The following is a 55,189-nucleotide window of genomic DNA, read 5'->3' on the forward strand; positions in this document are numbered from 1 at the left end:
TACTCGTTGCCAAGATGAAGTGGGTTATGTTAGTGTCTGGCGCACTGACATGCACGATGTTCTATGCTGCTGTAGACCCACAAGCTGCTCTAAACTCGATGTTTGGAGCAGCGCTTCAAGGCCCCCTTGCTGAAATTGTCGTGCGTAATTGGGGCGCGCTAATCGCGCTCGTCGGTGCAATGCTAATTTACGGTGCGTTCGATCCGCCGAGTCGCCCTTTAGTCCTTACCGTTGCTGGTCTCAGCAAACTGATCTTCATCGGCCTGGTTCTCTTCTATGGCACGCAATATCTAGGGCAACAGGCTGGTCTGGCGATCGCTATCGATCTGGTCATGGTGGTGCTTTTCGTCAGTTACCTCGTCGCTGTCCGTCGCCATAAGACTGCTGCCTAAGCTGTTGGTGAAACTGCTACAAATAGCTGGCAAATACCCAGACAAGAATCTATATAATAAGCAGAAAGAATAAATTTATCTATATGACTGATTTACCTAGCGATCGCGCAATTCTGCAAGTACTCGCCCCCATTTCAGATCCACAGCAGGGCAAGAGTTTGGTGGAACTCAATATGATTCGTGATGTGGTGGTGAAGCCATCGGGAGTAGTTAGCTTTACGCTGGTGCTGGCAAATCCCAACAGCCCGCATCGCGATACGATTATCGACAAGTGCAAAACTGCAATTAAAGCTCTGGATGGCGTTACAGATGTCTGGGCCAAGGTGATTTCCGATAGCCCTGCCACTAACCCTAACCCTGTGGCTCCACCCAAACCAGGTGGCGATCGCATGGCAATTCCGGGCATCAAACATATTATTGCCGTCTCTAGTGGCAAGGGTGGCGTGGGCAAAACCACCGTATCGGTTAACCTGGCAGTCGGTCTGGCCGAGATGGGCGCAAAAGTCGGCATCCTCGACGCGGATATTTACGGGCCAAACGTGCCGCTGATGCTGGGCATGGATGACTTTCGCTTCAGTGCCGAGCATATCAGCACCGATGCCAATGGTATGGATGTCGTGCAACCCGCATTTAACTACGGAGTCAAAATTGTCTCCAGGGCATTCACCCACGGCCACCAGCCGTTACCCTGGCGCGGGCCAATGCTGCACGGCATTATTCGCCAATTCCTCACCCAGGTGAATTGGGGCGAGCTGGATTATTTAATCGTGGACATGCCACCTGGCACTGGTGATGCCCAAATGACACTGATTCAATCGGTGGCAACTTCCGGAGCAGTAATTGTCACGACACCGCAAAATGTATCGCTGCTGGATTCCTATAAAGGCTTGCAGATGTTTGAGAATATGGGCGTTCCCATTCTCGGCATCGTGGAAAACATGAGTTACTTCATCCCCCCAGATATGCCCGATAAGCAGTACGACATTTTTGGCTCCGGCGGCGGTACGAAGACGGCATCTGAACTGGGCATTCCTTTACTGGGCTGCGTGCCGTTGGAAATTGGTTTGCGCGAAGGAGGGGATCGCGGCGTGCCTATCACGCTCAGTCATCCTGAATCTGCTTCTGCCCAGGCTTTAAAAGCGATCGCTCAAGCAGTTGCTAGTAAAATAGAAACATTGGGACAAGCCTAAATACTCAAGTTTGCTGCTACATCAAAGGGGATTGGCGGTGGAGCGTTTGCAGAGGGCGCTCCCTGTTGCTTAAGCTTAGTGTGAGCGATCGCTTTGGGCAACTTGCTAGCTGGCTCTGATCTAGTCTCGCCACTCAGGCGATCCAAACTCGGTCTCGAAATCATTGTCGATGTGCAGGAGGGTAACGTCGCGACCGTTGCGTCCTAGGACTCGGGTTGCGGCAAGCCAACACTCTGCCTGCTCAGATCTTTTTAGGATAAGATCCTGACTCCAGATTCCGTTGCGGGCATGAAAAGAAACGCGGTAGTATGCGGCTGGAAGCAGCGACCAGCGACCAATCAGAAAGTCGGCGGGGGAGTTGATCTCGCCCCAATACTTCTTGAAGATATCTCGCGACGCATCCATGTCTCTCACTCGAATTCGAAGATCATACAGTGGGAATTCACCTATTCTTATAACCACGATGTTCTGCGCAATAGAAAGCCCCAAGTCAAAGTGATAGAGCATAAAATAACAGAACGAATCACCTCCAGTCTGTACACTCTCTATACGCTTCTGGATAGAGAGCATCTCTTCTCTAAGTTTGGTAAGTTGTTGTGAAGTATCCAATTCAAGATAGTCAATTCCAAGGAATTGTTTGCGTATGGATGCAAAAGCAGGAGTGTCCAAGATGGTGGTCATACGCTCCAAGTGATAAATTTCTGTCCGAATATCTGTCGCAGAATTGGCAAGATCCCGACGTTCAGCAAGCATGAGTTCCTGATTGGTCACGAAAACAAATCCTTCGGCGCTGTTCTTGCGCGCACCTTTTGCGTCACTTAGAAACTTCTTTTTTATACAAGCGAAGGATTGCTGACCACTAGGAAAATAAACACCCATCACCCAAAGTTGCCCATCTTTGCTGCACATCGCATCCTTGCCACCATCTTTGCCGCCGAGGGGGTGACTCGGGTCAAGATCAGAAAACCCATCGGCCAGTAGCACTTGCGCGGAGAGACGCTCCGATAATCCCTGTCCAGAAGTCCATTCGCGCAGGCGATGCCATGTCTCGTCCCAACGAGGTGTCGTCATGAATCGAGGTCTCCAAAAGTCCAGCTAACGGCAAAATTCACCTACTATCATAGCTTTCCATTTCTATAAGAGACAAACAAAATTATTCAGATATAACGATTCTATTCGGTGCGATCGCCTTTGCTATTAACCAACCTCCCTCCTCCCAAATTATCTCTGCAAACTAACTTAGCGATTTCAAATGAGAAAATGTGCGATCGCTCTTCCTCAAAATGATTGATGTCAGACTTCGCAAGGGTCGCTTGTTGGTGACTGATTGGCATTTTGAGCGGCAAGCATTGCATTCATATGCATAAAGATACGATCTAGTTCTCCAATCATCTCTAGCTCAGGAATTTCTTCTAGTGTAAGTTCATCCACTTTCTTTTTATCAAGAAGCTGCTCCATGCGAGTCTGCAACTGCTCGCTAAATTTAAAAAGCTTGAACTGCCCAACTTGTTCAAGTTGGATCTCGTGGAGTAATAGTGACGGCTTGACAATAGTTGTAACCATGTTTGTATTTAAACCATGTCATTTTATGTGTTGCAAAGAAAAAGTTGTTAGCTCAAGCCGATCTTGCTCAGTCCAGGTATCACTAATATCAATAAGACTAACATTTTGCTGAGTTAGATCGTTCAGGATTAAAGCAGCCAGATGCAGGCGATCGCTCAGTGGCAGCTTGCCGACAATATTTTGGTAAATTTCTTGGACAGTCTGGGTAGTGTTGGGCATAGCTATTCCTCCTGTCATTATCTTAATCCCAACTGCCGCCAATTCTCGGTTTGCAAACCAGGAACTCGACCGAATTCCCGTTGGTTTGCGGTGACCATGAGAAGATTATACTGAAGAGCAGTAGCAGCTATCAAAACATCGTAAGCACCTATCGGCTGACCTTGAGATTTTAAAATGGCACGGATGTGAGCTGCTCGCTCAGCTTCTAGATTTCTAAAAGGGAGAATTGTCACCGAAGTAAGAAAGCTAGCGATCGTTGATTCAATTTTTTGAGCGCGTTGAGGATTGATGAGCAAGCCGTAACGTAACTCCATGACCGTAATAATTGAAACCGCAACACTGCTAGGCGGTGTTTGCTTAAGTCTGCTTTGAGTGCCGAGTTCACCCTTGATAAAATCGCTGATGACGCAAGTATCGAGTAGATATTGCATCAGAAAAGCTCAGGTTCACTTGGGGTTAGGAGTTCACTGCGATAGGACTCAAAAGCAGGGAAGTCTGGCATCCCCTCATAGGATAAAACAGTATCAGACCACTTATCCACTATATTCGGTGTAGTTTGGGTTAGCTGACGTAAAGCCTCAAGAATCAGGGTTTGAAGCGGAATATTCGATTGAGCCGCCTGGCGAATAAGGTCTTGTTCGAGATCTTGAGGTAGGTCAAGCATGATTTGCATGAGTTACTTTTCTTAATTTAGGGTTGGTAGTAGGGTTCTTGTGCAATTTTATAAAGCGACATCAATCAGGGTTGCTTCAAAATCACTAAGCTCTGCTTCACTGATTAGCATTTTGAGTGGCAAGCACTGCATTCATAATAATGCGGGCTAGTCTTCAAAATTCCTGAGAACATCTAGCAAAGCTGACTGTGCCTGAGTTGGCACCAGATCGTTCAAGGGAAGTTCTCGCTTGCCGCCGCCAACCTTGACCATCGTGCTACCCAGCACCCGATCCACTGCATCGGCATTTATGCCGTCGGCAAGCATGGGGTAAAACTTTTCTGCCAGGACGGTGTGTAAATGTGCTTCGCCTAGATATAAATGCCATTTCGCAATATCGATGTAGACTTCCTCGGCGATCGCGGCTGCTAATTTTTCGATACTTTCTGAAGTCATAGACATAATTTTTATTGCTCCCTAGCGCTGAATTTACTTGTCGGAGTTCTTAAGTTTCATTTCTTCGTGAAGACCCAGATTGCGTGTCCCAAAAGGAGTAACGCCCAAACTCCAGTTACCTGAATTGTCCAATCCCAATCAGCATAGAGCACGGAACGCACGAACCACATACCCGAAACTGTGGCAGCAAAGATACCAACGTGCAAAGCAAAATTAACCCGTCTTTCCAGGCTTTGATATTCAGGATCTCTGGGATCGGGTGGCTTCGATAAACTGAGAGGCATGGGCAATTGCTAATCGTTAATTAAGTTAGGTTAGGGTGAGCATTGACCACCTTAACACTAGTTAACTCAATGCTAGCTCAGATTGGCATTTTGTCAGGCAGTTAACTAAAGCTTCGATCTGCTCGATGGTATGGGTTGCCATCAGCGTCAGGCGAATGCGAGCCGTCGGTACAGTAGGGGGACGGATGGCGGGTGCAAATATGTCATTTTGTCTGAGATAGGCAGCTACGTTTAAGGTTTGGGTTGTATCGCCAACTTTAAGCGCGACGATCTGCGAGTCGGTGCTGAAAGGTTCTATCTGGACTGCACTCAGAGCTTGTTTCAGAGCTGTCAAATTCTGCCATAGCTGCTGGCGGCGTTGCGGTTCGGTTTGAATAATCTTCACTGCTGCCAAAGCAGCGGCAGTATCAGCCGGAGACAGACCCGTCGTATAAATCCAACTGGCGGCACGGTTCCGCAAAAAATCGATTAACTCCGCCGAGCCAGCTACATATCCCCCTAAACTCCCCAACGCTTTACTCAGCGTACCTACTTGAATTAACGGCCTATTAATACCCAAAGCATTGGTGACACCCGCGCCGCGATCGCCAAATACCCCAGTGGCATGGGCTTCATCCACCAGCACCATGCAGTCGTAGCGATCGGCTAGATCCATAATTTCTCCCAACGGACAAAGATCGCCATCCATGCTGAACACCGTATCGGTAGTAATTAGACAGCGACGGTAGCGATCGCGATGCTGCTCCAATTCCCGCGCCAAGCTGCTTATATTAGCGTGGCTGTAGGTAATTACCTGCGCTCCACTGAGAATAGCGCCATTTTTGAGGCAGGAATGATTGTAGGCATCCTGTAAAACTAAATCGCGAGCGCCAACCACTGATGCGATCGCGCCTAAATTCGCCAAATAACCGGAGCTAAATACAAGTGCGGCTTCGGTCTGCTTGAGCGAGGCGATCGCGGTTTCCAGTTCCTGATGCAAATCTAAATGCCCGGATACGAGGCGCGAACCCGTAGCTCCAGTGCCATAGGTTTGCGTTGCGGCGATCGCTGCCTCAATTAGACGCGGATCCCCCGCCAGACCCAAGTAATTATTGCTGGCAAACATCAGCGTATCGCGATCGTCGATCTTGACTACAGTGTCAGCGCGACTGGAAATTGTGACAGGCGATCGATGCCAATTCGCTTGGTGAACTACCTGTAGAGCATGGCCGATCCAGTCATAGGGTTTTGCCATAGATTTTGACCGCAAACGTATTGAGAATCAGATGCAACCTGGATACTAATTTATGTTAAGTTCACAAAGGTACAATTAATTTTTGGTAGTCCTGAAGAAGTAATGATATTTAACGATTGGGGTTGGGGGGCAAGCCCCCCAACCCCACGGTAACCATTACTTGCATACCACTACCTAATTTTTGTATCACATGTGCTTGACGGAGATTTTAGTTGCTGTGGTGGCGCTAAGAGATTAAAGTCCCGTGGGGAGCAGCAACTAAATGACATATGGGAAGGTTTTTGACGACATGAACCAAGCAAGGGTGACTTTTGCTAAGAGTGTAGGTTTCAAAAAAGAATTAAATCGGCGAGTTGAAAACTATTTCAATTCTAACCAAATTAAGCCCCGCGATAATTTGGCGATGTATTTCAAAACTGCCATCATTTTGGGATGGTTGCTCTCAGCCTGGTCAATTACCGTATTTGCACCATTACCTCTGGGCGCAAGGGTAATTGGCTGTATGGTTGTGGGATTGGCACTGGGAGGCGTGGGTATGAGTATCGGGCATGATGCCAATCATGGGGGCTATTCCAGCAATCATCGCGTCAATAGAGCGATCGGCTTGCTCTACGATGTCATCGGGCTATCCAGCTATCTCTGGCGCTTCCGCCATAATTTCTTGCATCACACCTATACAAATATGTTGGGACACGATGTGGAAATTCATGGTGACGGTTTAGTGCGGATGTCACCGACGATGGAGCATAAGTGGTACCACAGGTTTCAGCATCTATTTGTCTGGTTCATCTACCCAATTATTCCCTTCTATTGGTCTTATGGCGATATCAAACTGGGATTTTTCGATCGCCAATACCACACACATAAAATTCCCAAACTCTCAGTTTCAGAATCAATTACTTTAGTTGGTTTGAAGTTATTGGGGATGGCATGGTTGATTGGGGTTCCCATTTACGTGGGCTACTCTCCTCTAGAGGCGATTCTTGGTTACCTGATTGCTTACATGACCTACGGCTTTGTAATTTGCATAATTTTCATGTTGGCGCACGTACTGGAGCCAGCCGAATTTATCGAACCGGATCCTGATTCCAACAGTATTAGCGATGAATGGGCAATTCTACAGGTGAAAACTACGGTCGATTTTGCGCCTCATAATCATATCCTTAACTGGTATGTTGGCGGTCTTAACTATCAAGTGATTCACCATCTATTTCCCCATGTCTGCCACATCCATTATCCCAAGCTGGCTCCCATCGTGGCGGATGTTTGCCGGGAGTTTGGGGTCAAATATAATGTTTATGACAGCTTTGGTGGAGCGATCGCTGCTAATTACAATTGGCTAAAAGCAATGGGTCAGCAAGCATCCTGAGACTCATAAGGGTGTAGCCCGTAGCTCCTCAAGACAGATATCCCGGCTCTTTTGTGTAAGCCCTAAGTACAAATGATTTGGGATTGCTATAGACGACCGGGATTTAGGATCCCCTGGGGATCGAATTTCTGTTGTAGCGCTTGCATAACATGGAGCGCATTCCCCGTGTAACCCCATACGTCCATCTCTTGTTTTAACTCATTTGGCGCTTCTAGCACGGAGAGAAATCCATCTGTTTTCTCAGCTAGAGTTCTGATTTTGAGAATCTGGTGCACCCGATCTGCAATTGAAGCTTCTGCGCGGAAGTCACAACGCAGAACACCTAAGCCACTACCAGCATGAACCTGTGCGCAAGCGGACAAATCGGGAGAGATACCTGACAGCGATCTCAACACAGAACAAGCTTCTGAACCTAAAATCCCCACTTTGCAGATTACAGTGCGATCGCGATCGCTAACCTGCCAAATTAAATTCCGTAACTGAGGCCAAAAGCGCTTGGAGTCTTCAATCTTTGTCGCCTTAAGATTGAGAGTCTTAGCAAGTTCGGCAAGGCGATCGCACTGCTGGGTCACGCTTTGCGCAATACTATCAAACCTCACAGCCAGCCCCAAGCCGTTACCCAATCCCGAATCCAAGCTCGATACTATGCGATCGGATAGCAAATCAACCGCGCTCGGTGTTAGCGATGACATCGGAATTTCAGTTCTGGCTCGCGCGATCGCATCCATGTCGCCCGTTAGCAACATCGTGGCAGAGGCTGCGGCCAAAGGATATAAGCGAAAAGTAACCTGAGCGATCGCCCCCAGGGTACCGTAGGAGCCGGTCAATAATTTCATCATGTCGTAGCCCGCTACATTCTTAACTACGCGCCCCCCTGCTTTCACCAGTTCGCCATCCGATCGCACGAACGAAACCCCGATGCACATGTCTCGCACGCTGTTGTAGCGGTGGCGCAGCGAACCAGTATCTCCCGCTGCCACAATACCGCCAATCGTAGCGCGATCGGCATATGCTGGGTCAATTGCTAAAAACTGACCGGATTTTGCCAAGATTGCCTGCAAATCTGCAAACCGCATCCCAGCCTCCACCGTGACGGTCAGATCGCCCTCAGCATGTTCGATTAAGCGATTTAACCTTGCCGTACTAACTACCAGTTGTACGCTACCTACTGCATTACCCCAACTTAACTTACTCCCCGCACCGCATAAGAGCAGTTTGTAATTATTTTCATGGGCAAACGCGATCGCCGCGCTCAGTTGCTCGACCGTAGACGGATAGATCGCATGGCTGGGCGTATTGTCTGGTAAGAGCGATCGAGATATTCGCTGTCTGAAATCGCGATCGAGGCTGTCCCACTCCACAACACCGTCGGCATCGACAATTTGAGCTAAGGTAGCTGTACTGATTAAACTTGACGACATGGATGGCATTTCAAGAATGGGCTGCCATCATCGTATTTTTTCCTGGATCTTATGTCTAGCTCAAAGGACTTACGCATTTATAGCCGTAGACAGATCTGTTAGGACAGGGGGTGTGGGGGCTGCGCCCCCACGCAGGGGTGGAACCCCTGCACCCCGCCCGTCCTAAGCCTATTGGCTATAGCTATAAATAAATAAAGCATAGGTCGCATTCTATAATTCGTATGGAATTACTAGAGTAATCATGATGTACGTTGCCGCACTGGGCCTAGATGTAGGACGCAAGCGCATCGGAGTTGCCGGATGCGATCGCACTGGATTAATCGCCCACGGAATTACGACGATCGAACGGCGATCTTGGCAAGCAGATCTAGAACAGTTGCAAGCCCTGGTGGATAGCCGTCAGATCGACACCCTGGTTGTGGGGTTACCCTACAACATGGATGGCACGCTGGGCTATCAGGCGCGTCAAGTGCAGAAGTTTGCCCGTGCTGCCGCTAAGCAACTAAACTTAACCCTGGAATACGTTGACGAGCGACTAACTTCGTTTGAGGCAGAGCAGATGATGCACGCACAGGGAATTTCCACGCGATCGCACAAAGGGGTAGTCGATCGCAAAGCAGCGGCGATTATCTTGCAGCAATGGCTGGAACAACAACGATAGTCTATGCGGGGGAATTATCGAAATATCTAATGAATTATCTCGGATTTCTATAGCTAAGTATTTTGGCTACCAAAAACTGTCATAATCTTTAAAACAATTACCCAAGTTATTCCAAATCTAGAGCTTTATAGCGGTTTACAAGCAAGTAAGTACATTTATCTATGCGTGCTGAACTACTTGGATCGCATAAAAGCTACAAGCATTAAACCTGGGTATTAGCTAGATCGAATTAAACTCGCACTGGTACAACTTCACCCCAACATATGGACGAATCAATTTTGAGTTTGACTGATGAAACAGGTAAGACGCTTCCTTGCCAGGTTGAAATTACCCTAGAGGTCGATCGAGAGGAGTATTTTCTGTTAAAACCAATCGACCATGCTGTATATATCTTTGCTTGGGGTGAGGGGGATGACGAAGAAGACCAACTCTTGCTTGATATTGAGGAAGAGGAGCTAGACCGCGTTTTTTCAATTGCTCAAGCCGTGCTGTCGGAGCAAAACCTTAAGCTCCAGCGCACCGCCTATACATTAACTGCCTCAGGAGAATTGCCGGAGCTAGATGAGGATGAAATCTTTACAATTGATGCCGAGGATGAGGAAGCTAGCGAAGAATTCCAGGAGCTAGCCCACTTTTTCTATGAGGAACAAGAGTATTCGATATTTACGTCGTTAGATCCGCTCATGTTTTTTGCCAAGCTAGATAGCAGCGGCAAACCCCAGTTACTTACCCCAGAGGAAATACAGCGGATTCAACCCTATGTTGAAGAGCATTTGATGGATCTAGATGAAGAAATCTAAGCAGTTATTCTATGGTTTTTTCTTCCCGATCGCTATCTTAGGAAGTGCTTGGGGCGGAGGTTTATGGTGGTTATGGGTCAGTGCCGCACCCACTAATAATACTACTACCAGTTCTCCCATCAGGCTGGTTATTCCTGAAGGCACGCCCATGCAGGTAATTGGACAGGAACTAGAATCTACAGGAGTAATCCGCTCTAGTTTGGCCCTGAGGTTGTGGTTGCAATGGCTGGCAATTAAAGAAGGCAATACTCGCTCTCTTCAAGCTGGTACGTACGACTTTAATCTGAACCAGCCCCTTAGTGAGGTTGTGTCGCAGATGCAGACAGGGAAACCCACAGAGGTGCGCTTCACCATACCTGAAGGGTGGTCGCTAGAGCAAATGGCCGAATTCTTCGAGCAAAAAGGCTATTTCCCTGCTAAAGACTTTATTGCTGCTACGGGCAAAAGCGCGATCGGTCGCAGACCCTGGCTACCCAAAGATATTGCGAGTCTGGAGGGGTTTCTGTTTCCCGATACCTACCAAATAGTGGAAAAGGAGATTACCCCAGAGCAGGTAGTTGACCTCATGCTCAACCGCTTTGAAGAGGTAGCATTACCGCTGTATCAGTCTCACACAAAAACTCAACCCAAGCCGTCCTTGAGTTTGGCAGAATGGGTCACTCTATCAAGCATTGTGGAGAAAGAGTCGGTATTAGACAAGGAGCGTAAAATAATTGCAAGTGTATTTTTGCAGCGCCTGAAGCGAAATATGCGTCTCGAAGCTGACCCCACGGTTGAATACGGACTTAAAATCAAGCAAACCAAGGAAAAGCCGCTGACCATCGAGCAAGTCCGCACGCCTTCGCCATATAATACCTATCTCAATCCTGGGTTGCCCCCAGGGGCGATCGCCGCGCCCGGACTCGCCAGCCTCGAAGCTGTTCTGTCTCCCGAGCCTACTGAATATCTGTTTTTTGTGGCGCGCTACGATGGCAGTCATATCTTTAGTCGCACATTGGCGGAACACAATAAAGCCCTAAATCAGGTTGACCATAGCATCAAACAGCAAACCGATAAACTCCAGACTGAAAAAACACAACCTGAGAAACCAAAAACTGAAAAACCTCGGTCAGAAAAACCGAAACCACGTTCGTGAATATGTTCGCGGGTATAATTACTGGAAACCCATAGCAGACCCAATCTCGTTCTAACCCATAATGCATCCATGGCAGCTAATTACTCCCGATCTTGTTTTACGCAAGCCCATTTGGGAACTCACACCCGCGCTTTTATCGGAGCACAAGCTGCGCGGGCTAGTTCTGGATGTAGATAACACGATTATTGGTGATAGCGAAACGGAAGTATGTCAGGAAGTACGGCAGTGGCTTGATGCCATGCGGCATGACTATAATATCTGGCTGATTAGCAATAATTTTAGTAATCGGCGCATTCAGGGCATTGCCGAGTCCTTAAACTTACCTTATCGCAGCCGTGCTGGGAAGCCATCACGACGCGCAGTTAGGCAGGCCTTAGAGGTAATGGAAATGCAACCGGCAGAGGTAGGCATGGTAGGAGATCGCCTGTTCACCGATGTCCTGGTTGGCAACAGGTTAGGCATGTTTACGATATTAGTACAGCCGATCGATAACAAAAAAGCCTCCTGGCTGGGCGAGCGATCGCGCCTATTACGCAATTGGGAACTCTGGCTTGCCCGTATATCTGGGGTTAATATTTAGAGTTTAGAGCGATCTGCGATCGCCGAATTAGCTAAGTACCGATAGCGATACTTAGCTAATTCCAAGACACTGCAGCAAACGCATTGCGTGTAAATCCCGACCTAACCAATTGCAAAGCTAAAAGCAGTCAGTATTGTCACCAGCAACAGCAGGATACCCCCTATCATGAAAGACATATAGCGGCGTTGCGCTTGCGGTGTAATGGGTTCTTCCAGATACATGGTCGGTTCAATCGCATAAACGTTGAACGTTCCTTCCTCATCTACGGTGTATCCAGGGCGGAGAAGCTCGTTTTTCTTTTCTTGTTTAAGAGTACGCATTTGTGCCTCCTCTTTAATGCTTCATACTAAAATCATAACAGGTTTTTAAGAAAAATTGACAATATTAAGCTGTTTATGGTAGCCTAGGTGGCTTTGTTTTATTCAATAGATCTGGCTTGCAGAACCACCATGCACGCAAGAGATCTTATGCGCGTGCTGGTGCAGTGAGATGGTTTGCAGGCAGACGAGAATGGGGTTATTCACCTATCTATTGCTCAGTTCAGCTTGTGAACTAGCACCTAGTGTTGCAAATCATAAATTTTGCAACATGGGGGAATGGGGGCAAAGCCCCCAGAAGGGGGTTTCACCCCCTCCACCCCCTCCAAAACTTTGGTTTTGGTGTACTAGTAATCAATTGACATGCTCTTAAAGGAAGATTTAGGGGTATTGTTAGCGCTAGTATTGCTTTTGGGTTTGGGCTTCTGCTCTGGTGAGGGTTTGGTAGGCGCGCCGGAAGCATTGATGAGGTCGGCTTTAAGTCGATCCAAACTATCATCGAGCTTGGTACCGCTTTCTGTAGCTTCGGCTTCTAGCTTGGTACGTTCGCGTTCTAGATCGTCCAACCGTTGTAAAATTTGCTGGGAGCGATCGTGTAAGGTCTGGAGTTCTTTTTTTAACCGTTCCTTTTCGCTCGCCAACTGATGCAATTGCAAGTAGATTGACGAAGAATTCTTTTGCAGCGGCATAGAATGTAACTTCTGCGATCGCCTGCCAGCAGTCCGGTTTGATGTACTCATAAGCCTCTATTTCGAGCCTGGTTGCGGATTAGCTTTAACTCGACCATAACACAGATCGCGATCGGCACAAATAGCAGGGCTGTCTTGCCTCTTTTTCTGTAAACTAGATGAAAGCAGATATTAAGTTTAAACTAATTACACTAAATCCTTATTTTTAATTACCTATGAGTATAGTTAGTAAAGTTTTACTCAGAGCCGACGATGAGTTGCGCTATCCCACGATCGCCGAACTAAACAGCATCGGCAGCTTTTTACAAACAGGTGCCCAACGCTTGCGAATTGCCACCTTACTGACAGAAAACGAAGATAAAATTGTTAAGAAAGCCAGCGGCGAGCTTTGGAAGATTCACCCAGACTACATTTCCCCAGGTGGTAACGCCTACGGACAAAGGCAACGCGCCCAATGTCTGCGCGACTATGGCTGGTATTTACGCCTGGTCACCTATGGTGTCGTAGCTGGGGACAAGGAACCAATTGAAACGATCGGTTTGATCGGCGCGCGTGAAATGTATTCTTCTCTGGGAGTACCCCTAGTAGGTATGGCTGATTCGATTCGCTGCCTAAAAGATGCTTCGCTGGCTCTAATGAGCAAAGAAGATGCTGATGCTACTGCACCTTATTTCGACTATATAATCCAGGGAATGTCTTAATCCAAGGAATATCTTGAGTCTTTGTACGGTCGGCTTTGAAATATTTTGAAATATCTTGATGCTGCAAGCGCTTCAGCAGCTAAACACGCTCTAACTCACTTGCAAACTGGTACCTAATCCCGCTTAACTTTTGTCAAGGCAAAGGTAGGCGGGATTGGTTTTCGCTTGGAGCGTTCCAGCAAATTCTGTCTGCGGCTATATTTGTGTTTCGCTGTCTGGTGATGGCTGTTCGGGCGCGCGCGCTTGGTCGATCGGTTGAATGCAGAAGCTGGCGATCAGAGCGATCGCCAACCACCAGATAATCTGGACTTGAGGGCGATACCAAATGGTGTCAAATAAGCCTTGAGCCATTAGTCCTACTATGATGCTCAAGGAGGCTGCAATCCATAACCCCTCTGAGGCTCGCTCGGCTCGCAAGCGGTTGAAGTTCTGCCATCCATACCGTATGACCGTAGCTACTAACCAGATATAGCAAGCTAAACCAACAATGCCAGACTCAAATGTAATTTCTAAAGGTACGGAATAAGCGCCTAAGGCGCTATAACCGGGTCTTTGGTAGTAGGGGTAAATTTGATTGAATACTCTGTTGCCTGGCCCATAACCTAGAACGGGTTTCTTCTTAATCATTTGCAAGACAGACATCCACACATTCAAGCGAAAGTTATTACTGCTGTCATTGCGTCCAAAAAAGATACTGAGGAATCGCACTCTTTGCTTGGGGAAGATGACAAGCGCTAGAGCGATCGCACCCACTGCACCACTAAGTACTCCTGGGATCGTCCATTTTGGTAGCCGACTGGCCCACCAGTGTGCCAGACAAATAAGCAGTGCTAAACCTTCCGCAATCTGCCCTATTTGCCCCGCACGGCTGTAGGTGAGAGATGTGCAGTACCAGGCAGCGATCGCGACACCGAGCGCCACAAACTTCACGCCCCAACTCCGCCAGTGAATTGCTCCTACCACACCCAAAGGGATAGCAGGTAAGAGATATCCAGCCAGCAGATTGGGATTGAGCAAGAAGCTATAGATTCTCGTAGTGCCTGCTAATTCGGAAGTAGGGTCAGTCCAGGTTGCCAAATCCTCCGCGCCTAAAATCGATTGCCGCATGCCATGAATGCAAACTAAAACTGTCGTCAGCAGGTACGTGCCCACTAAAAGAGATCGCCACGGAATCTTGTTACTAGAGCGCATGACTCGGTTGAGGCAGGCAAAGATGATGAAGTATATGGTCAACTTGACCCAACCATCGATCGCTGCCCGTCGCGCTGGCGAGAGCATGGTAGCAATCGATGCAATGCCCCAATAGACAGCCAGAGGTAAATGAATGGGAGTCCAGACTGAGGTGGCGGCATCTATTGCCTTGCTAGCGCGATCGCCAACCCAAAGGAATACCCAGTAAATCGCGATCGCAGCCGAAACAATACCGATCTGATTGTTTGAGAGATAGGGCAATAAAGCCAGCAAACCAATCAGTAATAGACCGCACAGACTGGTACTAACCAGGTAACTCCCCTGCTGCCAATTGCCTAGGTAAAGCAAAATGGCGCGCATCTGGCTGTGATGCCACCATTCTTGCCATAGTTTGATGTTTGTAAATTTAAGTTTGGCATCCATAAGGTTTAGGGCGATCGGCTTTCAGCGGTCAGCTTTAGCATAACCATGAAACCGCAAAATATCATGACTTTGTATCTTAACTAAAAAGCGATGAATGCAACCTAACTGCTAGAACCCAATCCCTTAACCAGGAAAGATCGGTGGGGGCTGGCAACATTTCGCCACGCCAGTCTAATAGCTGCACCAAGATCAAATAGCCTACACCCAAAATGACGGTGATGGCACCCGTCAGAATTGCTACCCATTGCGATCGCTGCATAATTCTTATTATTTCAAACCAGGAACAGTACCTGCTATTATCGCTTTTGGACAAGGCTTAGCAATGGTAATAATTTAAATCGCAGTTCGTAACGCTGCATAAAATAACCAGAGTCTTCCTAGCACCGGACACCTAACGTCGGAACAATCCCATTTCCCAAAGCGTCACTATGCCCAGAGCAAACTTTTGGAGCTAGGTGATGAGCTATAGCCTTTCTTGGTCAACAAAAGCAGAGGTTGAATATCCCTCAGTCTCAGTGTCAGATGAAAAACTCTCTAATCTAGACTTGGTTTGCCTGTGCCAGCAAGGCTCGCAGCCCAGCAAGTCAGCTTTCGCCGAAATTATGCGTCGGCACCAGTCACATGTTGACCAATTGCTGTACAAGTTAGCACCAGATTGGCAAGATAGAGCAGATCTAGCCCAGGAAGTATGGCTGCGAGTCTATCGCAATATCAAGCGCTTGCAGGAACCAGAGAAGTTTCGCGGTTGGCTGAGCAGAATCGCCACAAACCTGTTTTATGACGAACTGCGCAAGCGCAAGCGCGTTGGCACCTCAGTTTCGTTAGATAACCCCCTACAGACTGGTGATGGTGGAGAAATTGAATGGGAACTGCCCAGTAACGAACCTGGGCCCGTAGATAATTTGTCAACTCAGGAATTTTACGAGTATCTGCGCAAAGCGATCGCCGATCTACCCGCAGGTTTCCGCGAAACGATTGTCTTGAGAGAAATTGAGGGGCTTTCCTACGAAGAAATTGCTGAGATTACAGGTGTATCTCTGGGTACTGTCAAATCGCGTATTGCCAGAGCTAGAATCAGGTTACAAACCCAACTTCAACCATACATATCCAGCCTGTGAAGTAGAGGTCTCCCAGTTATGAATAACCTAAACGATAACAAAATGCACACTCCCGATCCTGAAGAGCAATTCGAGCTATTAAGTCTCTACATGGACAATGAAACTAGTCCTGCTGAGAAGCGCCAGGTCGAGCAATGGCTGGCAACAGAACCTAGCTTTCGCAATCTGTACCATCAACAACTCAGACTGCGCCAGTTACTGATCGATTTGCCTGTGCCCGGCAGCACTCGGGTGGAAGCACAAGCGAATAGAGACAAGACTGAGGTGGTAGTAAATCGAGTGCTGGCTAAGCTAGAGGAGCGCTCTAGGCACCGTCGCATGGCATGGGGAGGTATTGCGGCTGTAGCAGTACTGGTAGGTGCAGTTGGCTCGATATTAACTTTTAACTCGCCGACAAAAGATTTAAATTTTTCCACCGCCTCCAATACCATTAAACCTCAAGAAAGTATTACCCCCCAGGAACCACTGCTGCTAGCGATGGAGAGACCTTTGATTCCTATGCCAAAGTCAATGGCAGTTACGGATATTAAGTAACTGACTTTACGCGGAATCCTTATATATTTTAACCTGTACTTACCTTTACACATAAGGGTCGCAGGGGCGTAGCCCCCGTCTTGGTTTTGTTCCCCTCTCCCTGAGGGAGAGGGGTTAGGGGTGAGGGTTTCAGGGTCTTCTACGTACAGTGAGTTAAGTAAATCCAAGACTGGAACTTAAGGGTGTGAAGAAAAATACCATACCGCATGTAGGGGCGAACGGTCGTTTGCCCCTGCTGGTGTTACGATAGGGCGTGGCTGAAGATCGCGCCTTTTTTATTTATGCCTCAAACTGCAACATTAGAATCCAACCATAGCCTTACAATTGTTTGGCATCGACGCGATCTGCGGATTGACGATAACCCTGCCCTCCATGCTGCCTCGCAGCAAGGCGCTATAGTAGTTGGCATATTTATCTTCGATCCGGCCATCCTTAAAAGTATGGAAACGGGTGGCGGTAAAGTGGATTTTATGTTGGGTTGTCTGCGGGAATTGCAGGCTAACTATCAGCAGCTAGGCAGCGATCTGCTGTGTTTTTATGGCGAACCAGTTCAAACTCTACGACAAGTAGCTGAAGCATTCCAGGTGAAGCAGGTATTTTTTAACTGCGATATCGAGCCCTATGCCCGTCAAAGGGATGGGGCTGCCCGCGATGCTCTTAAAGGGATTGGCGTTGAGTTGAAAGGCTTTATCGACATTGGCTTGCACGATCCGGCCGCGATCGCGACCAATTCCGGCGAACCATATAAAGTCTATACTCCCTTCTGGCGTAATTGGATAAGTTTACCCAAACCCCATCCTTACGGCGGTACGCATCCCGTAGGGAATCGCCCCCCTCGAATGGATAAAATTGCAAATCTCGGCAATTACGATCGCGCCTGCCAACAAGCTGGAGCGATCGCTCTACCTACTCTATCGGAGTTGGGTTTTAGCCACAATCAAATTCTACCGAAATCTGGCGAGAGCGCTGCCCAATCGCTCCTCGATGCTTTCTGCGATTCCAATCTCATCCTGCGTTACAAAGAAGCGAGAGATATCCCATCCCAAGCTGGCACATCTATGCTGAGTCCGCATCTGCGCTTCGGCACGATTGGAATTCGGCGGGTGTGGCAAAGCGCGATCGCTGCTACCGACCGCGTCCGCAGTGAAGAAGAAGCGAACGGCATCCAAACCTGGCAGCAGGAACTTGCCTGGCGCGAGTTCTATCAAAACGTGCTATTTCACTTTCCCGAACTGGCGATCGGTGCCTATCGTCCTCAGATGCAACGCTTTGAGTGGGATGATAATAGGGCATATTTTGCTGCCTGGTGCGAGGGGCGTACGGGATATCCTATTGTCGATGCCGCCATGCGACAACTGAATCAAACTGGTTGGATGCACAATCGCTGTCGTATGATTGTGGCTAGCTTCTTAACTAAGGATCTATTGCTAAATTGGCAGTGGGGAGAACTATATTTCATGCAGCAGCTTGTGGATGGCGATCTTGCTGCCAATAATGGTGGCTGGCAATGGAGTGCTTCTAGCGGGATGGATACAAAACCATTGCGGATTTTCAACCCCATGACGCAGGCGCGCAAATACGATCCTGAAGCCGAGTATATTTTGCAGTGGTTGCCCGAACTCCAAGGTTTAACCACAGCCGAGTTACTCAGTGGAAATATCCCCCCCCATCAATGCCGAAAGCACAACTATCCCACACCCATAGTCGCGCATGACACCCAGCAAAGAATATTCAAATCGCGCTATCAGGCGGCTAAAGATGTATAGCTTAGCGGTGCAACCATCTATTTCGCAGCTATAGCGGTTTTCAGATGAAAACGAGAAGGGGGTTTGGGGGCAACGCCCCCAAGAAGGGGTTCTACCCCTTCACCCCATCAATAAAACCCGTTCTCAATTGCAAAGCGCTATAACACAAACGAGTCATCACCCAATCGGGTGAATTAATTCTAGCCCAGTAGGGTTAGTCCTTTGGCGCGATCGGGCGAGATCCAGTTCAATCGACCAAGTGAAGCTTTCTCCAAGGATAGTAGTTACTATAAGAGAGTCTCAGATGAGGGGACACAAATGTGTACTTACAGAATAGCCAAAAAGCAGACTAAACTTATTACTTACATACCTTGGGGGGATCGATGTATGGATATTATCGATTATTCTTTAACTCAATCACAATATGACGCTCTGGCAGCGTTGCTAGCAGAAATTCAAAGTGAGGATTTCTTTGAGCTACCTGCCTAATATTTTAGAGTGTCAAACTCTCGCCCCTTTGCAAAAGAAAAGGCTAGAATAAAAAGGTTTGACCTCTAATAACCCCATAAAAATCATGCCGCTACCTATTGTTGCTATTGTTGGTCGTCCCAATGTGGGGAAGTCTACGCTGGTAAACCGACTAGCAGGGGAGCAATTCGCCATCGTATTCGACGAGCCTGGAATTACGCGCGATCGCACCTATCGTAATTGCTTTTGGGGCAAGCATGATTTTACTGTAGTGGATACGGGTGGGCTGGTATTTGCCGACGATACGGAATTTTTACCACTGATCCGACAGCAGGCTTTTACGGCGATCGAGCAGTCCTGCGCCGTCATCTTTATGGTGGATGGTATTGATGGCATTACTGCTGCCGATTGGCAAATTGCCCAATGGCTCCGAACTCAGTCCGTGCCTGTGATTCTAGCGGTTAACAAATGCGAAGCTGCTAACTTTGGGCTGGCGCTCGCTGCCGAGTTTTGGCAATTGGGACTGGGCGAACCTATACCCATCTCTGGTATTCATGGCAACGGTACGGGCGATCTCCTTGATGAGCTGGTCAAGCACTTCCCCGATCCGGAAACTGTGGAACCGGAAACCGATGAGATCAAAGTAGCCATCATCGGTCGTCCTAATGTGGGTAAATCTAGCTTGCTCAATGCGTTTACAGGTGAGGAGCGCTGCATTGTCAGCCCGATCGCGGGGACAACGAGAGATGCGATCGACTCGATCGTGACTAGAAACGGGCAGAAATATCGCCTGATCGACACGGCTGGTATTCGCCGCAAGAAAAATGTGGAATATGGAGCCGAATTCTTTGGGATCAATCGCGCTTTCAAGGCGATTAATCGCTCTGATGTAGTGCTGTTGGTAATCGATGCTTTAGATGGTGTAACCGAGCAAGACCAAAAGCTAGCTGGTCGGATTAATGATGAAGGTCGCGCCTGCGTTATCGTGGTGAACAAATGGGATGCGGTCGAGAAAGATTCCTACACCATTTATGACTACACCCAGGAAGTCACCAGTCGCATGATGTTTGTGGATTATGCGCCGATTATCTTTGTCAGCGCTCTCACGGGTCAGAGGGTAGCAAAAATTCTCGACCAGGTGGATATCGTAGCGGAACAGCATCGTCGTCGCGTTTCTACTGCGGTTTTGAACGAGGTCTTGACTGAAGCCTCATCTTGGCATTCTCCCCCCGTCACGCGCCAGGGTAAACAAGGACGCATTTACTACGGTACTCAAATCTCTGCTTCGCCACCTGCGATCGTTCTATTCGTCAACGATCCGAAGCGATTTAACGACAACTACCGCCGCTATATCGAAAAGCAATTCCGCTCTTCCCTAGGTTTTACTGGCACGCCTCTTAGATTGATCTGGCGAGGTAAAAAGTCTCGCGAAGTTGAGGGCAAGTCTATGAATCGTGCGGCGAAGGTATAGATTGGATCTAACGCATTCATCAACATCATCAACAGCCAGCCGCTGCATGACACGGGCAAGCCCTACAGGGTTCGCGCCTGCGCATGTCATCCTACCGATCCGATACCACTTCAAGCGATCGCTCGATCCCAAATCCTGTTTAGTTACCCCCTGGCACTTAAAGTCCGCCTGCGCGGACTTTATGCGTGTAGCCGCGACTTTCAGTCGCCAGGCAATATTAGAGATATAGCGGTTTTCAGGGACGACTAATTAGTAAACCTGCTCTACTTCACCAATGTCAGGAATGGACTCTCTCAGCTTGCGCTCAATTCCCATGCGCAGGGTCATGGCAGAGCTGGGGCAAGATCCACAGGCACCCTGCAAGCGCAGCCTAACCACGGGACCTTCTAATTCTACTAGCTCCACATTACCGCCATCTGCCAACAGATAGGGCCGCAATTCATCTAAAACATTTTCCACATTTTCAGCGGTCAACTCTAATGCCATAATTCACCTTTGACGTACATTCAAATTTACAGGACTACATCTAAGTTATCATTTCCAAACCAGGACTGTGCCCCAGAACAATGAGATCTCATCTGTACTGCGTTAATTCTCCTCAACTGGTACCCTTACCGAAGATAGGCCCGCGAGCGCTCTCAAATTTTGGCAGCGTACTAACTCCGTAAACTCCAGGTTAGACCTGCCTTCTAGTTTGGCAACAAACTGCACGGCATCGAGTAACCCTCTTGCGGCAGCACTCTCCGTATAACCGCGTCTTTGCGCCACCTGGATGGCTTCGTTATCCGCTTCAATCTGAGTTTGGGTTCCCTTACTGCGGCGGCGTACTTGCTCCACTGCTACTGTAGTAAGCATAATCCCGATCGCGATACCCACCGTATCTCCCTGCATTAACTCAAACATTCCGCCCAAAAACGATAGTAAGGCGATCGCTTGGTAGGTACCGGGTTTAAACCACTTTGCCTGTTGCCGCCAGGCAACTTCGCGCAGTAATAGTAAATCCCGATGCACGACACTTAGCTGCATCCAAAGTGTTGGCTCGATCGTAATTAAAGTATTATTTGCCCAAGGCAATATTGGCGTGCTGGCAATTATAGTTTCTCGATCTAGTTTGGGTATTATCCTGGTTGACATGCGCCACGATGCTGGCAGCAGATCGTGTAAACGCAATATTTCTGGCTCGAGTGGCATGTTTGTAAAATTATGAGTTATTGCACTGAGTAAAAGTAATAGGAATAATTACTTTTTCTAAAGAAATTATGCAGTAATCCGCAGTTCAGTGAGTAGTTGCTTCAAAATATGTAAATGCTTGCATGGTTCTTTGGCGTATTCATATGAAGTTAAGCAGTCATCAGTCTCAAGCTGAGCAGGATACAAGAAGCAAGATCTTGCAATCAGCACAGAAACTATTTGCTCGACAGGGTTTTGATGGTACAACCACAAAAGATCTGGCAACACATGCTGGCGTGGCTGAGGGCACCCTGTTCCGTTATTTTAATAATAAAAAAGCGATTCTCGTTGAAGTTGCCACCCAGGGATGGGTGACGATTTTGACGGATTTGCTGACTGAGTTAAGCCAAATGGGAAGCTATAAGGCGATCGCTCAGATGATGCATCGTCGCATGGGCAATATGAACGAAAACCTTGACATGATGAAGGTATGTTTTATGGAAGCGCAGTTTCATCCTGACCTGCGCGATCGCATCCAGTCCGAAGTCGTAGACAAGATGACAGACATTGCTGAAGTCTTTTTTACCGAAGCGATCGCCAAGGGGATTTACCGCGACTCTCTCAGCCCTAAGGTGATTGCGCGGGTATTTGTCGGCATGTTTGCGGTAGCAGGGTTTAGCAACGAAACCATGATGAATGGTGGTTCGCCCTCAGACTTACGGCAGATGGCAGAGGGAGTAGCGGATATTTTCCTAAATGGGGTGCTGGTTCATAAACCTTGTTAAACCAGACTTAGTAGCCACGACCGTCGCTTACATGTCCTTTATTGAGCATATATTCATCCACCAAGCGCATTTTCTGCAATCTTTGCGCTTCTTCTAGCATTAGTTGACCGAAATGCTTGAGCGTTTGCAGATCGAAGTTAGGTCGGCGAAATTCTGGCGGTGGTTCTTTACTATTCAGCAAGCGCATGGATAGGCGATCTAATCCCACTCGATCGATAAATTGGCGTACCTGCTCGTCGTAAAGGCGCGATCGCAGGGCGCTAAAGAAATCGATAGAGCGATCGCTAAACATATCCACCAGTTGTTCTATTTCCCAACTCGATAAACCATCGGCGGCAAAGATGCCGCTGACGATGCCAATGCGATCGTTGCGATCTGGCTCCCAGTAAAACTTCTCCATGCGGCCATCGCGCACGAGCGGTGCGTACAAAGTCGAGAAGTCATTCCCAGTCACGATAATGGGTACGCGATGAATAGGAGTCATATCGTAGCTACCGGGCAACTGTACGTTGGTGGGATTATCTGCAATATTCATCAGCGTGGCATTCACCAACTGCGTATTCACCGTGTACTGCGTACTGGCATCGACCCGACCCGCACCCGCATCGAGATCTTCGATCAGCAGAATACACATTTTGCCACGGACGCGAATTAACTCCGCAGCTTCTCGGTAACGCACTCGAATCAAGCGCGCCGGATCGCCAGCGTCGGGGCTTTCCAGTTCTCCACCGGACATGTATACGGGTTCGATCCCCATGCGATCGAATACCAACTCGCACTGAAACGATTTACCTTCCCCCTTGCGACCGTGAATGCCCAGGATGAGCGGTACTTTGACATCAGGCAACTGCATGAAGTTTTTCGTAATATGAATCGCCAACTTGTCTAAAAAGCGCGGCGAAATGTAATAAGTCATATAAATCTTATGAATTTGCGCAGTTTCAAAACTTCATGATACTGGTTCTGGAGATTTCTAGTAAATAAAATCACTGTGGCAGGGTTTTGCAGTCAACTTAAAACTGGAACAATTGGATTCACCTCAAACATTGAAAAACGCTATATTCTCTGCGCAAAATAATACGCATTCTCTGATGCTGTTGGTTTGCCTGGGATAATCGAGCTGCGGTCTGGCGATCGCAATTAGTTGTATGCCCAACTCTGCGGCGATCGCTATCTTTAGATCCTCCCCTCCTGATTTTCCCGATGCCTTTGTAATTACTGTGGTAATTTGCCACTGCTGCCATAACGCTCTCTCAAGCGCGACTGAGATGGGGGGGCGGATAGCAACAATCTGCTCCGATCTAAAGTCAGCATCCAATGCTGCTTGCAGCGATGCGATCGCGGGTAAAACTCGGGCATAGAGACGACAGCGATCGTGCCAATTGCGAAATAGATGCAAGCTCTGATATCCCACAGCGAGAAATACATTTTGTCCATCTAAAATTTCTGGTTGGATGGCATCCTCGATGCTGTTCGCAATTCTTAAGTTATTGGATTCTAAGAGTACATCTTCCCGCTCAAATCGCAGGTATGGTATTTGATGGGTTTGCGCTTGAGCGATCGCTCCGTGCGAAATCTCAATTGCAAATGGATGCGAAGCGTCGAGGATGGCGGTAATGTGATTGGTTTGGATAAATTCGGTCATAGTGGAGCTATCTAGTTTACCTACTCGCACGCATGCATTTGGCGAGTACATTCCCCGTGCCGTATCTGTGACAACAGTAACGACAAAAGGAATGCCTCGCTCCTGAAGGGCGATCGCCAGTTGCTTACTTTCGCTAGTTCCGCCGATCAACCAAATCATTAGGAAATAATTCCTCCTGTAAATCTCTCATGGATGGACAGCCTGTAGGGGCAGGTTTTGTACTGTGTTATTGGTGTAAATCAACATCTTTTAGCTAAACCTGCCCCTACTTAAAAATATGCATTTTGCTGACTGTGTATGTCACCACTGAGGTGATTAGCGATGCGATGATAAATGCGATCGTCTGTCGAACTCTCGGCAATATAGGTAGGGGAAACAGGAGTCTATCAAATAGGAGGGACAATAAAATTGCAGACCCCATACCAACTAGATACACAATTGTATAGGAAGTAAATTTATATTTGAAAGAGCGCGACTGCTTCTGGTGATTTGTAAATGTAAAGCGACTTTGGCAAACATAGCTTAAAGGAATCCCAATCAGATAGACAATAATAATTGATAGCACAAACTCCCATACTGATTCTTTGAAAAAGCGACCAATGATATCGCGAAGGATAATTGTGACTAAAGTAACGCAGCAACCCACAATAAAGTAAGTGGGATACCGGGAGAATATATTGGTAAATTTGCGTTTCATCTGGGATTAGCTTTGTCAATTACTGGACTGCGGTAAAATCGATCGCACTTTCCAAATAAAATAGTGATAGTCTCGGCAGGGCAGGAAACTAGCATTATTTCTACCACTGAGAACGATAAAAATAAAGAAAATTGAGAACATAATTGCCTGGGTCAAGGCAGTAAACAGTAATCCGATAATATAGGCAACCCAGCCCGGTGTTGCTGGCACGCCAATGGTTAACAGCCTCATGGCAATCAAAATTATCATGGCGATCGCCACCACAACTAAAACGATACTCGTGAGAATGAGTAACCTCGTACCCACTACATCCGCATAGACAGAAATAGAACTAAGCCCGTGCGCTACCAGGTTAACCAGGCGCATTTGCGATTTACCCGCCAATCTCGAACCGCGATTGGTGGGAATTTCACCATAGGGAACTTTTGCCCTTTGCAAGCCAGCCGCATAGTGATTCCAAATCTCGGCAACTGCGACTAATCTACCGAGAATTGGATAGGGAATAATGCTAAAGTTGCCTATACGAATTTCCTGTCCCGTCAGTAATTGATAAAAATTTTTATACAAGCGATACAGACATCTGAATGCAATTCCTTCCGATCGCTTCACCCGTCTGGCAAAAATTACCTTCTCTCTCCCTTCCTGACGGTACGTCTCGATTAATTTGAGGGCATCTTCCGGTTTATCTTCGCCATCGCTATCCATTACCAATACAGCCTCGCATTGTCGATTTGCTTCAATGTATGCCAGGGCGATCGCGATCGCCCTTTGATGACCTAAATTTCTTCTTAATTCTAAAATGTCAATTTTTGTAATGGAGTTAAATTGCCTTGGCAATAGTTCGCTCGACAGGGATAAATTAGAAGCATCATCTACTACTAATACTTCTACATTTAGCCCAGTTGCTGCTAGAACCCAATCCAGTGAAGGTAATAGTTTGCATAATGATTCCCAATCGTTAAATACAGGAATGACTATAACTAATGTTGGTAAACTACCGTTCACACCATAACTCCTCGCAAAAAATTACACGGCAACCACATAGTTAGGGTGGGCAAAGCTCACCCTAACTATTTCTCAGCTTACAGGCGATCGCTACCTAGAAGTTCCACAACATGGGATTATTGTCGAGGTAATCGGTGACAGTTTTACCAATCGCATCGATCTCCTGTAGATCTGCGGCTGATAATTGCACTTCTGTAGCTTGGGCATTTTGGCGCGATTGCTCGGCATGGCGCGCTCCTGCAATTGCATTAGTTATTGGCTGTGGCTGAGGTTGTGCGATTAACCACGCTAATGCCAGGTTACCCAGGGTTGTGTGATGGCGATCGGCGATCGGGCGCAGCCGCTCTAAAGCTGTTTGAGCGCGTTCGTAGTTTTCAGCCTGAAAGAGCTTGTTGTCAACCCGATGATCGCCTTTGGCAAACTGATGCCCCCGCCCAAATTTTCCTGTCAGCAAACCTTGTGCCAGCGACGAGTACGCCAGAATCGAAATATGGTTGGCAACGCAATACGGCACGATTTCCTGCTCTGCTTGCCGCCAGAATAGAGAATAGGGGGGTTGAATGCTATCGATGCGTCCGTATTGGGCAGCTTCTTCCAATTGCGATCGCGAGAAATTCGACACGCCGATTGCCCGAATCTTACCATCCTGTTTGAGCTTATTCATGGCACTCATAGTTTCAGCAATCGGTACTACTTCACTCTTCCACGAACCAGACGGCCAGTGGATTTGATAGAGATCGATGTAGTCGGTCTTGAGATTTTGCAAGGAGCGATCGCAAGCTTCAATGACTAAATCGTATTTGAGGTGATTGGCAAATACTTTGGTGGCATAGACAACTGAGTCGCGCACATCTGCTAAGGCTTCGGCGACAATTCGTTCTGAATGGCCTTCGCCATAGACCTCGGCTGTATCTATAGTGGTAATGCCAGCTTCGTAGGCAGCGCGAATTGCGGCGATCGAATCGGCATCTTCAATCCCCACCCACATGCGTTTGCCCGCTTGCCAAGTCCCCATCACAATAGGGGTAATTTGGATATCTGAAGTACCAAGAGTTCTCTTTTGCATGCGATCCAGTCCTTTTTCACGATCGGTCTTCTGCGTAATAATATAGCTTTCAGCGGTCAGCGATCCGCAATTAAATAACCTACCACGATCGGGAATGCGTCTCTGTAAGGGCGAACGGCCGTTCGCCCTTACAATTGGTATCCTATCAACCTGCAACTCCCTTAGCGGTCAGCCTTGTCAATCTGTAAGCCGTAGTCCCATTACGATTAGATCGCGTTCAATTCCATCTAACTCGGCAATGCGCGGCATACATCCCCAATGCTGAAAACCGCAACTTGTAAATAATTTTAAACTGGCATGGTTATGTCCAAAGATAAATCCTAGTAATGTGTGGATTTCCAGACTCGGACATTGGGCGATCGCCGATCTTAACAATTCTTTACCTAAGCCTTGCCTTTGATAAGCTGGATCGATATAGATGCTAACTTCAGCGGTTTTATAATAGGCAGGTCGCCCGTAAAATTCATGTAAGCTCAGCCATCCGGAGACACGATCGCGATCGTCTACCACCCAAATGGGATGTTTGCCAGGGCTATGGGCGCGAAACCAGTCTAGACGGCTTTGCGGCGACACAGGTTCTAGATCTGCTGTGGCAAGTCTTCCAGGCACTGCCGCATTATAAATATCCACGATGGAGGGTAGGTCAGTTTCTCTAGCATATCGTATATTCATAATTAGAGCCTTGTTTGCATAAACCGTCATAAATCCATCCTATGGCCGCGCATCCCGCCAAACCCGATCGAGACAATATTCTCATAGCTGACGATGGTACGGATAGTCTGAAGCTATTGGCGAGCGTTCTTACAAGCAAAGGATATCGAGTAGGCAAGGCGATTACTAGCAATCAGTTACTCAGAGAAATCGAGATCGATCCCCCCGACCTGATCCTGCTCAAAACCCATATATTTGGAGCTAATGGTTTTGAAATTTGCCAAATGCTGAAGTCTCAGGAGACTACCCGTAATATTCCGATTATTTTTATCGGTCATGCCGATCGCGAAGCAGAAAGCGTGAGAGCGTTTGAAGCAGGTGGCGTAGATTATATTACTAAGCCGTATCGAGTTAGAGAGGTTTTGGCACGCATTCAGAATCAACTCAAAATATTGAAACTGCAAAGACAATTGCAAGCAGGTAACGCTAAACTACAAAATGAACTGATAGAGCGCCAGCGTCTGGAGGAAAGAAATCGCGCTCTAGTTAATGCTATGCCAGATATTATGTTTCGTCACCGCATAGATGGAACGTATTTGGATATCCAGGCGCGAGAGGGCGTGCTGCTGGTTCCCCGCGAGAAACTAATCGGGACGAAACTACAAGAGACAAAGGCTCTGGAAGGAGCTAAAAAAGGACTGTTATATTATATCCGCCTGGCAATTGAAAAGGATGAAATGCAAATCTACGAACACGACTTGCAAAAGCCTGACGGATTGCATATCTATGAAACTCGCATTGTTAAAAGCGGAGTTGATGAAGCAGTTTGCATTGTGCGTGACGTAACTGAGAGTAAACTAGCACAGGCACGCCTGCATTTACTGGAACGAGCGGTGGCAGCCAGTAGTAACGGTATTGTCATTAGTGATGCCAGTCAACCTGACATGCCCGTCGTGTATGTTAATCCCAGGTTTGAAAGCATCACGGGCTATTCAGCCACTGAAGTAATAGGGAGGAATTGTCGATTTCTGCAAGGTTCGGACACCAACCAACCGACGATCGCTGAAATTAGAGCTGCTTTAAGTCGGGGAGGAGAATGCAGAGTTATTCTGCGCAACTACCGTAAAGATGGCAGCATGTTTTGGAATCAGCTTTCGATCTCGCCTGTCACAGATGCCACTGGGAAGCTGACTAACTACATTGGCGCGATCTCAGATATGAGCGATCGCATATCAGCGGAGATAGCACTGCAACAAGCAAAAGAAAAGGCAGAAGCTGCAAATGAAGCCAAGAGTCAATTTCTTGCCAATATGAGTCACGAATTACGCACTCCCCTGAATGCAATTTTAGGCTTTGCCCAAGTCGTTGCCCAAGATCCATCGCTTCCAATAGAGAGTCGCGAACATCTCGGCATTATCAGTCGCAGTGGCGAACATCTGTTGGATTTGATCAACGACGTACTGGAAATGGCTAAGATCGAATCCGGTCAAATAACTTTTAACCCTAGTAATTTCAATCTATATCGCCTACTGGACGGATTGGAAGAAATGTGGCGATTCAAAGCCAATACTAAAGGCATTCGCCTCATTTTTGCATACAATGCCAATCTCCCCAAATATATCTATACTGATGAAATCAAGCTGAGACAAACTCTACTCAATCTCCTGGGTAACGCCATCAAATTCACTCAAACTGGCAGCGTCACTCTCCGCATCGACCTATCCCAACCACTAACTCCCATCTCCCATCCCCCATCCCCCATCCTCCAGTTTGAAGTTGAAGATACTGGCTATGGCATTGCCCCTGAAGAAATAGACACCCTATTTGAACCGTTTATGCAAACAGAATCAGGGCGGCGATCGCAAGAGGGCACGGGATTGGGCTTATCCATTAGCAGAAATTTTGTGCGGATTATGGGTGGAGAAATGAGCGTTACCAGCCAGTTAGGCAAGGGTACTACCTTCAAGTTTCATATTCCCACGTACTTACACGATCGCTCTACTGATATTTTCGATTCCCCACCACCAGAAACAGAATTAACTCGCGATCGAAGGTTACTTAGTCTCCAAGCGCTGCAAGCAGAAATTAGCTCCATGCCCTACGAGTGGGTGCACGACTTGCATAAAGCTGCGATCTTAGCCGATCCCAATGCAATTGTTGGGCTGATCGATCGGATGGCTGGGGTGCGCGATCGCGAGCCCCTAGCACTTACGCTCAGAACCTTAGTAAACGAATTTCGCTTTGATGCCATTTTTGAGTTGACGCAGGTACCTTAATAACTCACCCGATTGGTTAACCCGATCGTATGATGTTTGCGATCGCAGTTGAGATCGATACTTTACTCAGGTGTTCACTTTGTCTCTCTGGGAGATAAAAGTCAAGGCTCGGCGTATGTGTCGGGTCTTTTTAATTTTCAAGATATAGCGGTTTTCAGATGAAAACGAGAAGGGGGTGTGGGGGCTGCGCCCCCACGCAGGGGTGGAACCCCTGCACCCTGTCCTAAGCCTATTGGCTATAGCTATAGGAGTAATTAACGCGGATTCAGGATCGGACCTTGCGCAATACCCGCTCTACGATATATGAGGGCTTTTGACGATTAAAAGTCCTTATTCCAGTGACATTCAGGCATTAAATAGGCTAATCGATCGCTGGCGTACCAATAGAATTTGTTCGGCCAGGTCAAAACCCATCTTTTGATAGAAAGGCAACATTTCCGGCAAACAAAAGAGCTGAATGCACTCAACCTGCGATAGTTCGGGGTGCGATACAATTTGCTCGATCAATAATAGACCCAAACCTTTGCCTCGATAATCTTCGGCCACAATGACATCGAAAATTAATGCCCGGTATACGCGATCGCTCAGTACCCGCGCAAAAGCAACAAGTTGCCGATCGCGTTCTTCACAGATGCCAAATATGAAGTCCGAATTGCTCAACATTTTCCGAACGTCGGCTAAATTCCTGCCACACGACCACCACTCATGTTGGTAAAGTTCGTGAAGTTGCTCCACCTGCGAATCAGTCAGCGATTGGACGGGGCTTATATTCATAGCTGAGTTCAAGTGCATTGCAAAAGCTGTTGAGGCGATTCAGCAAAGCATTATAGTAAAGATAAGCATCGTCCCGTTCATTTTGAAGAAGGGCATACAGGGTCAACTCTGGCTCTAGGGTTAGACGATCCTTGGGAACATCTAAGCCTGCTTCGGTTAGTCGCGTTGCCGCGATCGCAACTAATAATGCTTCAACTGTACTCGTTTCACCATTGTAGAGATCCTCTAGCCCAGGTAAAATTAACTCTGCTCCTGGCAACTCATTTAAACTCATAACTAACCCTCCTTTCGGTTACCTTCAAAACGTTCTATGAAGTTCTCAACTCTGCTTCTAAGCACATCAGGGTTAAGGGCGGGAAATCTGATTAATTCAGGGGCAATGGCCTCAAAGCCATCCTGTAGCTTTCTCAAGGAAAATAATTTCTGTTCGTACATGGCTTCAACATCTTTAATGTCACGATCGAATCCCCTGGAGAGTTTAGCGAGAGCTTGGGCTGTAAAGTCATAGTGATAAAATGAGATTTGTCCTTTTTTGCCAATGAATACGCTCCTACTACGCCAGCCTGGCAGAGGAGGTAAAAAATCCTGTGGAGATGCCAATTCGATATTGATATTCAACTCTTGCTTGAGTTTGGCAATTGCCTGAAAAATACCTGGGGGTTCGGGATCTAGACGAATATCGACATCAACCGTAGAACTTCGCCATCCAATCAGAAGGGCACTGGCACCACCAGTAAAGTAAATACAGCCTGACCCTTGAGCTTCTCTACCCAGAACTTGCATCAGTTGTTCTATCTTTTGGGAGTCAACATTTGAGCGCATATTTTTTGCTGTAATTAACTTTCTCAACCTACGATCGCTACAAGCCCAGAGCGTACTTCAATGCTTCATCAACCTCTGATGTCGGTAATGAGCCGATCGCAGAGATGCTAAGTCAACATAATGGTTTCTGCGACGGCAGGTTAAGGGATTGCTTCGCTGTTTACCATTCCTATGCAAAGATACCCAACATAGATTGTTGTCGATCGAGCAACATTCTGCCGTCAGCTTGACCTCGTTGCGACTGTACCCTTTTATTTTAACTTGGGCGATCGCGCTCTACAAATGACATAGGGTGATGCGTGATGCTGTCGCCAACGCATCCTACTGGAACAACTTTCGCACAATTTCTGCAAGTAATGTTTCCATATTTTCTCCTACTTAAGATATGAACTTGCCCAATCATAAAGAACCAGATCTTTTTTGAGAAGATACTGTGCAACTTCTCTACGTTTGTCCTTGTCTTTTGTCATTCTGACAATTCTTTTAATTTCATCATCAATATCATTAGAAGTGGCTCCACGTTCGACCGCCATCTTAAACCACCGATCACCATCTGGATATTTGCCTCGGTCATAACAAATCGCGCCCATTAGAGTATACGGCTGATGACTCTCAGACTGGCATTTCATAGCCTGGGTTGCACAGTTTTGTGCTTCATCTAGCCGATCAAGATCTCGAAACGCTCCGCCTCTTGTAACCAACAAAGCAGCTTTCAGATCGGATTCTTGAACTTTAGTCCAGTTCACATTCTCCGTCACTTTTAGTGCATTTTGGGGTTCATCCGCCTTACGCCAATTACTACTTGCACTAGGTAAATTCCACCTGTTACCAGTTCGTTGATATTCTTTTTCATAAAATATTGCTTCCAATCTGTAATAGGCAGTCACTATTTTTCCATGTCGAGAAAGACGACCTTCTTCAATAAGTTGAATTACTTGTTTGGGATTGAGCCGTTTGCCTCGCTCAAGCTTGAGCATAATCTCATAAAATGGATCGAATGCTAATTGTCCCACGATCTGATATTTTGTTTGCAGAGCCTTAAAGTGGATTGCTTTAGCAATCTCTGCTGTTTCAAGCAGATCTTCATCGATCAACCACTGAATATCATCCTCAGTTATTTCAGATTCTATGTTCTTAAGAATCACAAACAATCTACTGGAAGGTTCAGAAGTTTTATATCGAGTCGCTTGATATTTTGCTTTGAGTTCTTTGAATAACTTTACATCCTTACGCTTCCGATCAATCTCAATTACCTGAGTTAGCTTCTGCTGCTTAAGCCACTCGCATTCACTACTTTCAAGGTCTTGTTTTTCTTTTAGTTTCTTTAAAATGGTATAGAGCGGGCTAGAAATAGATGCGTCCGAAAAAGAATCAATGCGATATTTTGCTTTCAAGTCTGAGAACTCAACTATAGCCTTCCTCTCATCCTCCTGCTGCCAATAAATTTGTAGTGTTTCCTCAAAATTATGCTCCAAGAGCCAATCAGCCTCGAAGTCAGATAATGGCTCTCTCGCATCAAGTTTTTTCAGAATTGAGTAGAGAGGCTGTTCAAGGAAGTGGTTTAGATGTCTAGTTGCTTTATAGCTAATTTTTAATTTTGCAAAATTCAGGATATCTCGAATCAAGCTAGATGTCTCTGTAAGATTGTAACTATTTAGTAACTCAAGTTCTGAGTCTGTAGGAAAATTTCCAGCCTCTACTTTCCAAAGTATTGAATAAACTTGGCTGGTAATCGGAAACTCTAACTCTTCTGGAACTTTGTACTTAGGTCGTAAGTTCAAAAATTCAACTTCTAGCCTGTTAAAATCCTCCGCCTGGTATTGCTGTAAGGAAATAATTTCAATAGTTCTGAAAAGGCGATTCTCTGCTAACCATTTAAACTCTGAGCTTGCGATCTCAATGCCCAGTTCAGCTTTTCTCAGTATTAGATACAAGTAACTATTAGACGCAGCACCTTTATACTGACCTACTCTATATTTCTCTCTAAGAGAAGCAAAGTACCTTTTCTGTAGCTCACTATTCTCCATACCTATGTGATACTCAATCCTGATTGCCAAAATCATCTTACCCACTACCCAATCAAGCAGCTACAGTCTGCCAGTAGGGAAGCCAAAAACCACCTAATTGTATATTACACGGAAAATTTCTGTATAAATACCCTAAATAAGTATATATTGCGGAATTTTCGGTCTAATCACCCTATTTTAAGGAAATATACGGAAAATTTCTGAATGCCATCGCGTATTTCTATAAAACTAAGGACAATAGCTGATACGAGATGCTAACACCATTAATCTTGCACAATAGTAGTAACTTGCTTCGTCTGCTTTAGAGTGAAAACCGCTGTATCCCTTATCAGGGTAGTTATACGGAAAGATTTGGCATAATTACCCCGATCGCCGTCAAATATAGGCAAAGTTTCTGCGGACTAATAACTAACCAGTGAGACGATGGGTACGTCGGGGAGCGATCGCCGCCCTTCCAGTGCCAATAGCTCCACCATGAATCCGTATCCGGCTAAACTGCCACCCGCTAGCTCCACGAGTTTGCCCGTAGCCGCCGCCGTGCCGCCTGTGGCAATCACATCGTCAATAATCAAGACTTTGCCACCGGGCGCGATCGCGTCTTGATGGATCTCCAGGCAATCTGTACCGTATTCCAGGGCATATTCGACCTGATGTACGGCGGCGGGTAACTTACCGGGTTTGCGCACGGGGATGAAACCACAGCCAAACTTTTGTGCCACAGGAGCGCCGATAATAAACCCGCGTGATTCTATGCCAATGACGTAATCAATGGAGCGATCGGCAAACGCCTCGGCAAAACCTTTAGTAATAGCCTGCAAGCCCTGGGGATGTGCGAGCACGGGTGTAATGTCGCGGAACATAATGCCTGGTTTGGGAAAGTCAGGAATATCGCGAATAATTGCTTTTAAGTCCATACTGGAAATATCAAAATACTGATAACAAGTTACCTTAACCCGTGCTAGAAAAGTTACCTTTTGACCTGAGTAGTTTACCGCAACCTGCTTATTTAGTAGGGGGTTGGGTGCGCGATCGCCTATTAGATCGCAATACCAGGCATCTGGACTTAGATCTGGTGATGCCGAGCGGAGCGGTCGAAACAGCATCATCGTTGGCGCGATCGCACCGAGCAGGATTTGTGTTGCTGGATAAGGAACGGCAAATTGCCAGGGTCGTATTTGCCGATGCCACTGTAGACTTTGCCCAGCAGGTGGGTAGCACGCTAGAGGAAGATCTCGGTCGGCGCGATTTCTGCATGAACGCGATCGCGGTTAACTGCCAGGATTTATCCCTCCGCAAAATTAGTAAAACTGCATCAATTCCCCCCGATCTCCTCATCGATCCGTTTGACGGTTATACCGATCTGCAAGCCAAACTCGTACGCATGGTGGCACCAGAAAACCTGCTAGACGACCCGCTACGAGTCTTACGCGCCTACCGTCAGGCCGCACAGCTAGATTTTACAATCGAGCCGCAAACCCAAGCAGCATTAAAACATGCAGCAACAGGATTATCGCGGGTGGCAGCAGAGCGGGTGCGGACGGAGTTGTGCTATCTCCTGGCGATCGCCAATGGGGCAAAATGGTTCGAGCTTGCCGTTCGCGATCGCATCCTGGTCGATTGGCTGCCTGCCGAAAAACTGAATCTCGCTAGATTAAGCCAAATAGAAACAGCGATCGCCTCGCTAATCGAGCCATATCCCCAACTGGCAGATTTCTTTGCAACGGAATTGAGTAGCGATCGCTCCGTGCGCGTAGTTGCTAAACTTGCTGCTCTGGCACATTTCGCTACCACTTTAGAACCTCTGGGTCTTAGTCGCATCGAACAGCGCTGGATAGTTGGCCTATTGCGCTATCTCCCCCAATTCTTACAATTTCTCTCACTTAGTTCCGCATCTATCTCTGCCAAGGAGCAGTATCAACTGTTTGATAAAACCTTGGAATTTTTCCCCGCCCTCGCTGCCCTAGCGCTAGCAAGCGGTGCATTGTTGACTGCCGTACAACCCTGGCTGGAACGCTGGCTCGATCCCAATGATGCGATCGCCCATCCTGCCGTACTGATCGGTGGTGACGACCTGATAACTGCCCTAAAAATACCAGCCAGTCCTGCCATCGGCGAGTTGCTAACTGCAATTAGACTGGCGCAGGTAGAAGGGATCGTCCGCGATCGCGAAGCAGCGATCTTCTATGCTCGCGTGTTATACGAGCAACAAGTACGGTGACGGGGAATTTCTAATTGGCTCCAACTGAAAGTTGTGTCTTAATTCTGACCGAATGCCAATATCTGGGTGACAGTAAGGTTAAAACTTGGTAACACCTTTGATGAAATGGCTGTATCACCTGTGTAAACCGTATCTTCGTACTGCCCATTTACCCACAGGCAAAGGGTAATCTGTTGCATTTCTGGGTCAATAATCCAATATTCAGCAATACCTCGGGCTGCATATTCCGTGCGCTTGTAGCGATAGTCTCGGTCTCGATTGTCTGCCCCCGGTGATACGACTTCAACGACCAATTGGGGTGGTGGCATATCCCGCAGCAGGGTTGAACGTTTTGCCCCCACCAGGGCAGCTTGCGATTCTTCAGAATGTATAATTAAGTCCGGTAAGCGACATTTAGCGCGTCGTCCGGATACCTCGATTTCAGTATTCCAGGCAATTAAGGCGATCGGTAGATGCTTCGCAAACTCAAATAATAAATATTTCGCGATGCTGGCGTTGATTTGACTCTCTACGGGCATTTCTACTAATTCCCCATCCACCAGTTCATAGCGGGTATCAGTACCATCGTCATAGGCAATATACTCCTCCATCGTCAGATGTTTAACAACTCTCGGTATAGTTTGCGTCATGATACAGGACCTCTACTCTTAACCTCGTCGTAACGCCATTGAAAATCGCTATAAGATCCTAGCAAATCCTATAGCGGTTTTTAGATTGGCAGAGTAAATACAAAAGTACTACCTTGCCCAGGGGTGCTCTCAAACCAAATCCTGCCCCCATGATGCGTAACGATCGCTTTGCATATTGGCAAGCCCAAGCCAGTACCTTGAGGTTTCCCAGTGAGAACATCGCCAACCTGCTTGAACTTCTCAAATACATTGCTGCTGTCTTCTTTACTAATACCAATGCCAGTATCTTTAACGCTGAAAACCACGAGATCGCCGTCCTGGTGCAGTCGGCAAATTACGCCACCAGTTTGCGTGAACTTGAGTGCATTTGATAAGAGGTTAGACATCACTTGCAATATGCGATCGCGATCGCCTGTTACTTTGGGCAGGTAGGGAGGAATCTTAACATCCAGGGATAACTCCTTATTCTGAAACTGGGGTTGGTACTGTGCCGCGATTTCTGTTAGTAGTTCGCCCAGGTTGAGTGACTGCATGTTCCATGCTACCTTGCCAGCTTCCAAATTGGTAATATCCAGGACATTAGTAATGATATCAGTGAGTCGCTGGCTTTCAGAGCGTACGATACCGAGATTTTCTTTAATTTGTTTGATACACTTCTGCACCTTTTTATCTTCTACTTCGCGGAGCGGCTCTATCACATCATCAAATTTTTTGTCAATTACCTTGGTAAATCCCAAAATAGAAACCAGCGGAGTTCTTAACTCGTGAGAGATATTAGAAAGAAAATCTGTCTTGAGGCGATCGGCTTTTTGCAACCGATCGGACATCTGATTAAAAGACTGGGATAATACGTGTATTTCCTCGATTTTACTTTCTCCCACATCCTGGTTGAGTTTGCCTTCTGCGATCGCTCTGCTGGCATCGCACAAATGTAATAATGGCTTGGCAATTTTGCGAGCGGTGAAATTCCCGAGTACGATTGTAATACCCAGTGAGAGGAGGCAGAGCATTAAGGTGTTGCGATTATTATTATCGATTTCCTGGGTAAAGTCTGAAGCAGGGACGGCGATTAGAATCAACCAATCAATTCCCGTGCCATCTTGGAAAGGGATCGCTTGCCAGAGAATGCGATCGCCATTTACCCACACATCATCACCCCGTGCAACTTTGAGGCTATTGAGATCTCCCACCTTCTGACTCAAATCGGTGAATGCAGCTTTGAGAAGATAATTGGCACTGTTTTTAGCAGCAATGCGCTGCACTCTCCCATTGTGGATGGCATAGGGCTTTTCAGGTGTGGAGTCAGCAATCAAATCTCCAGAACGTTCCAATAAAAATACTCTCCCCGTCCTGCCGATTTTTAGCTCCTGGAGGAATTCATCGATTTGTGCTAGCGATAGATCTACGGCTGTTACACCTAGGAATTGCCCCGACCCAGAATAGAGCGATAATCCTTTGGCGATCGTTAGTTTCTGGGTGCCATAACCAACGTAAATTGGACTCCATGCCGATTTACCCTCTCTTATCGGTGCAATATACCAAGGGCGTTTGCGAGGATCGTAATTAGGGATTGACCTCACAAGTTGATTCCTGTTGCCATTGCCGTCCGTAGCATAAACGGAAAAAACACCTCCAGTTGCTTTACCTGAAATGGCAATATTAAGTTGGTTAGACTCCAAACGTTCGACCCCAATAAATTCGCCTGTTTCTGTACCAAACTGGATAAACGATACGGAGTGAAATAACTGAATTTGATTCCAGAGATATCTCTCTACCTCAGCACTATTGTCTAACTTAATCTGCCCGAGTCTCACTGCCTGTTCGTTAAAGTGATTGATCGAGTCAGGTCTTTCCAGATAATGGCTGAGGTACATTTGTACTTGCTTGCTTACCTGGTCGCGCAGTTGGCTCCCTAAGTCCTCGATCGCCTGTTGACTATTGCGCCATGCCAACCAGCCGGTTAGCCCTACTACGCCCACAATCTGCAATACAAATGGCACTACCAAGACCGAGCGTAGCGGTATTTTCTTGGATTTAAGGAATGACTGTAATTTTTGCTGTAGCAATGCCAGGTCACCCAGGTGAGGTTAATTCAGGAACGATCGATTTATCTCATAGTATATACGCGATGTGCAACTTTTCCCATTGCCCTCCCCCTAAATCCCTGTCCCAGAGCAGGAGAGGGACTTTGACCGATTCTGGCTCTCCTTCTCCCAAGGCAGGAGAAGGGGTTGGGGGATGAGGGAGTACGTTAGTCGCACATTGCGTAAAATAACGAATTTGCAGCCCGCCTTACCACGTGGCGTAGGGGTGGAGGATTACAGCTTTCAAGATGCGATCGCCCCGCCATATTGGTAAAGACAACCAGATTTTGCCGGAGTCAATCCATTGCTGGCGCAGTGTAGCGCTATCTACTTGAGGATCGATCGAGCGGAGACAGACGATATTAAGGGTGGGGTCGCAGACTAATTCCACTTGCTCCGATTGTTGTACCCACGCACAAAAGTCAGAAGTCTGCTGCATGGAGCGATCGATTAATTGGGCAAATCCCGACGTGCCGAGCGATCGCAATGCCAGCCATAGCTTTAAACTATCGGTGCGCCGCGTACCCTGGAGGGTGAGGTTGCCAAAATTCAACGAGTTATCTGCCATATATGGCAGATGGGCATCAAAGCCATCGCTCAGGTGTTGCTTCTGTTTCACCAATAACATGGCACAGGTACGCGACACCCACATCCACTTCTGGGGGTTAAAGGTGATGGAGTCTGCTAAATTGCTGCCCCGCAGCAAATGCCGCCAATGGGGCGAGAAGATCGCCGCGCCGCCATAGGCGGCATCGATATGAAACCAGCAGTTATATTTACGCGCAATCGCCGCCACTGCTGGAAGATCGTCCACCGCACCCGTAATTGTCGTCCCAGCGATCGCGCCGATAAAGAAGGGAATTTGTCCCGTGGCGATCGCGGATTGGATAGAATTTTCCAGTGCCGTGACATCCATTTCACCTCGATAATTGGTTGGCACTTTAATTAGATAATCGCGCCCCAAGCCCACTACATTCATGGCTTTATCAAAGGAGGTATGCGCGGCATCAGAAATGAGGGCTACTAGAGGGCGATTGCCGCGATCGCGATAGTTTGCACCTTGAAATATAGTTCTGGGCTGGTAATGGTTGCGTGCCAATAATAAAGCTGTAATATTAGCCAGACTACCGCCTGCGGTAAGCGTGCCAAAGCAGTCATCGTCAAACCCAAATAAACGCCCAAACCACCGCACCAACTGCGCTTCGAGATGCGTGAAGACAGGTGAAAGCTCCTCGCTGAGCATGTTATTATTCAGCGCTGCTATCAATGCATCCGCCCAGATCGAGATCGCCAGTGGAACGCTATCCATATGTCCCATGTAGCCTGGATTGTGCAGATTGAGCGCCCTTGGCAAAATTTGCGATCGCACCTCCAGCAATAAATCCTGCCAGTGCGTCCCTTGCTCCCCAATCCCCAAATCTAAAGGCGATGCATCCTTGACAAAAGATTGCTCCTGCTTGTCCAGCACGCCATCCACGATCAGGTCTACAAACGCATAACCAAGTTGGCGCAGTGTAGAAAGATTGTGGCGATCGCTATGCAGAAATTGTGCATCTAGACTGGTTTCTAGTATTTGCCGCGATCCTTCATCGGGCGTGTTGCTGGGCGATTGGTTGGGTAACTGATGGGGCATTAACAACTCAGGTTAGAAGCTGACATACAAGCATATCTTGTATATTAACCTTCGGACGATCGCTGTTTGTGGTTATGGGGAAGGCACGGCAGGCTCGTTCTCGCCACCGAGGCGGCAGCGGGCAGTTTCGCGCTTGCCTGTGGCGGGGACGTGGTTAGTTGCTGCCGCGAGACCAAAGGCAGGCATATTGCCATAGATTGCTTCGTATTGTCCAGGTTGAATTAAGTAGGTTTCATGCCAAATCCCAACGCTACCGTCACTGCCAACGGCGCGGTTGAATTTTTGCCATGCGGCTAAGTGAGGTTCGGATGGACTCCTGGCAAATCTCTCTAAATCTTCAAACGATCGCCAGTAGGACAGTAGAAGCGTCGTCACAGGTGCGAAGCGAAAGAAGTTCTCTCCACCTAAAAATCCCTTTTCTGGGTGTTCGTACAGTGTGGCGAGCATGGGTGACATGGCGCTAGCAACTGGCAGCCATTTCGAGAACGACCAGAATTTATTCACGCGCATCCCAATTAGAAATACGACAAAAGACTCATCCATTTGGGCAGTAAATCTGCCGGGGAAAACTCTAGACATAGTGAACTATTGCAGGTTGAGGTTGTAAATTTTGTTAAGGTCGCGAACTTGGGTCGCGGGTGGTTGGACATCCGTCCACAATTGTAGCGGTGCAAACTGAGGATTAGCTCCTACTTGCAGATTGAGCAGATATGTAATTGCGATCGCCAATGTTAGTTTTCCCAGCATAGTCATACTCCTGAAGTACTAACAATCTCTTGCCTAAATTCACCAGAAATGCAGCAAGGAGGCCAGCACTCTACCCGTAGGGTGAGTGTCTGGAGGAATTGCTGCCAATAAATAATTGCGAAGCATCATTGTAGTGATATAATAATGCTTATGGAACAAGTTTTGACAGTAGCTTGCAAGCTTCAAGTAGACACAGAGCAGGTTGATAAATTGAATGCAACCTTGCTGGCGTTTAGCGATGCTTGTAACTACATCAATCAAACTATTGACCCAAAGTTGACGAACAACGTGCGGATACAATCTCTGATTTACGAACAAATTAGAGATCAGTTTGGTTTGTCTGCAAACCTGGCTATTAGAGCCATAAATCGCGTTGCTGGAAATAGAAAAACCGCCAAAAAAGCAGGGAAACCTGTCAAAGCATTTAAGCCAACCAGTGCTGACTATGATGCTCGGATATTTTCTTTTCGAGAGAAGGATTGGACTGTTAGCTTGAATTTGGTGGGTGGCAGAGAGAGATTTAAACTCTCTATCGGCAACTACCAAAGGCATTTGCTTAATGGCAAAATCCCTACCAGTGCAACGCTGTGCAAGCATCAAGATGGCAACTTCTATATCAATATTCAAGTTAAATCCATGCCACCAGACCCGCAACCTACGGATAAAGTGATAGGGGTTGACCTTGGGAGAAGAGATATTGCCGTGACTAGTGATGGTGCTACTTTTAGCGGTGAGGAGGTAACCGCAGTACGCGATCGTTTTGCTAAGTTGAGACAAACTCTCCAGAAGAAAGCCTCGAAAGGCACAAGGAGTAGTCGCAGACGGATAAGAAAACTCCTGCAACGGTTGTCGGGCAGGGAGAGAAGGTTTCAACAGTGGGTTAACCACAATGTCAGCAAAAAAATAGTGTGCAAAGCACTTTCTGTTAATGCCACGATTTCCGTAGAAGACTTGACGGGAATCCGAGAACGGACGAATCAGCAACCAAGAAATAAGACCGAACGCAGACGCTCGAATAGTTGGGCGTTCTGGCAACTCAGAACTTTCTTGGAGTATAAATCGATTCGCGCAGGGATTGAACTGGTCAAAGTCAATCCTGCCTATACAAGCCAAACTTGCCACGTATGTTTGCATATCCATCCAGTGCAGGGTAAATCCTACAGGAGTGGAAAGCATTTCAGGTGTGAGCATTGCAGTTGGCATGGTGATGCTGATTTGAACGGTGCGTTGAATATTGCAAGTCTTGGGACTGTTCTTGTAAACCAGCCTGGAGGTTCGGGATTGTCTTGCTCTTTGAACAAGCATCTCAGGGCTACTGAAAGCCCGCGCTCTATTGCGTAGCAATGAGCGTCGGGTAGTTTACTTCTATGAAATTAAGTACGCAAAGATGGCTACTGTGGATCTACTCCAATATGAGTAGATTTGCTCGTAATTGTACTTAGAGGGTGTCCCTGTATAATTAGAATCCTGTTCATGGCTCGCGCTCCGTTTTAGTAAAGTTGAAGTATCAATTACCTGCGACTGAAATTTTTGCCCCAACCTCCGGTCAAGAGAAACCGAGGAAAGGTTACAAATTGTTCGGCCAGCATCCGCGAAACAAAATCTCGAACTCCAGTAAAGCGGGATGCCCGCCTTTGTTCTAAAGCATGACCTTTACCTTGAAGTGCGAGAGAAAGGGCGATCGCGCCTAGCGATGCCGCACCGATCGCTAAAGAGAGACGGGCAATTGCGATTGAAAGGCCAAAGGTTGCAGATATAAACAAGGGAACAGCGCACAGATGAACGATTAAGTTTGTCTTATTTTGATGTGCGCCGCTGTAATTTTTCCACTGCCACTCTAGTAAATTAGATGAATTCCTTTTCATAAGTGTCTTGGTTAGATAAAGGATTTACAATCGAATATCCAGGCCAATATGCTGCCGAGCGATCTCGCGATATTTTGGGTGCATGTTTAAATGATTCCCAATTCCTGCCGTACCTGCTGGACTGGTTTGTGCCAATTCTGCTCGAATGGATAGGCAAAGACGGGCTTGCTTTGCAATCCCATGCGAAATCCCTTGAGTAGTGCTTGCCATAGTTCCCCGATCGATTTGGGATAGCCCATCATGAAATAGGGCACGTGAGATAATACGAAGGCATTCAATAAATCGCGGTATTGAATCGCAGCAAAAGCAGCGAGACCAAACTCTCCGACGGGAGTGCCATCGAAACCCGTAATGACATGATAAACATCGTGGGAAAGAGAGGCGCGTTTATCGACCCAATGCACGTTCTCAGGCGTGGCAAAAGCTTCGGGATCGAAGCCCTGACTGACGATATGCTTAGCATAGGCTCCTCCTAGAGTATCTTCTGGCAATTGCAAAAGATCCTGCATGTCGATCTGGAGATCGGCGTGTTGCAGATGTGGTGCTTGCCGTGCCAAACGATTGATAACCCATTTCTGCCAGGTACTGCGACGTGCAGCGGTAATAATGTGCAAGATACCTTGACTGGGATTGTCGATAAATACGCTATAGGCTTTGCGAAGTTCGACCCAGTTGATGCCAGCAAGGGGGTTGATGTCTTGCAAGCGCTCGCCAAATTGACCTGGCAGTATTGTTAGTTGGTGCCCTGTGCTTGGAATGCCAATCATAATTATTTCTTCTCCTCGCGAATATAGCTCAAGTACTTTCCGAATGAAACCAGGGTATATACAATCAAGTTAATATACAATTAAATTAATATACACTTAATTGAATATATCGAACATGGTATATTCAATTAAGTGCATATGTCAAGCGCTGAATTAAAAATTCAGTGGCTGGAAAAAATCCATTGGTATGGGCAGGTCTTGCCCAAACGCTATTGGTGAAAATTCAGTAACTTTTAGCTAAACCTGCCCCCTACAGTCGGGGGATTAGCGGGAAATTTACAGGTGGAAAAATTTTTGTTCTTTAGTTTTTGAGGCTTATGTCTTTATCTCAGGCAATTTTGGCATCTCTGGTTCGCTCGGCTCAGAGCGGTTATGACCTGGCTAAGTCATTCGATGGCTCCGTGGGCTTTTTCTGGGAAGCTACCCACCAGCAGATCTATCGCGAGTTAAATAAACTGGAGGACAAAGGGGCGATCGCGGCACAAACCATTACCCAGGAGGGTCGCCCAGCCAAGAAACTATATTCCTTGACCGATCGGGGTCTGCAACAACTTAAAGATTGGCTGCACCAGCCCTGCGAACTATCACCGACGAAAGAAGAGTTACTGTTAAAGGTATTTGCCGGGCACCTGGTTGAACCTGAAGCGATCGCTAAAGAAATAAAACGACACCGTCAACTACATGCCGAGCGCCTGACAACTTATCGCAATATAGAACGAGAGTATTTTTCGGATTTGCAATCCTGCCCCAAGGAAGGCAAGTTTGGCTATCTGACGCTTCTAAGTGGTATCAAATTTGAGACAGGGTGGGTTGAGTGGTGCGACGAGGCGCTTGAGATCCTGAGCCAGCAACCTTAGAAACTTTCGAGCCACGTAAGGTGGGATAAAATCCTGGAATTCTATAGAAAAAATTTTGTCCTGAAGTAGAGCATCTTTAATATCGTAAGATCTGTCTCTATGCTAGAAAATGCGATCGAAAAATTTAAATAGCATTCATGAACATTCCCCGATATAGAATCCTAACTGGTTTAATTTCTTCGGCAACCGTTGCGTCATTGTTAATTGCCGATGCAGCGATAAGCTTGCCGCCAGTCGAGCAAGGCAACACGATCCAACTCAACGGACAGCCTTGGACGGGGCGTTGGATCAGGCGTAACGATCGCGATAAGCAAAGTATTTTCCTGCAGGATGACTGGCTCAGTGGAGCGATCGGTCTGGATATGCTGGACTCTAATCGTGCCGGACAGCAAAAGGTGAAATGGTTCTCCAGTCCTTTATTTACAGAAGCAACGTTCGATCGCCCCATTCAGCATCGCTATCTGGATGTTCGCCCGGTAGCCCGGTTCTGGCGCACAGAAGTGGAGGGCAGCACGCTTAAAATCTTTACACCTGATTCGACTCTTCAAGCATTGCGGCGGAGCAAGCAGGCAAATGGCGATCGCATCGTATTTGAACTCAGCGCGCCCACACCCTGGCAGATCCAGCAGCAAGGAACGACGATTAATCTAATCTTGGCAGCGGATCTGGCACCAAGCATACCCACTGGCGTTAATACCGACAAAGGTAATTCGATCGAAGCTTTAGAAGTACAAAATCGCGGCAAACAGACAGTCATCCGCATTCAGAGTACAGAAGTAATGGAGCCGGAGGTGGAAACCCTCGGCGATCCGGCACGGATTATCCTGACTCTAAAGCCGGACTACGTACCACCCGATGTGGATATTCTGTGGGTACCTGGTCTGCGCCGCAAACAACAAATTGTATCGTTGCCCAATCCATTGGCTAAGTCGGATAAAGATCCTAAATCCTTCCGATTTTCAGTCATCTCATTAGTAGTCGATCTCAAACAACAGGGTTTGACTATGCGCCCGATCTGGAGCAATCCGGCTGGCATGTTAGGGACTAGTTCTTTGCGAGCGATGGCAGAACAGTGGAAAGCAATTGCAGCAATTAATGGTGGCTTCTTTAACCGCGATCGCCAATTACCAGTCGGGCCGATCAAATTTAATAATCGTTGGATGGCAGGGCCTGTGCTGACTCGGGGTGCGATCGCCTGGAATAATAAAGGTGAAGTATTTATCGATCGCCTCGTATTTAACGAAGAGATCGTCACAGCCGAGAAAAAACCAATTAGGCTTAGCAACCTGAACAGCGGCTACGTTCAGAAGGGGATGGCGCGCTACACGCCAGCTTGGGGAACCAATTACATCCCACTGACAGATAATGAAGTTCTCATTACCGTTCAGGAAGAAAAGGTCGTTTCCCAATTTAAAGGTGAGAAGGCCGGTCAGGGACAAATCCCAATTCCTAATAACGGTTATCTACTCGTCGCCAGACAGGTGCCGGAATTAGTGGCGCAACTGAAACCGAACGTGCAAATTCGCGGCAGAACTTCGTTTAAGCCCGTGGATTTTGGTAAATATCCCAATATTTTGGGAGCGGGGCCGCTACTGCTCAAAAATGGCACCGTAGTTTTAGATACCAAGTTAGAACAATTTCGACCTCCATTCGATAAGCAAGGAGCATCTCGTAGCGCGATCGCAACCACTAAGGAATCTGGCAAAGTCATTCTCGCCACGATTCACGCAACGCCAGAGGGGATTTTACCGAGCTTGCCGCAAACTGCAGAAATTCTCAAAAAAATGGGAGCGGTGAACGCACTCAATTTGGACGGTGGCGGCTCGACCACGCTCTTTTTAGGCGGTTCCATTCTGAATCGCTCTCTGGGTAATATCGGCCCAGTTCACAACGGTCTTGGTGTATTTGTTCGCGAACCCGAAAAGCCAAATAACTCTAATCAGTTCTAGCAATGGTATAGCGTTTTTCAATTGAGAACAGGTTTTATTGACGGGGTGAAGGGGTTTTACACGGCAGTGGCTCTAGCGGGGAACCCCCAAGACCGCCCTGCCTCCCCTTCTTGGGGGCAACGCCCCCAAACCCCCTTCTCGTTTTCATCTGAAAACCGCTATATAGATTAATTGCGCGTACCCCTCAAATCCTAATTATTTTCATAGATTTTTTCGTATGTTGAGTTATTTGTGGTACTTTTTATGCTCGATCCACTACCCAGTGAGGGAAAAACCATGGGAATGAGTTTGAGAAATCTACAGGGCTATGCACTTGGATTAGCGGCTGGACTGGTAACCATCGGAGTAATGGAAGCAGACACAAGACCCGCCAGTGCAGCCCAACAGTTCTTTTGCGCTGGTCGTATGAATAATGGGTGGGCCTACACCGCTGATTTTATAAATGGGCGATTTACTGCAATTCGCTGGGAGCGATCGGGACAACCCCCACAAACCACAAACCTTACCTTTAGTAGGACTAATTCCCAGGGACAACCGATTTATACCGGGTCATTTCAAGCTGCGACTGCCGTCACTCTGGTCGATCTATCTAAAGGAAATGTGACTCCCGGTTCCCAAATTTCTGTGAGTGCGGAAGAATGGGGGACCTCCACTGGAACCTGCGGCACCTCTGTAAGTGGAGGAAATGTAACGCCGCCGCCCCCCGTTCCCGAACGGCTTTCCTGTGACGGACGCATGAATAGCGGCTGGGCTTACACGGCTGAGTATGACAACAGAAGTTTCACCCTGATCCGTTGGCAACGCTCCGGGCAACCCCCACAAACGTCTACGCTGACCAGCGGTGGGACAAACAGCAAGGGACAACCAATTTACAGAGGGGTTTTCCAGAGTGCAACAACCGTTACGCTCATCGATCTGTCCCGTGGAAATGTGCGTCCCGGTTCCGAGGTTTCGGTTGGAGTTGAGGAGTGGGGTTGGTCGCGGGGACGTTGCAGACGTTAATGTGCGGAGCCTTCTCGATCTATGGGATACCCTTAACATAGGAGCGGTGAAAGCACTCAATAACAAACTCGACCGCATTTTGATTTATTTTCGTACGATAATCAACGAATTTTTGCAAACTTACAGGGGCATACTCCAATTGCCATCTATATCATGACTCAAACCAAAACCAAACTAATAGCAATTTGAACAGCAAACACGACAAATCGAACGGGGTGAAGGGGTGGAACCCCTTCACCCCGTTCTAAGCCTATTGGCTATAGCTATATAACTCAATCAATCGCAAAACTGTTTGTTTATGACTTTCTACTAGCTCCTGGGGTGCAATTACCAAAGCACCATCCATATATCTGTCGATCCAGCGACTGAATTCTGGGAGAGAACGGGGTGGAAGATCGATCGTATAATCGATATATTTTGGCTTACCCCTAAGATCGATTTTCTGTTTGGGGTGACGCAGTTCGCCTTCTTCAATAAACCGCATGGCTGGTGGGAAGAAACGCACCTTAGCTCTCACAAGCGATAGCTCACCCGAATGCTCCAATTTCTGCTCGTCTTCATTACCAAGATGCAATCCCCATCCGTTGTCTATAAGTTTATGGGCAAGTTTCAATCTTTCTCTCTGCGTATCTAAACTGCGACTCACATTAGATATGAATCGACAACTATCTTTGAAGCGATCTATGCGTTCGATTTCAAAACAATCGCGATCGCAATATTCATACAGTAGATACCAGGCAATATCATGATAGAGTAATTGTAGGGGGAATACCCGCAGATAGCCAATTTTGCCATCATAGGGATTGGATTTGCGATAGATTTCAATCGCTTTTGCTTCGAGAATTGCTGACTCGACTGTATCGAGGTTATTAAATAGATTGTGCCGATTCCTTTGCTTTGCCATCATCTCTTCCGGGTCGGTAAGGATAATGGCGCGATCGATCTGCGATCGCACGGGGTAGAAAAAGTCGAGATCGGATTGCCAATCTAGCCCGCGCAATCTTTGCTCTAGAGCCGCATAGATCCGCTTTGCCTGCGGCAAACCTTGGTATTGAGCGAGGGAAGCAAGGGCATTCATTGCCACCTGCAACTCCGGCTTGGACATCACACCCGTACCGAGGTAATATCCCCAACGATACATGCGCTTGTCAAGGATGCCATATTGCCGCAACGCAACTAAATCCTTGCGGAGGGTCGGAATTGAGTATTCGGGCAGATCGATATTCAGATCCTGCGCTAGCTCGCGTACTTTCACCTGTACGGCTGCTAAAGCCTCATGATGGCCGTCTATTTTAGTCTCCAGCGAGTCAGCACTACCAACCCCAGGGTATTGCACCAGCGTGGCAATTAACATCATTAACCGTTCAAAAGCACAGCGATCGCTATAGGGATGGGTAAGTGGGTGCCTGGGCATGGGCATGCTGTCAACTAAAAGGCAATATTTATCATAGCTACTTAAAAATCCGTCAATTGCTTTTTAAACAAAACTTTAAACCAATTAGATAAATATACAAAAATTATTATGTATTACTTGCATCTCACAATTATCTATTGCTAGAGTCAATAGTAACGGCAATTGGGAGGGTTTAATATTGTGTCTGTAGCATTCTGGCAAGCAAAAATCTGGGGTCTATTGCACGATCCTGCCCTCAAAGCATTACAAGATAACTCAGGGCGAGGAGGAAATGGTTTTTGGCGAGAGTTAGAAGTCATGAGGGATTGGGTTGAGAATGGTTGGAATCCTGAAGAATCTCAAGGAGCAATACTCAAACATATCCATGATGCTGACTACATAGCCTCTGCTAGCGATCGCGCTGCAATAGGTGGTCTCAGTTCTAGTATTGATTACAAGCGCGATGGTTTAGAGATCGCACATTTACTCTCAGGGGCAAAGCAAGTATGGAAATTGTGCATTCCCGAACATGATAAGCTGCTCGCTCCTCCTAATCGGCAGAGTCGTAAAGATTATCTAAATAACCGCGAATCAGAATTACTACCTGAAGCAATTCGCACCAGTAACGATCCGCGTCTAGTGTTCTGGTGGTTGTGGCGCTGCCTGCCGCCAGCAGTATGCCGAGCATTTGGAGATGATGATTCGCTCTTACTGATGCCAGCAGAAACGCGCATTCCCGATGGCTCGATCTGGAGTCATGCCAGTCTCACTGCAGCATTAGCAGGATCTTTGGCAGGGTATAATCTCAGCCATGAAGAGATGCAGCGTTGGTCGGGGAATAAAAAACTGTCCCGTCCATATATCGCAGTCTTTAGCTTCACTCCCGTTCAGGAATTGATTAAAGCCAGCCGTAAGATGCGAGATTTTTGGGCGGGTTCGTGGATCTTGCATTATCTATCAGCGCGAATCTGTTGGGCGATCGCCTGGAAATATGGCCCCGATACGGTTTTATACCCCAGCCTCTATGCTCAACCATTGATTAGACCTCTTGCAAATTAGCCAACTGAGGAGCCTTGAGAGCGTTCAAAATTGTAGAGACCAGCAATTAGATTGCAACGCAAACCAAAGCGGTGACGACGATTGCGATAGCGTCCAGATAAGATGCGGAAGATCTTCAAGCGGCGATTAACATGCTCAATGCCAACCCGTTGGCGCGCAAGTTGGCGGTTGAACGCTTTCTGCTCAGGCGTAAGCTGACCACCTTTCGGTTTCTTGTGGGGTAAGCGGCAGTAGAGATGCAGTTTCTGGATGCCTTGATAACCCTTGTCCTGCAAACTCTCGGTTTGAGGATGGAAATGGATGCCAGAAGCTTTGAACAGCTTGAAATCATGCCGTCGCCCCTTGCCGAAAAACGTACAGATAATCTGCCCAGTAAGAGCGTCAATTATGAGTTGACATTTGAGCGTGTGCCCTTTCTGTTTGCCGCTATAAAAGGCACGTTGGTGCCGCTTAGGACGCTCAATGCGAGTTTCAGTCACATCAACGATCGCGACTGTAGGTATCCCAAAGCCCCGCACCAACTGGCGCTTCCCAGGTAGTCGAAAGCGACGTGAGCGGATTAAAGTCTCCTCTACCCAATGCACTATTCGACAAACTGTAGACTCGCTGATGCCCCAACTAGTGGCGATGTGAAAGTAGGTGCGATATTCCCGCCAATACTCGAAGGCAACCAATATGCGGTCTTCTAGTCCGAGTTTAGGCTTGGCTCCAGGTGTTGGCGTTGCTCGCCACTCTGGTTTAAGCACTTTCACAATTGCTTTGAACGTATTAGTCTCGATACCAAATCGACGCTTAAAGTGTGCAGCAGGTAGGGTTTGCGCTATTATATAGTTCATCATCAGGACGCTTTTTCGTTATTGCTATGTCCTGATATTTTCCTATCTTGGGGTTCTTTGGCAACTCAACCTCAACCTAATCTGCAAGAGGTCTATTGTTTCAGGAGGATGAAGCGGCAAAGGGTAATGTTTGGCGGCAATTAGGCTACTCAGAGCTACTGTGGATTCAAATTAAACCTACAGGAGAAAATTCATGAATACTAAATTAGGTAACCCTTGGGGCAAGGGAAACTTAAGTTTTAGGTTTGTAGAATTGCAGATAATTACTTAAGAAGGAGCAAAATTATGCAGTCTTTAAAAGAACAGTATCTTGTCGATGCCAACGGCAATCGTTTAAGTGTAGTGATTCCTTTTGATGAATATCAGAGATTGCTCGAACATCTTGAAGAATTAGAGTCCCTTTACGCCTTTGATACCGCAATGGAATTGCAAGATGAGTCGATTCCCCTAGAACAAGCGATCGCTGAAATTGAGCAGGAACGATAAAATGAGCTACAGCGTTACCATTTTACGTCGTGCTCAGAAAGAGTTAGCTAATCTTCCTACAGATATTTATCCTAAGGTTCAAGATGCTTTGCGATCGCTGGCTGATGAGCCAAGACCTAGTGGTTGTTTGAAGCTAAAAGGTAGAGAAGAGTGGCGCATTCGCGTTGGTGATTATCGGGTTTTGTACGCGATCGATGATATAGCGGTTTTCAGATCGGAAAGAGTAGGGGGTTTGGGGGCGTTGCCCCCAAGAAGGGAAGGCAGGGCGGTCTTGGGGGTTCCCCGCTAGAGCCACTGCCGTGTGAAACCCCTTCACCCCAAAAATAAAACCCGTTCTCAAGTGAAAACCGTTATAACCAGAAGATCGTGAACATCGTTCACAGTGGTCATCGCCGAGATGTTTATAAGTAAACGAGGAATTGAGCCACAATATCGAATTAATATTAAAGGAGAAAGAGAAAATCGTGTCAGCTTACTTAACTTATAGCTATTTGCTTACACCACTTCACACTGGTGCAAGTTCCCAAGCAGGCAATCTAATGGGAATTGCGCGTGAAGCGCATACCGAGCTTCCCTATTTACCATCCTCATCCCTGAGGGGTAAAATTCGCTCTGTCCTGGAAGCACAATATCCTAGCGGAGAGGTAGGTGCTTTTATGGGCGAGCGCCTCAAAGACGGACAACTACCTACTGAAGGCGAAGTCTGGTTTGCCGATGCCACGCTGCTTTTATTCCCGATCGCTTCCTACAGTCACCAATTTGCCTGGATTACCTGTCCGCTGTGGTTGAGTCGTTGGAATCGCTGGCTGAAGCATAAAAGTTTAGAGGAGTTGATTAGGGCATGGCGATCGCTACTTACATCAGAGAATGGCAAAAAGGGGATTACCTCGGTTCCAGGCGATCGGATTTACCTACAGGGAGCACTATTAAATCAAGGCGATCTGCAACCTATCGATAAAGATGCGGCTTGCTGGGAATGCTTTGCAAAATTGCCAAATCAGAACGGTATCCTCGATCTCAAGCAAAAATTGCTCGTTCTCTCCGACGAGGATTGTGCGGGATTGGTCGAGACTGGCTTGCAAAGAGAAGTGCGCGTGGCACTTAAGCCAGGAGAGAAAATTGTTGAGGGTAGCAGTTTTCGTTCGGAAGAATCCATCCCTTCAGAAACGCTATTATTTTTCCCCTGGGGGTTAAAAAAGGAAAACTCTGAAACAAATGGGGTCGGCGAATTTTTGAGAGAGATGCTAAACACTCGCCTCCAGTTTGGCGGTTTGGAAGGCTTAGGGCGCGGCTGGGTAGAGAATGCGACAGTGAAATTAGATAAAACAGGAAAACAAGAATGCTAAAACTAGATACGAGAGACTTTAGTAAGTCAGCCTTTTGTGGGCTACAAGAAGTTCTCAAAAAAGTTGGGAGCAATTCAGACGATCGGAAGAAGGCAGCAAGTACTGCCGTGCAAGGGTTACCTGCTTATATATCTGCTTGGGGTCTGCATCGCTTAGCGGGCGATGGCATGAAGTATAAAGACGAGCCGCGCGGCAAAGCCTATCAGCAATTCCTGCTGACTCTCAAAGAATTGAGTGGCATAGATAAAGATTTGACCAACCCCAATACCCTATTTTCGCAGCTTGAGTTTAGGGAATACACAGGTCTAAACCGCTTGGCGATTCAATTAGCACGGGAGTGGGCATTTTGGGCAGTTCCAGTTTTAGGTCAAGGAGAAGAATCATGAGTCAAAAATATTCTAACGATCGCCAGACTGCCGCGAGTGCATTTGCCAGACCGCAAAAGTCTATTTCCAGCTCGAACCAAAACATGTGCAATCCTTTACAAGCTTTGATACGCAGTGAGCCAAGCATTCACAGCGAAAGCGATCGCAAGCCTGTTTTAGTGAAAGCAGTTGAGGCGGATAAGGGATGCGATCGCATTTACAAAACACTCAACCAGCGCATAAGAGATCTAGTTGGTAGTAATGGCATCGCTATTGAAGTTGAGTTCGATTGGCGAGTGCGGGTAGGCGGCAATCGTGGTTTCTGCGATCTCCTGCTGCCTGTTTTGCATCCTGTCTTTGGTATTCCCTATATCCCAGCTTCTACACTGAAAGGAGTAACTAGAGCTTGGGCAGAGAAACATGCCGATCCAAAAGTCCGAGAACTATTGGGAATGTTAGAGGGAAATCAGGCAAAAGCAGCAAAGGTAGAATTTCTAGACGCATTTCCTACAGGTGCGTGCTTGAGTGTTGATGTAGCAAATCCACAGTGGAAGTGGGATGCAAATCCTGTGAGGTATGGATCGAGTCCATTTCCATCCCTAAGCATGGAAACAGCAACGATTCTAGTTGGGATTATGCCTACCGAAAGGGGTACTAAAGCAGATACTGAAATTGTAAGGTCTTGGCTAGAAAATGCACTTAAAATAGGTATTGGTTCTCGTATTAGCAGCGGCTATGGTCGTACTACTCAATATCTAGCTAGTATGCCTCATTCCCAGTATAAGTTTGAGTTATGGACTGAAGGCATGTATGGGTACAATCCCCCTGCAAAGGGAAATGATTATCGCGGAACTCATGAGTTTCGACCTTCAGCTTTAAGGGGAATATTACGATATTGGTTCCGGGCAATGGCAATATTGCTCCGGCAATGAAAAAGAAAGCATAGGATAATAGAAGTAAAGGCACAAGGAGGTTTGACATGGATAAACCAGATGGCCGACACCTATCGATAGAAACGCAAAATTACCTTCGACAGCAAGCGATCCGGTTGCGAGAACAAGGGAAACGAGTATGTGATATTAGTGAGTACCTGGGGATTCATCGTAACACGATTACGGAGTGGTGGTGGGCGTATCAAGATTACGGAGAAGCAGCCCTGTTTCAGCAGCGACGAGGACGAGAGGTAGGGGAAGGGCGCAGTTTAAGTGCCTCAGAGGAAACAACGATTGAAGCAATGCTGCGGGGACACAGCCCGGAGGAATACCAGATCGAGAGCGCCTTGTGGACTAGACAAGCCGTGCAAATACTAATCGAGCAAGAATTAGGAGTGGAGATGCCGATACGCACAGTGGGGGAATATCTCAAACGATGGGGCTACAGCCCCCAGAAGCCGATCGAACGTGCCTATGAGCAAGACCCCGCTGCCGTGAAACACTGGTTACAGGAAGAATATCCCGCGATTGAGCAACGGGCACAAGCAGAAGGTGCCGAAATCGAGTGGGGAGATGAATCGGGACTCAGTTCTGATGAGTATGGAGGGCGAGGTTATGCACCCAAGGGACATCCCCCTGAAATTCGTCCTAGTAAACGCGAGCGGACACGGTTGAATTTCATTGCTAGCATCAGTAATCAAGGCACGATTCAATTTATGCTTTACACCTGTACCTTGACAGCCCCAGTATTTATTGAATTTCTGCAACGGTTGATTGACAAGCGTTCAAGCAAACTGTTTTGGATCGTGGATCGCCATCCCGTCCATCGAGAGCGCCCCGTGCAGCAATGGTTAGAACAGCACTCCCAGGAGATCGAGTTATTTTATTTGCCTTCCTATGCGCCGCAGTTGAATCCAGTAGAGTATTTCAATGGTGATGTGAAACAGGGAGTTCACGCCAAACCTCTGACGCGAAACCTGGGTCAATTAAAACATAGATTGCTATCTCAACTGCAGAAATTGCAGAGATTGCCTGCCCACATTAGGAGTTACTTTAAGCATCCATCTATTATTTATGCTGCTCTATAGATTGCATTCTATTTTATTGCCAAGGCAATAGGTCTTTATGCACCTGATGAGCGGATAAAACTAGAGAGCAAAGTTTTTGGTAAATTGGGAGAGCAAGGACAGGTTCTGGTTAGCCCTCAAATTGAATCTTTTAAGCAAGGAAGCCAAAGCAGACCGTTTTATTACGGTGGTCAGATTCATATTGAAGCCAAGCATGAAGAATATCGTAAGCTCGCATCAGGCTTGTTAATTCTAGCATCGCACATTGGAGGGTTTGGGCGTGGTTCTCGCCGTCCATTACATATGTTAGATCGAGGAATGCGCGGTTGTCACTGGTTTGTGGACTATGAGGACAAACTGCATCTCAAATACGATCGCGAACAATGGCAGAAATTCTTTCAGCAGTTAAGGAATGCCTTTCAT

The 55,189-nt window shown here is 47.2% G+C and carries 61 protein-coding genes and 2 pseudogenes (2 of these 63 cut by a window edge); 28 read left to right on the forward strand and 35 right to left on the reverse strand.

The window, feature by feature from the left end; genetic code table 11:
- Together PSE6802_RS0103015 and PSE6802_RS0103020 are read left to right on the forward strand one after the other, a co-directional pair.
- On the forward strand, positions 1 to 392 hold the 3' portion of the coding sequence (locus PSE6802_RS0103015) for a hypothetical protein (protein ID WP_026103015.1). 7 nt of this gene lie to the left of the window's left edge; the window shows 392 of its 399 coding nt (coding positions 8-399); the start codon falls outside the window, past its left edge; its stop codon occupies positions 390 to 392.
- A gap of 83 nt (positions 393 to 475) precedes the next feature.
- Positions 476 to 1,582 (forward strand): Mrp/NBP35 family ATP-binding protein, encoded by a 1,107-nt coding sequence (locus PSE6802_RS0103020; protein WP_019498587.1) that lies wholly within the window; start codon positions 476 to 478, stop codon positions 1,580 to 1,582.
- Positions 1,583 to 1,702: 120 nt separating this feature from the next.
- Here the strand turns inward: PSE6802_RS0103020 and PSE6802_RS0103025 are convergent, their stop codons facing one another.
- The 8 genes from PSE6802_RS0103025 to bioF all read right to left on the reverse strand — a co-directional run bounded on the left by PSE6802_RS0103025 (position 1,703) and on the right by bioF (position 5,990).
- A complete protein-coding gene (locus PSE6802_RS0103025) occupies positions 1,703 to 2,653 on the reverse strand; it encodes a hypothetical protein (protein ID WP_019498588.1) in 951 nt (316 codons plus the stop codon).
- Positions 2,654 to 2,875: 222 nt separating this feature from the next.
- Positions 2,876 to 3,145: a hypothetical protein gene (locus PSE6802_RS0103030; protein WP_019498589.1), complete on the reverse strand. Its 270-nt coding sequence runs from the start codon at positions 3,143 to 3,145 to the stop codon at positions 2,876 to 2,878.
- Between the two features lie 18 nt (positions 3,146 to 3,163).
- The gene (locus tag PSE6802_RS0103035; RefSeq protein ID WP_019498590.1) at positions 3,164 to 3,364 is read right to left on the reverse strand and encodes a hypothetical protein; all 201 of its coding nucleotides are present in this window, start codon (positions 3,362 to 3,364) and stop codon (positions 3,164 to 3,166) included.
- 17 nt (positions 3,365 to 3,381) lie between these two features.
- The gene (locus PSE6802_RS0103040; RefSeq protein WP_019498591.1) at positions 3,382 to 3,795 is read right to left on the reverse strand and encodes a type II toxin-antitoxin system VapC family toxin; all 414 of its coding nucleotides are present in this window, start codon (positions 3,793 to 3,795) and stop codon (positions 3,382 to 3,384) included.
- Positions 3,795 to 4,037: a hypothetical protein gene (locus tag PSE6802_RS0103045; RefSeq protein WP_026103016.1), complete on the reverse strand. Its 243-nt coding sequence runs from the start codon at positions 4,035 to 4,037 to the stop codon at positions 3,795 to 3,797. The genes PSE6802_RS0103040 and PSE6802_RS0103045 overlap by 1 nt, the downstream gene beginning before the upstream one ends.
- Before the next feature lie 147 nt (positions 4,038 to 4,184).
- Entirely contained in the window at positions 4,185 to 4,472 is a 288-nt protein-coding gene (locus tag PSE6802_RS0103055; protein ID WP_019498593.1) for a DUF3181 family protein, read from the reverse strand.
- Between the two features lie 56 nt (positions 4,473 to 4,528).
- Complete coding sequence (locus tag PSE6802_RS0103060) at positions 4,529 to 4,756, reverse strand: hypothetical protein (RefSeq protein WP_019498594.1); 228 nt, start codon at positions 4,754 to 4,756, stop codon at positions 4,529 to 4,531.
- A gap of 61 nt (positions 4,757 to 4,817) precedes the next feature.
- Positions 4,818 to 5,990, reverse strand: coding sequence for an 8-amino-7-oxononanoate synthase (bioF, locus tag PSE6802_RS0103065; protein ID WP_019498595.1), 1,173 nt, complete (start codon positions 5,988 to 5,990; stop codon positions 4,818 to 4,820).
- Positions 5,991 to 6,252: 262 nt separating this feature from the next.
- On the opposite strand from bioF, the gene PSE6802_RS0103070 reads away from it, so the two are divergent.
- Positions 6,253 to 7,359, forward strand: coding sequence for a fatty acid desaturase family protein (locus PSE6802_RS0103070; RefSeq protein ID WP_225902634.1), 1,107 nt, complete (start codon positions 6,253 to 6,255; stop codon positions 7,357 to 7,359).
- Between the two features lie 86 nt (positions 7,360 to 7,445).
- Here PSE6802_RS0103070 and PSE6802_RS0103075 read toward each other — a convergent pair whose 3' ends face one another.
- Positions 7,446 to 8,780, reverse strand: a complete 1,335-nt coding sequence (locus PSE6802_RS0103075) for an FAD-binding oxidoreductase (protein ID WP_156815388.1) — start codon at positions 8,778 to 8,780, stop codon at positions 7,446 to 7,448.
- Between the two features lie 238 nt (positions 8,781 to 9,018).
- Between PSE6802_RS0103075 and ruvX the strand changes: the two genes are divergently transcribed.
- From ruvX to PSE6802_RS0103095, 4 genes are all read left to right on the forward strand, one after another.
- Complete coding sequence (ruvX, locus tag PSE6802_RS0103080) at positions 9,019 to 9,441, forward strand: Holliday junction resolvase RuvX (RefSeq protein ID WP_156815389.1); 423 nt, start codon at positions 9,019 to 9,021, stop codon at positions 9,439 to 9,441.
- Between the two features lie 263 nt (positions 9,442 to 9,704).
- Entirely contained in the window at positions 9,705 to 10,241 is a 537-nt protein-coding gene (locus PSE6802_RS0103085; protein WP_019498599.1) for a DUF3727 domain-containing protein, read from the forward strand.
- Positions 10,228 to 11,376, forward strand: coding sequence for an endolytic transglycosylase MltG (gene mltG, locus PSE6802_RS0103090; protein ID WP_019498600.1), 1,149 nt, complete (start codon positions 10,228 to 10,230; stop codon positions 11,374 to 11,376). The genes PSE6802_RS0103085 and mltG overlap by 14 nt, the downstream gene beginning before the upstream one ends.
- Before the next feature lie 61 nt (positions 11,377 to 11,437).
- Complete coding sequence (locus PSE6802_RS0103095; protein ID WP_019498601.1) at positions 11,438 to 11,956, forward strand: YqeG family HAD IIIA-type phosphatase; 519 nt, start codon at positions 11,438 to 11,440, stop codon at positions 11,954 to 11,956.
- A 101-nt stretch (positions 11,957 to 12,057) separates the two neighbouring features.
- Here PSE6802_RS0103095 and psb34 read toward each other — a convergent pair whose 3' ends face one another.
- Positions 12,058 to 12,276, reverse strand: coding sequence for a photosystem II assembly protein Psb34 (gene psb34 / locus PSE6802_RS27520; RefSeq protein WP_019498602.1), 219 nt, complete (start codon positions 12,274 to 12,276; stop codon positions 12,058 to 12,060).
- A 344-nt stretch (positions 12,277 to 12,620) separates the two neighbouring features.
- Positions 12,621 to 13,013: a hypothetical protein gene (locus tag PSE6802_RS27525; RefSeq protein ID WP_156815390.1), complete on the reverse strand. Its 393-nt coding sequence runs from the start codon at positions 13,011 to 13,013 to the stop codon at positions 12,621 to 12,623.
- A gap of 164 nt (positions 13,014 to 13,177) precedes the next feature.
- Here PSE6802_RS27525 and PSE6802_RS0103110 point away from each other — a divergent pair, with 164 nt between their 5' ends.
- On the forward strand, positions 13,178 to 13,663 hold the full coding sequence (locus tag PSE6802_RS0103110) for an allophycocyanin subunit alpha-B (RefSeq protein ID WP_019498604.1): 486 nt from the start codon (positions 13,178 to 13,180) through the stop codon (positions 13,661 to 13,663).
- Between the two features lie 195 nt (positions 13,664 to 13,858).
- Here PSE6802_RS0103110 and PSE6802_RS0103115 read toward each other — a convergent pair whose 3' ends face one another.
- Both PSE6802_RS0103115 and PSE6802_RS0103120 read right to left on the reverse strand, forming a co-directional pair.
- Entirely contained in the window at positions 13,859 to 15,277 is a 1,419-nt protein-coding gene (locus PSE6802_RS0103115; RefSeq protein WP_019498605.1) for an IctB family putative bicarbonate transporter, read from the reverse strand.
- Positions 15,278 to 15,353: 76 nt separating this feature from the next.
- On the reverse strand, positions 15,354 to 15,536 hold the full coding sequence (locus PSE6802_RS0103120) for a hypothetical protein (protein ID WP_019498606.1): 183 nt from the start codon (positions 15,534 to 15,536) through the stop codon (positions 15,354 to 15,356).
- Positions 15,537 to 15,735: 199 nt separating this feature from the next.
- Between PSE6802_RS0103120 and PSE6802_RS0103125 the strand changes: the two genes are divergently transcribed.
- The 5 genes from PSE6802_RS0103125 to PSE6802_RS34620 all read left to right on the forward strand — a co-directional run bounded on the left by PSE6802_RS0103125 (position 15,736) and on the right by PSE6802_RS34620 (position 20,842).
- Positions 15,736 to 16,395 carry a sigma-70 family RNA polymerase sigma factor gene (locus PSE6802_RS0103125; RefSeq protein WP_019498607.1) on the forward strand — a complete coding sequence of 220 codons (660 nt, stop codon included), beginning with the start codon at positions 15,736 to 15,738 and terminating at the stop codon, positions 16,393 to 16,395.
- 18 nt (positions 16,396 to 16,413) lie between these two features.
- The gene (locus tag PSE6802_RS0103130) at positions 16,414 to 16,929 is read left to right on the forward strand and encodes an anti-sigma factor family protein (protein WP_019498608.1); all 516 of its coding nucleotides are present in this window, start codon (positions 16,414 to 16,416) and stop codon (positions 16,927 to 16,929) included.
- A 281-nt stretch (positions 16,930 to 17,210) separates the two neighbouring features.
- Entirely contained in the window at positions 17,211 to 18,695 is a 1,485-nt protein-coding gene (locus tag PSE6802_RS0103135) for a cryptochrome/photolyase family protein (RefSeq protein WP_019498609.1), read from the forward strand.
- A 553-nt stretch (positions 18,696 to 19,248) separates the two neighbouring features.
- Entirely contained in the window at positions 19,249 to 20,613 is a 1,365-nt protein-coding gene (gene der, locus PSE6802_RS0103145; protein WP_019498611.1) for a ribosome biogenesis GTPase Der, read from the forward strand.
- A gap of 46 nt (positions 20,614 to 20,659) precedes the next feature.
- Positions 20,660 to 20,842 carry a hypothetical protein gene (locus PSE6802_RS34620; RefSeq protein ID WP_156815391.1) on the forward strand — a complete coding sequence of 61 codons (183 nt, stop codon included), beginning with the start codon at positions 20,660 to 20,662 and terminating at the stop codon, positions 20,840 to 20,842.
- A gap of 20 nt (positions 20,843 to 20,862) precedes the next feature.
- On the opposite strand, the gene PSE6802_RS0103150 is transcribed toward PSE6802_RS34620, so the two are convergent.
- On the reverse strand, positions 20,863 to 21,099 hold the full coding sequence (locus tag PSE6802_RS0103150) for a NifU family protein (RefSeq protein ID WP_019498612.1): 237 nt from the start codon (positions 21,097 to 21,099) through the stop codon (positions 20,863 to 20,865).
- 102 nt (positions 21,100 to 21,201) lie between these two features.
- Positions 21,202 to 21,804, reverse strand: coding sequence for a DUF3318 domain-containing protein (locus PSE6802_RS0103155; protein WP_019498613.1), 603 nt, complete (start codon positions 21,802 to 21,804; stop codon positions 21,202 to 21,204).
- A 143-nt stretch (positions 21,805 to 21,947) separates the two neighbouring features.
- On the opposite strand from PSE6802_RS0103155, the gene PSE6802_RS0103160 reads away from it, so the two are divergent.
- Positions 21,948 to 22,568, forward strand: coding sequence for a TetR/AcrR family transcriptional regulator (locus PSE6802_RS0103160; protein ID WP_019498614.1), 621 nt, complete (start codon positions 21,948 to 21,950; stop codon positions 22,566 to 22,568).
- Positions 22,569 to 22,602: 34 nt separating this feature from the next.
- On the opposite strand, the pseudogene PSE6802_RS0103165 reads toward PSE6802_RS0103160, so the two are convergent.
- The 6 genes and pseudogenes from PSE6802_RS0103165 to PSE6802_RS0103190 all read right to left on the reverse strand — a co-directional run.
- A pseudogene (locus PSE6802_RS0103165) lies at positions 22,603 to 23,484 on the reverse strand (AAA family ATPase); the annotation flags it as partial.
- Positions 23,485 to 23,607: 123 nt separating this feature from the next.
- Complete coding sequence (locus PSE6802_RS0103170; protein ID WP_019498616.1) at positions 23,608 to 24,372, reverse strand: cobalt-precorrin-6A reductase; 765 nt, start codon at positions 24,370 to 24,372, stop codon at positions 23,608 to 23,610.
- A gap of 106 nt (positions 24,373 to 24,478) precedes the next feature.
- The gene (locus tag PSE6802_RS35715) at positions 24,479 to 24,910 is read right to left on the reverse strand and encodes a GtrA family protein (RefSeq protein ID WP_019498617.1); all 432 of its coding nucleotides are present in this window, start codon (positions 24,908 to 24,910) and stop codon (positions 24,479 to 24,481) included.
- 15 nt (positions 24,911 to 24,925) lie between these two features.
- Complete coding sequence (locus PSE6802_RS0103180; RefSeq protein ID WP_019498618.1) at positions 24,926 to 25,915, reverse strand: glycosyltransferase; 990 nt, start codon at positions 25,913 to 25,915, stop codon at positions 24,926 to 24,928.
- Positions 25,916 to 26,009: 94 nt separating this feature from the next.
- The gene (locus PSE6802_RS0103185; protein WP_026103019.1) at positions 26,010 to 26,981 is read right to left on the reverse strand and encodes an aldo/keto reductase; all 972 of its coding nucleotides are present in this window, start codon (positions 26,979 to 26,981) and stop codon (positions 26,010 to 26,012) included.
- Positions 26,982 to 27,158: 177 nt separating this feature from the next.
- Complete coding sequence (locus PSE6802_RS0103190) at positions 27,159 to 27,653, reverse strand: GNAT family N-acetyltransferase (RefSeq protein ID WP_026103020.1); 495 nt, start codon at positions 27,651 to 27,653, stop codon at positions 27,159 to 27,161.
- 41 nt (positions 27,654 to 27,694) lie between these two features.
- Between PSE6802_RS0103190 and PSE6802_RS30725 the strand changes: the two genes are divergently transcribed.
- Positions 27,695 to 29,908: an ATP-binding protein gene (locus PSE6802_RS30725; RefSeq protein WP_019498621.1), complete on the forward strand. Its 2,214-nt coding sequence runs from the start codon at positions 27,695 to 27,697 to the stop codon at positions 29,906 to 29,908.
- A 345-nt stretch (positions 29,909 to 30,253) separates the two neighbouring features.
- On the opposite strand, the gene PSE6802_RS27540 is transcribed toward PSE6802_RS30725, so the two are convergent.
- The 5 genes from PSE6802_RS27540 to PSE6802_RS0103220 form a co-directional block, all read right to left on the reverse strand.
- The gene (locus tag PSE6802_RS27540) at positions 30,254 to 30,682 is read right to left on the reverse strand and encodes a GNAT family N-acetyltransferase (RefSeq protein ID WP_036945131.1); all 429 of its coding nucleotides are present in this window, start codon (positions 30,680 to 30,682) and stop codon (positions 30,254 to 30,256) included.
- The gene (locus PSE6802_RS0103205) at positions 30,651 to 30,956 is read right to left on the reverse strand and encodes a hypothetical protein (protein WP_019498623.1); all 306 of its coding nucleotides are present in this window, start codon (positions 30,954 to 30,956) and stop codon (positions 30,651 to 30,653) included. Before PSE6802_RS0103205 ends, PSE6802_RS27540 begins: the two co-directional genes overlap by 32 nt.
- Positions 30,957 to 30,958: 2 nt before the next feature.
- The gene (locus PSE6802_RS0103210; RefSeq protein WP_019498624.1) at positions 30,959 to 31,504 is read right to left on the reverse strand and encodes a DUF6036 family nucleotidyltransferase; all 546 of its coding nucleotides are present in this window, start codon (positions 31,502 to 31,504) and stop codon (positions 30,959 to 30,961) included.
- Between the two features lie 374 nt (positions 31,505 to 31,878).
- Positions 31,879 to 33,531 (reverse strand): hypothetical protein, encoded by a 1,653-nt coding sequence (locus PSE6802_RS0103215; protein WP_026103021.1) that lies wholly within the window; start codon positions 33,529 to 33,531, stop codon positions 31,879 to 31,881.
- A 401-nt stretch (positions 33,532 to 33,932) separates the two neighbouring features.
- Positions 33,933 to 34,445 (reverse strand): adenine phosphoribosyltransferase, encoded by a 513-nt coding sequence (locus PSE6802_RS0103220; RefSeq protein ID WP_019498626.1) that lies wholly within the window; start codon positions 34,443 to 34,445, stop codon positions 33,933 to 33,935.
- 41 nt (positions 34,446 to 34,486) lie between these two features.
- Between PSE6802_RS0103220 and PSE6802_RS0103225 the strand changes: the two genes are divergently transcribed.
- Entirely contained in the window at positions 34,487 to 35,749 is a 1,263-nt protein-coding gene (locus PSE6802_RS0103225; protein WP_019498627.1) for a tRNA nucleotidyltransferase/poly(A) polymerase family protein, read from the forward strand.
- Positions 35,750 to 35,787: 38 nt separating this feature from the next.
- On the opposite strand, the gene PSE6802_RS0103230 is transcribed toward PSE6802_RS0103225, so the two are convergent.
- From PSE6802_RS0103230 to PSE6802_RS33085, 5 genes are all read right to left on the reverse strand, one after another.
- A complete protein-coding gene (locus PSE6802_RS0103230) occupies positions 35,788 to 36,378 on the reverse strand; it encodes a Uma2 family endonuclease (protein ID WP_026103022.1) in 591 nt (196 codons plus the stop codon).
- An 80-nt stretch (positions 36,379 to 36,458) separates the two neighbouring features.
- A complete protein-coding gene (locus PSE6802_RS0103235; RefSeq protein ID WP_019498629.1) occupies positions 36,459 to 38,378 on the reverse strand; it encodes a HAMP domain-containing histidine kinase in 1,920 nt (639 codons plus the stop codon).
- Positions 38,379 to 38,670: 292 nt separating this feature from the next.
- Complete coding sequence (locus PSE6802_RS0103240) at positions 38,671 to 40,095, reverse strand: pyridoxal phosphate-dependent decarboxylase family protein (protein ID WP_019498630.1); 1,425 nt, start codon at positions 40,093 to 40,095, stop codon at positions 38,671 to 38,673.
- Positions 40,096 to 40,167: 72 nt separating this feature from the next.
- A complete protein-coding gene (locus PSE6802_RS0103245) occupies positions 40,168 to 40,674 on the reverse strand; it encodes a DUF4188 domain-containing protein (protein WP_019498631.1) in 507 nt (168 codons plus the stop codon).
- A 6-nt stretch (positions 40,675 to 40,680) separates the two neighbouring features.
- Entirely contained in the window at positions 40,681 to 40,842 is a 162-nt protein-coding gene (locus tag PSE6802_RS33085; protein WP_019498632.1) for a hypothetical protein, read from the reverse strand.
- Between the two features lie 150 nt (positions 40,843 to 40,992).
- Here PSE6802_RS33085 and PSE6802_RS0103255 point away from each other — a divergent pair, with 150 nt between their 5' ends.
- A complete protein-coding gene (locus PSE6802_RS0103255; RefSeq protein WP_019498633.1) occupies positions 40,993 to 42,183 on the forward strand; it encodes an RNA-guided endonuclease InsQ/TnpB family protein in 1,191 nt (396 codons plus the stop codon).
- A gap of 170 nt (positions 42,184 to 42,353) precedes the next feature.
- Here PSE6802_RS0103255 and PSE6802_RS0103260 read toward each other — a convergent pair whose 3' ends face one another.
- Both PSE6802_RS0103260 and PSE6802_RS0103265 read right to left on the reverse strand, forming a co-directional pair.
- Positions 42,354 to 42,707, reverse strand: coding sequence for a DUF962 domain-containing protein (locus tag PSE6802_RS0103260; RefSeq protein WP_019498634.1), 354 nt, complete (start codon positions 42,705 to 42,707; stop codon positions 42,354 to 42,356).
- Positions 42,708 to 42,793: 86 nt separating this feature from the next.
- Positions 42,794 to 43,474: a Coq4 family protein gene (locus PSE6802_RS0103265; RefSeq protein ID WP_019498635.1), complete on the reverse strand. Its 681-nt coding sequence runs from the start codon at positions 43,472 to 43,474 to the stop codon at positions 42,794 to 42,796.
- Between the two features lie 317 nt (positions 43,475 to 43,791).
- Between PSE6802_RS0103265 and PSE6802_RS0103270 the strand changes: the two genes are divergently transcribed.
- The 3 genes from PSE6802_RS0103270 to PSE6802_RS0103280 all read left to right on the forward strand — a co-directional run bounded on the left by PSE6802_RS0103270 (position 43,792) and on the right by PSE6802_RS0103280 (position 47,282).
- Positions 43,792 to 44,331, forward strand: a complete 540-nt coding sequence (locus tag PSE6802_RS0103270; protein WP_019498636.1) for a PadR family transcriptional regulator — start codon at positions 43,792 to 43,794, stop codon at positions 44,329 to 44,331.
- 137 nt (positions 44,332 to 44,468) lie between these two features.
- Positions 44,469 to 46,280, forward strand: coding sequence for a phosphodiester glycosidase family protein (locus PSE6802_RS0103275; RefSeq protein ID WP_019498637.1), 1,812 nt, complete (start codon positions 44,469 to 44,471; stop codon positions 46,278 to 46,280).
- Positions 46,281 to 46,523: 243 nt separating this feature from the next.
- Positions 46,524 to 47,282 (forward strand): hypothetical protein, encoded by a 759-nt coding sequence (locus PSE6802_RS0103280; protein WP_019498638.1) that lies wholly within the window; start codon positions 46,524 to 46,526, stop codon positions 47,280 to 47,282.
- Between the two features lie 250 nt (positions 47,283 to 47,532).
- On the opposite strand, the gene PSE6802_RS0103285 is transcribed toward PSE6802_RS0103280, so the two are convergent.
- Positions 47,533 to 48,696 carry a helix-turn-helix transcriptional regulator gene (locus PSE6802_RS0103285; RefSeq protein WP_026103023.1) on the reverse strand — a complete coding sequence of 388 codons (1,164 nt, stop codon included), beginning with the start codon at positions 48,694 to 48,696 and terminating at the stop codon, positions 47,533 to 47,535.
- 180 nt (positions 48,697 to 48,876) lie between these two features.
- Here PSE6802_RS0103285 and PSE6802_RS0103290 point away from each other — a divergent pair.
- Positions 48,877 to 49,716: pseudogene (locus PSE6802_RS0103290) on the forward strand (type III-B CRISPR-associated protein Cas10/Cmr2); the annotation flags it as partial.
- 14 nt (positions 49,717 to 49,730) lie between these two features.
- On the opposite strand, the gene PSE6802_RS0103295 reads toward PSE6802_RS0103290, so the two are convergent.
- Entirely contained in the window at positions 49,731 to 50,570 is an 840-nt protein-coding gene (locus tag PSE6802_RS0103295) for an IS5 family transposase (protein WP_019498088.1), read from the reverse strand.
- 285 nt (positions 50,571 to 50,855) lie between these two features.
- On the opposite strand from PSE6802_RS0103295, the gene PSE6802_RS0103300 reads away from it, so the two are divergent.
- The 7 genes from PSE6802_RS0103300 to PSE6802_RS0103330 all read left to right on the forward strand — a co-directional run.
- On the forward strand, positions 50,856 to 51,056 hold the full coding sequence (locus PSE6802_RS0103300) for a hypothetical protein (protein WP_019498641.1): 201 nt from the start codon (positions 50,856 to 50,858) through the stop codon (positions 51,054 to 51,056).
- Position 51,057: 1 nt separating this feature from the next.
- Positions 51,058 to 51,345 carry a type II toxin-antitoxin system RelE family toxin gene (locus tag PSE6802_RS0103305; protein ID WP_019498642.1) on the forward strand — a complete coding sequence of 96 codons (288 nt, stop codon included), beginning with the start codon at positions 51,058 to 51,060 and terminating at the stop codon, positions 51,343 to 51,345.
- 175 nt (positions 51,346 to 51,520) lie between these two features.
- A complete protein-coding gene (gene cmr4 / locus PSE6802_RS0103310; RefSeq protein WP_026103024.1) occupies positions 51,521 to 52,402 on the forward strand; it encodes a type III-B CRISPR module RAMP protein Cmr4 in 882 nt (293 codons plus the stop codon).
- Complete coding sequence (locus PSE6802_RS0103315) at positions 52,396 to 52,788, forward strand: hypothetical protein (RefSeq protein WP_019498644.1); 393 nt, start codon at positions 52,396 to 52,398, stop codon at positions 52,786 to 52,788. Before cmr4 ends, PSE6802_RS0103315 begins: the two co-directional genes overlap by 7 nt.
- Positions 52,785 to 53,699 (forward strand): RAMP superfamily CRISPR-associated protein, encoded by a 915-nt coding sequence (locus tag PSE6802_RS27545; protein ID WP_051050546.1) that lies wholly within the window; start codon positions 52,785 to 52,787, stop codon positions 53,697 to 53,699. The genes PSE6802_RS0103315 and PSE6802_RS27545 overlap by 4 nt, the downstream gene beginning before the upstream one ends.
- Positions 53,700 to 53,746: 47 nt before the next feature.
- Positions 53,747 to 54,787, forward strand: coding sequence for an IS630 family transposase (locus tag PSE6802_RS0103325; RefSeq protein WP_019498645.1), 1,041 nt, complete (start codon positions 53,747 to 53,749; stop codon positions 54,785 to 54,787).
- Positions 54,788 to 54,871: 84 nt separating this feature from the next.
- A protein-coding gene (locus PSE6802_RS0103330) for a hypothetical protein (RefSeq protein WP_026103025.1) crosses the window boundary here: on the forward strand, positions 54,872 to 55,189 show its 5' portion. The gene runs 537 nt beyond the window's last position; only the first 318 of its 855 coding nucleotides appear in the window; the start codon lies at positions 54,872 to 54,874; its stop codon lies off the right edge, out of view.

The sequence above is a fragment of the Pseudanabaena sp. PCC 6802 genome, assembly GCF_000332175.1.
GTDB lineage: Bacteria > Cyanobacteriota > Cyanobacteriia > Pseudanabaenales > Pseudanabaenaceae > PCC-6802.

Excerpts from the sequence above, each read along its gene's own strand:
- PSE6802_RS0103070 (WP_225902634.1), top strand. The coding sequence starts at position 6,253 with ATGACATATGGGAAGGTTTTTGACGACATGAACCAAGCAAGGGTGACT.
- PSE6802_RS0103190 (WP_026103020.1), bottom strand. The coding sequence starts at position 27,653 with ATGAATATACGATATGCTAGAGAAACTGACCTACCCTCCATCGTGGAT.
- PSE6802_RS0103020 (WP_019498587.1), top strand. The coding sequence starts at position 476 with ATGACTGATTTACCTAGCGATCGCGCAATTCTGCAAGTACTCGCCCCC.
- PSE6802_RS27540 (WP_036945131.1), bottom strand. The coding sequence starts at position 30,682 with ATGAATATAAGCCCCGTCCAATCGCTGACTGATTCGCAGGTGGAGCAA.
- PSE6802_RS30725 (WP_019498621.1), top strand. The coding sequence starts at position 27,695 with ATGGCCGCGCATCCCGCCAAACCCGATCGAGACAATATTCTCATAGCT.
- PSE6802_RS0103115 (WP_019498605.1), bottom strand. The coding sequence starts at position 15,277 with ATGGATGCCAAACTTAAATTTACAAACATCAAACTATGGCAAGAATGG.
- PSE6802_RS0103150 (WP_019498612.1), bottom strand. The coding sequence starts at position 21,099 with ATGGCATTAGAGTTGACCGCTGAAAATGTGGAAAATGTTTTAGATGAA.
- PSE6802_RS0103305 (WP_019498642.1), top strand. The coding sequence starts at position 51,058 with ATGAGCTACAGCGTTACCATTTTACGTCGTGCTCAGAAAGAGTTAGCT.
- PSE6802_RS0103300 (WP_019498641.1), top strand. The coding sequence starts at position 50,856 with ATGCAGTCTTTAAAAGAACAGTATCTTGTCGATGCCAACGGCAATCGT.
- PSE6802_RS0103160 (WP_019498614.1), top strand. The coding sequence starts at position 21,948 with ATGAAGTTAAGCAGTCATCAGTCTCAAGCTGAGCAGGATACAAGAAGC.
- PSE6802_RS0103060 (WP_019498594.1), bottom strand. The coding sequence starts at position 4,756 with ATGCCTCTCAGTTTATCGAAGCCACCCGATCCCAGAGATCCTGAATAT.
- PSE6802_RS0103110 (WP_019498604.1), top strand. The coding sequence starts at position 13,178 with ATGAGTATAGTTAGTAAAGTTTTACTCAGAGCCGACGATGAGTTGCGC.
- PSE6802_RS0103260 (WP_019498634.1), bottom strand. The coding sequence starts at position 42,707 with ATGAAAAGGAATTCATCTAATTTACTAGAGTGGCAGTGGAAAAATTAC.
- PSE6802_RS0103215 (WP_026103021.1), bottom strand. The coding sequence starts at position 33,531 with ATGGAGAATAGTGAGCTACAGAAAAGGTACTTTGCTTCTCTTAGAGAG.
- PSE6802_RS0103130 (WP_019498608.1), top strand. The coding sequence starts at position 16,414 with ATGAATAACCTAAACGATAACAAAATGCACACTCCCGATCCTGAAGAG.
- PSE6802_RS0103240 (WP_019498630.1), bottom strand. The coding sequence starts at position 40,095 with ATGCCCCATCAGTTACCCAACCAATCGCCCAGCAACACGCCCGATGAA.
- PSE6802_RS0103045 (WP_026103016.1), bottom strand. The coding sequence starts at position 4,037 with ATGCAAATCATGCTTGACCTACCTCAAGATCTCGAACAAGACCTTATT.
- PSE6802_RS0103170 (WP_019498616.1), bottom strand. The coding sequence starts at position 24,372 with ATGATTTGGTTGATCGGCGGAACTAGCGAAAGTAAGCAACTGGCGATC.
- PSE6802_RS0103210 (WP_019498624.1), bottom strand. The coding sequence starts at position 31,504 with ATGCGCTCAAATGTTGACTCCCAAAAGATAGAACAACTGATGCAAGTT.
- PSE6802_RS27545 (WP_051050546.1), top strand. The coding sequence starts at position 52,785 with ATGAGTCAAAAATATTCTAACGATCGCCAGACTGCCGCGAGTGCATTT.
- PSE6802_RS0103315 (WP_019498644.1), top strand. The coding sequence starts at position 52,396 with ATGCTAAAACTAGATACGAGAGACTTTAGTAAGTCAGCCTTTTGTGGG.
- PSE6802_RS0103295 (WP_019498088.1), bottom strand. The coding sequence starts at position 50,570 with ATGAACTATATAATAGCGCAAACCCTACCTGCTGCACACTTTAAGCGT.
- der (WP_019498611.1), top strand. The coding sequence starts at position 19,249 with ATGCCGCTACCTATTGTTGCTATTGTTGGTCGTCCCAATGTGGGGAAG.
- PSE6802_RS0103075 (WP_156815388.1), bottom strand. The coding sequence starts at position 8,780 with ATGTCGTCAAGTTTAATCAGTACAGCTACCTTAGCTCAAATTGTCGAT.
- PSE6802_RS0103085 (WP_019498599.1), top strand. The coding sequence starts at position 9,705 with ATGGACGAATCAATTTTGAGTTTGACTGATGAAACAGGTAAGACGCTT.
- PSE6802_RS0103185 (WP_026103019.1), bottom strand. The coding sequence starts at position 26,981 with ATGCAAAAGAGAACTCTTGGTACTTCAGATATCCAAATTACCCCTATT.
- PSE6802_RS0103285 (WP_026103023.1), bottom strand. The coding sequence starts at position 48,696 with ATGCCCAGGCACCCACTTACCCATCCCTATAGCGATCGCTGTGCTTTT.
- PSE6802_RS0103275 (WP_019498637.1), top strand. The coding sequence starts at position 44,469 with ATGAACATTCCCCGATATAGAATCCTAACTGGTTTAATTTCTTCGGCA.
- PSE6802_RS0103245 (WP_019498631.1), bottom strand. The coding sequence starts at position 40,674 with ATGTCTAGAGTTTTCCCCGGCAGATTTACTGCCCAAATGGATGAGTCT.
- PSE6802_RS0103120 (WP_019498606.1), bottom strand. The coding sequence starts at position 15,536 with ATGCAGCGATCGCAATGGGTAGCAATTCTGACGGGTGCCATCACCGTC.
- PSE6802_RS0103125 (WP_019498607.1), top strand. The coding sequence starts at position 15,736 with ATGAGCTATAGCCTTTCTTGGTCAACAAAAGCAGAGGTTGAATATCCC.
- PSE6802_RS0103035 (WP_019498590.1), bottom strand. The coding sequence starts at position 3,364 with ATGCCCAACACTACCCAGACTGTCCAAGAAATTTACCAAAATATTGTC.
- PSE6802_RS0103280 (WP_019498638.1), top strand. The coding sequence starts at position 46,524 with ATGCTCGATCCACTACCCAGTGAGGGAAAAACCATGGGAATGAGTTTG.
- PSE6802_RS0103155 (WP_019498613.1), bottom strand. The coding sequence starts at position 21,804 with ATGCCACTCGAGCCAGAAATATTGCGTTTACACGATCTGCTGCCAGCA.
- PSE6802_RS34620 (WP_156815391.1), top strand. The coding sequence starts at position 20,660 with ATGACACGGGCAAGCCCTACAGGGTTCGCGCCTGCGCATGTCATCCTA.
- PSE6802_RS33085 (WP_019498632.1), bottom strand. The coding sequence starts at position 40,842 with ATGCTGGGAAAACTAACATTGGCGATCGCAATTACATATCTGCTCAAT.
- PSE6802_RS0103270 (WP_019498636.1), top strand. The coding sequence starts at position 43,792 with ATGTCTTTATCTCAGGCAATTTTGGCATCTCTGGTTCGCTCGGCTCAG.
- PSE6802_RS0103325 (WP_019498645.1), top strand. The coding sequence starts at position 53,747 with ATGGATAAACCAGATGGCCGACACCTATCGATAGAAACGCAAAATTAC.
- PSE6802_RS0103230 (WP_026103022.1), bottom strand. The coding sequence starts at position 36,378 with ATGACGCAAACTATACCGAGAGTTGTTAAACATCTGACGATGGAGGAG.
- PSE6802_RS0103030 (WP_019498589.1), bottom strand. The coding sequence starts at position 3,145 with ATGGTTACAACTATTGTCAAGCCGTCACTATTACTCCACGAGATCCAA.
- bioF (WP_019498595.1), bottom strand. The coding sequence starts at position 5,990 with ATGGCAAAACCCTATGACTGGATCGGCCATGCTCTACAGGTAGTTCAC.
- PSE6802_RS0103255 (WP_019498633.1), top strand. The coding sequence starts at position 40,993 with ATGGAACAAGTTTTGACAGTAGCTTGCAAGCTTCAAGTAGACACAGAG.
- mltG (WP_019498600.1), top strand. The coding sequence starts at position 10,228 with ATGAAGAAATCTAAGCAGTTATTCTATGGTTTTTTCTTCCCGATCGCT.
- psb34 (WP_019498602.1), bottom strand. The coding sequence starts at position 12,276 with ATGCGTACTCTTAAACAAGAAAAGAAAAACGAGCTTCTCCGCCCTGGA.
- PSE6802_RS0103040 (WP_019498591.1), bottom strand. The coding sequence starts at position 3,795 with ATGCAATATCTACTCGATACTTGCGTCATCAGCGATTTTATCAAGGGT.
- PSE6802_RS0103025 (WP_019498588.1), bottom strand. The coding sequence starts at position 2,653 with ATGACGACACCTCGTTGGGACGAGACATGGCATCGCCTGCGCGAATGG.
- PSE6802_RS0103095 (WP_019498601.1), top strand. The coding sequence starts at position 11,438 with ATGCATCCATGGCAGCTAATTACTCCCGATCTTGTTTTACGCAAGCCC.
- PSE6802_RS0103135 (WP_019498609.1), top strand. The coding sequence starts at position 17,211 with ATGCCTCAAACTGCAACATTAGAATCCAACCATAGCCTTACAATTGTT.
- PSE6802_RS0103265 (WP_019498635.1), bottom strand. The coding sequence starts at position 43,474 with ATGATTGGCATTCCAAGCACAGGGCACCAACTAACAATACTGCCAGGT.
- PSE6802_RS27525 (WP_156815390.1), bottom strand. The coding sequence starts at position 13,013 with ATGAGTACATCAAACCGGACTGCTGGCAGGCGATCGCAGAAGTTACAT.
- PSE6802_RS0103205 (WP_019498623.1), bottom strand. The coding sequence starts at position 30,956 with ATGAGTTTAAATGAGTTGCCAGGAGCAGAGTTAATTTTACCTGGGCTA.
- PSE6802_RS35715 (WP_019498617.1), bottom strand. The coding sequence starts at position 24,910 with ATGAAACGCAAATTTACCAATATATTCTCCCGGTATCCCACTTACTTT.
- PSE6802_RS0103055 (WP_019498593.1), bottom strand. The coding sequence starts at position 4,472 with ATGACTTCAGAAAGTATCGAAAAATTAGCAGCCGCGATCGCCGAGGAA.
- PSE6802_RS0103220 (WP_019498626.1), bottom strand. The coding sequence starts at position 34,445 with ATGGACTTAAAAGCAATTATTCGCGATATTCCTGACTTTCCCAAACCA.